Below are 57,671 nucleotides of genomic sequence, written 5' to 3'. Positions count from 1 at the left end.
GTAACGAGCCGCTGCGCCCGGAAGATCACGCTCAACACCCGGCAGGCCGGGTTGGCCAAGCCGACGACATTGCCCGGATGATCCTTTTCCTCATCAATGACTCCAACTCGTTTATCACCGGACAAAACTTCACCGTTGACGGCGGCATCTCCCGCAAGATGATTTACGTATAAGCCCTTAACATGCTTATTTACAAAACATTAGCAGAAGCCACAAAAATAAAAACCAGCGATCCATTTTTATTGTAAAAATACTCATGTATTTTTACGCAGAAGTCAAACCAAAAACAGTTGCCTTATCCGATTTTTGCTAGATGGTACTGAAAGGAGAATCTAATTTACCTAATCAGACGGTGATTGAAACCCGTTGGTTGTCACTGGTGAATGATATCCATCAGCTCCATAATGAGTTAATCACACTCATCGAAACATGTGAACAAAATCCCTCGATAAGCCCCAAAGCCGTATTTAAACTCACGTGTCTGCAACAACACGTGCTGGATACACTCTCAAAGCTACTCGCGGAATCCATGGTCGAAGGGGAAGTCATTGCCCTTAGCAAGCTTTCGGAGCGCCTACAGCAAAAACATAATCACAGTCAGGTATTAATCCAACTTAAACGACAAGTTGATCTGGAGTTGGGAAACCTGCGTCTAGGATAGCTTAACCGCTTTTTATTATAAATTTCTCTGTTCTATTTTCTACTATTCTCTGTCCTGTTTGTAATTAGACCCTGGTTTTCCGGGGTTTTCTTTTGTCCATTATCACCAACATCTTGTTTACCAACCGAATGGCTGGTCCGCAAGCTATGAAATCTGTAGCTTACGGACCTTTCAATTTTGCCTTAAGCTGGTAGCACTTCAATCTTTTCCGGATCATATTGGCCCGGCATCTGCCTCTCCAGCCATTCATCAAATTGCATGCGGGCCCCCTCGGCATTGTAAGAAAAATAATAGCGCTGTGTCAAGGGCAAACCATCGGGATCAAAAGCCGTACAAAGGTATTTAGCCTTGTTCGAGGTACGCCGGATTCTTTGGACAGAGTTTTCCATGTTCTAAGGATGTGATTTGATTGGTAAAGCAGGTACCAACGACGACGTTACCATCGTTGAAGACAGAGATGTTCAGTATAATTTTCATGAGTATTTTTTCCGAGTAAAAACATTCAGAAAAACAGGACCCTCCCCATATCTATACGCTCATCACAGGAAAGGGCATCAACAATTGAGAAGTGGATTCAAACATCCTGGGCACAGCTTCAGGAAATACAGGTCGAAGGGTAACGGTCTGTTTCATACGTCAAGCAATAGGACAACTAAACCCTATGCAAAAATCGCACCAGTCAATAAATGCTTAAGCATGATTTATCCCTCCAACAAGCACGGTTTTGTAAACAATTTGTAAACAATAAGATTTAGAGCAATTCCATAAAAAGGCGTCAATTGCCTTTCCTTTATGGATTGCCGCAATCAATCGTTCTACCCCAGTCATGAGCGGTTGCAATGCATCCTGTAGCAAATCGTCCGCCAATGCCCTGAGCTTCCCGCCTATCCGATAAAATAAAGTAACCCAGCGTATATTTACTTGTCATCGGTGCTTTTCAAGGCCCAATAAACCAGAACGGGTTGAAAAAATAAACGAAGAAAGCGCTTGCGATCGGTATCCAGGCCAAATGCACTTCGTTTATTTACATACTGTGAAATATTACCGGGAAAAACCGCCGTGAAAAAAGCAGCCGCGATTCTTCCTACGTCCTGCTGGTGCTTCTCGTCAGTTAGTACCAGGCTGCTTCCGAGCAAAATTTCGGCAATACCGGAATAAATCACCGTATCATCTTTCGTTAAAGGAACCCAATCAGGAACCTGGGCCTGGAAATCTCTCCGAGCGAAGGTCAAATGGCTGATTCCCGCAAATACGAGGTTGGCACCCAATGCAATACGGGCAGCTTTCTTGATCATTTTCTCATTCATAACGGTTGTGTTCTGCTGATTTCTAATAAAAGAAATTTCAGCTCATTTTGTTATCGTTTTAAGCAACTTGCGAGCACAACAACTTAAAAATGAACCAGAACACTCTACTCGCTAGCTGTCAAAAACCGTTGGCTCCCGCGCAGACCATTGGTAGTTTCATTTTTCCGAATTGGGAAGAAGTACAACTCTCAGCATTTTGACCGCAGGCCGTTGCCGATCATGGACATAGTCCAGCGTTGCCTGGCAGTTTTTTCCCTCGTTAAGAAGCCGAAAATCATCCAGCTGTTTGTAACCAGCCATCACCATTCGCTTTCGCAACGTATCGGCCACCCAGGATTGCTGCATCATGGGTATGCTCACAATTTGGGTACACACCTCATTGGCGATCAGCGGAAATGTCAAAAAATGCGTGGTATACAATTCCACTCGTCTGGGATTACCTTCCGCCTGGCTGTAAGTGAGCGTGGTCACATCGCCCATGGGCGAAAGTTCTTCCTGAAAACCGATTCGATTCTTGGTAAGTATCGTTCGTATTTCACTAATTGATTTTCCCAAAAACTGATCCTGTGCCTGGCAATTGCCAAAGGTCGCTAACAACCCTGCCAACAAAAGCAATCTTCTCATCCCTTCTCTCTTGAATCTTTTTAGCTGTGTATTGTATTCCCCGGCGTTCACCCTTGACAAAAAGCCTTTATTTCAGAACCGGCAGCGGATGCCGCTTTCAAACCAAAACCGGTAAAGCAAGGTCCGGGCAACCGATCATATTAACCAATCGTAATGCCGGTACAATTTTACGGTTTATCCGTGGAATTATGGCGGCAATGGTAGAATACATCTATCAGGACGATGTCATCGACAGTCAGGATTCAATGTATCACGAAAAAACCGTCTTAAGTATCATTTTTCGCCCCGCCCGGGCTGGCTCAATGATCCGAACGGCATGATCTTTTACGAGAGCGAATACCACCTTTTATACCCGCATAATCCGTTCGAACGCGAATGGGAGAATGGGCATGCCGTGCGTAACGATATGATTCACTGAGAAGCTGCGCGGCCCTTTGCTTGGCCAACGTGTACTCGACTACGACTTAGATTCCAACCTGGTCAATGCCGTGTTCTATTCGCCGGAAGACATGACGGCATAAAAATTACCGCCGATATTGACATAACGACTGGACCTCCATCGAGGTGTTTATCGGCAACAGTTCCTATTCCTATTCGTTGGAAAGAAAGCCCGTTTCAAAAGTCTGGAACTGTACACGGTCCAACCCATCTGCAAACAATCAACCAGCACAATAAACCGTTTTTCTAGTGCATTTATTCCTGGGCTGCCTCTGTATCCTGAGTTCGGTACAACTGCTCCGAAACCTGGGCCAATACAGAGGGATGTAGTTTGGGGCCGAGTCCATAGAACTCCTGAAAACTCATGATAAGCGGTCGCCACTTGTCAGGATCGACATGCTCGGGTTTTCCGTCGGCCAGGATCGACTCCTCTAAATGCACCCGAAGCACTCTCAATTCAAGGGCAACGCTTCTGACGTTGTCGATTCCGGTTTCAGCCGCGAAAGGATGAATGGCCACAAAAGCTGCTTCCAACTGAACGGGACATTCCAGGACCCTGGGAGCTTTTACCAAATGGGATTGGCCCGGTGTCAGTCCTGCCCTTTTAAATTTATCCGGTTCGTGTTCATACCCTTTCCGTAGTTTGCCCGGCGGTACCGGATTCGATCCGGTTGTAAGCGCAAGCCGGTTGACAGCTGCTACTTGGTGAATGGAAGGCAAATTTAAAACACACTCTCGGGTGCGAAGAATGTTTTCTGTTGTTTTGGAATGCACCGCAATGCCAATCATACAGCGATAGCCCAGCCAGAATACGGACGATATCGGTGCCAGATTAAAAGTCTCATCCTGATTGACCGTGCCGACTAAGACAACGGGAGTGCCGAAATATAAAATGGAAGGGTTACTAAGGTGATGCATACGGCTTTTTTGCTTCAAAGCTGACTATTCCGAACGATGCGTAAAACCCGTTTCTTGCGGTATAGCCTTACGCCTTCTTTCGAAGATCACCTGCAATAAAGAAGACCATTGCACCTAATTGCTTTGTCTGATAGGAGACCGCTCTTTTTCCCATTCTCATCATTTCAAACCGGGACGCTCCAAAGACTGACGCCGTATTCGGATAACGGGGAAAAACGGACGCTGGTTTAGCCGGATTTTAGATAGTATAGGGATATTAAATACGAAAAGGCCACACAGCTGTGTGGCCTTTTCTTTTGGTACCGGGAGCCGGACTCGAACCGGCATGCCCTTGCAGACATTGGTGTTTGAGACCAACGCGTCTACCGATTCCGCCATCCCGGCATTCAAACGGCGCGTCGCTCAAGCGAACGTGGGTGCAAAAGTAAACATGTCGGACAGTTTTACAAATCATCTGGACTAAAAAACCGTTTTTTTTTACAAGATGACCATTTTCTCATTCGCATCACTCATAGCGTAATGCTTCGATGGGATCAAGACGAGACGCCTTGAACGCTGGATAAATGCCTGAGAACAACCCAACTGACACGCAAACCAGAATACCGACGGCCATCCAGAACCAGGGAACAACAAAACTTCCGTTGCCCTGACTCACCACCATAGAAATCAGGTTTCCAATTCCGATGCCGAGAACGATGCCGCCAAAACCGCCCATGATGCAGATGACAATGGCTTCAATTAAAAACTGCTCACGAATCCGGCTTGGCGTAGCACCCAGTGATTTGCGGATGCCGATTTCCCGGGTTCGCTCCGTTACCGATACCAGCATGATGTTCATGAGTGCAATCGACGCGCCCAGCAGGGTAATAAAACCGATCCCGAAACCGCCAATTCGAAGGTAGCTGCTGATATTTTCAAAATCTTTGGCCAGTTCATCAGCGCGTTTGATCTCAAACGAATCAGGGCGCCCTAGCGGGTCACGCCGAATCTGCCGCATCAGCCCCCGGGCTTCCCCGACGGCCGCTTCGGCATCGGCCACACTTGGAACCGAGCCGGTAATGTCAAATGTTAACGTTCGGTTGGCGGCCATTGCCCGGGCATTTTCCAACGGCACCAGCACGACCCGGTCGTCACCTCCCCCCGAAAAGCCGCCTTTTTTTTCCAGTACACCAATTACCTTATACTTTCCGCCCAGAATATTGATCTCTTTGTTCAAAGGCGTTACCCGCTGCTCAAACAACGTATTGGCCACTTCACTACCAATGATCGTAACGTTGAGCGAATTGTCTAAATCGTTGGGAGAAAAATTCCGGCCCGACTGTAATTTCATGGCTTTGATGGCCAGGTAATTATCATCAACACCCGTCAGCTGAATGTTAGGGTTTGTTTTTTTGGATGCATATTTTACCTGGGCCGATCCGGTTACGGACGCATACACGGCAATGTTTTCCCCCTGCTGAAACCGTCTTTTGAAGGTCATAGCCTGGTGATAATCAATGGGCGGCACCCGTTTTTCGGACCGCCCACCCGATCGGCGATACATTTGGGGCCCCTTAATGTCAAACGTATTGGCTCCCAAACCGGCAAAACTGCTGTCTACAGAACTTTGCAAACCGTCGATTGCCGTCAAAATGCCGACTAACGAGGTAATACCGATGGCAATAATGAGTGAGGTCAGAATCGTTCTCAACCGGTTGGAAACAATCGATCGGAGACCTTCACGAATATTTTCGAGTAAATTCATACGGAATGGGATTAAAGACCAGCCGGATTGCAAGGCATCAAAATACGTTATTTACCAGTATTTCCCCGCTTCAATACCCCGCAACTCAGAACTGTTTAGCATAAAATTTGCTTATCTTCGTTGAATACCTGTAGTTACAAAGCTACAGAAAACGGCAAAAACTAAGATTACCGATGAAAAGGCTGCTCCTACCGCTCATCCTTATTTTGGCATTGACGACCCCGGTCTGGGCGTCTAAAATCCTGATCCCAATGGATGAAAGTCAGAAGAATCACCTGAAGGCATACGGCATCGCGTATTGGGTCTTACGCCAGTACGATACCGAGATTGACTGGCTGCTCAATTACCGGGGAGGCAGCTTTATGCTGCCCCATAACCAGCGGTTTATCAACGAAATGGTGATTCGGGGCGTCAGCTACGAAGTTATTTCCGACGCCCAGGGCGGGCAAATCATCGCCGAAGTTTCCTCGCCCGATGCCAACATGGATGCCGTCAAATTGCAGAAAGCGCCAAAAGTCGCTGTGTATTCGCCCAAGACAAAACAACCCTGGGACGATGCCGTAACACTGGTGATGAGCTACGCCGAAATTCCTTACGAAACGGTTTTTGATGAAGAAGTGATGGATGGTAAGCTGGCCCAATACGACTGGTTGCACCTGCACCACGAAGATTTTACGGGGCAATACGGTAAGTTCTTTCAGTTCCGCGACCAGCCCTGGTATCAGGCCCAAAAACGGGAGGCTGAATTGATCGCCAAAAAATACGGCATGAACAAGGTATCCGAACTGAAACGCAGCGTAGCCCAAAAAATTCGGGATTATTGCATCGGTGGTGGCTATATGTTTGCCATGTGCAACGCCACCGACACGTTCGACATCGCGCTGGCAACGTATAAAACCGACATGGCCGAATCGATTTACGACGGTGATCCGGCCGACCCGGCCGCCAACAGCAAACTGGACTATGGCCAGACGCTGGCCTTCCGCAATTTTCAGGTATACATCAATCCGTACCAAATCGAATTTTCCAATATCGATAACCAGCCCGAAGAACGTGGCCTGATTGAGCAAAACGATTATTTTACATTGTTTCAGTTTTCGGCCAAATGGGATCCTATTCCGACCATGCTCACGCAGAACCACATGAACATTATCAAAGGATTCATGGGGCAAACGACGGCCTTCAAGAAAGGATTGATTAAACCGGAAGTGGTGGTGCTGGCCGAAAACCGGGCGGCCAACGAAGCCCGCTATATACACGCGCCATACGGTAAAGGATTCTTCACGTTCTACGGCGGCCACGACCCCGAAGATTATCGGCACGAAATTAACGAAGAGCCAACCGACCTGAATCTACATCCTAACTCGGCTGGTTACCGGCTGATTCTGAATAACATTCTGTTCCCGGCGGCTAAAAAGAAGAAGCAGAAAACCTAAGCCGTTCGCTTAAAGCAACGTCTTTATGTCTTTACTTCGGCAACGACTTAGTGGAAAGAGATTCAATTTCCATTAAGTTGTTGTCAGCTTGCCCCTTCGCTTTCCCCACCTTTTGTATGGGTCCAATTTAGATCAATCGACTCATCTCTTCACCATTTAAGTCAGGAAGCTTCAGCCCCCGAAGTTTCCATTTCACCCCACAAAGTACCTTGTTCATGCCATAATGGATTGAACGAAACGTCCGTCTGCCTGACCTTTGACGATGAATCTGACCATTTTAAGGCTTTCGCCAATCCGCAAAGCCACACCATTAGTACACATGAACAGTTTTGCCACCAGCCACGCCACGCTCAATCTGTCCCACATAGCCATCCGTGAGGCCGACATCGATCTGTCAGAACTCTACGGCATCAGTTACTGGTTTCTGCCCCCTCGACAACATGCCAAAATCGACTCCTGTGTTGTCTGGCTGGCCCCCGGAGCCAGCGGAACAACGTTACCTGCTCAACTGGATGAAGAGGCCTATATTTCCGTTGAGGCTGGTGAAGCCGACATTTCGGTGAATGGCAACTGGATCCGGCTGAAAGCCGGCCAATCGTTGACCGTACCCGGGGGCATTCGATACTCCCTGCGTAATTCGTCGGTCGTGGCCTGCCTGCTCTGTTACTGCGTCTCAACACGCCCTGGTTTTTAAACGCTTTTGGTTCGGGCACCTGAGCCCTTCTTCCCGAAACCGTCCGAGTTGGCGGTTTTGCGTAGAAGCTCCTTCAAAACCGCCAACGGGTAGTCAGCAATTCCTGATTGAAAGGCTAAAATGTGTCGTCAAATGCGCTTTTTCAGCGCAAAATGATACACCTTGATTGGCTTACTACCGGTAATTTTGTGCCAGGGTTCGCGAATAAGCGATCTGTTACAAACAACAACTACTAAAGAAGATCATGAAAAAGTTAACACTGGCCACCTTACTGGCCTGGCTCCTTGCCGTTGCCCTATTGCCCGCTGCCAAAGCGCAGACCGTTGAAAAAGGCGAGAAATTTCTCAATGCCGGCATTGGTCTGGGCGCATACACCTACCGGGGCCTTCCCATCGGTGCTTCTTTCGAATACACCATCAAAGACAATATCTCGGTGGGTGGCTCTTTCGATTTTGCCCGCTACGGCTACAGCAGCGGGGGCTACAAATGGAATCACACCTTTCTGTTTTTTACGGCCCGGGGTACGTATCACTTCGGCGAACTGCTGAACGTGAGTGATAGCAAATTTGATCCCTACGCCGGTGTTTCGCTGGGAGTACGAACGTCTTCTTACCGCGACAATTACGGTTATTCGGGCGATTATTACAGCCCCTATGGTAATTCAGTATTTCTGGGAATGCACGTTGGCTCCCGGTATATGTTCTCAGAAAAATTCGGCGGTTTTGCCGAGATTGGATACGGAGTCGCGGTATTGCGGGTGGGTTTAACGGCCAAATTCAAGTAAGAACAGGCCATGAAAACAACCATAATCAGAGTAGCGTTTCTGATGGTTGCCGGCGGGTGGTGGATTGCCGCCCGTCCCGGCGACATCGTCAATGATCTGGGGCTAACCGTGCCGCAAGTTCAGGAAGCGGTTTTTACTAACCTTACTTCCAACCAACTGACAATTCCGTATTCGTCGAAAGTTCGGCAATTGGCCAAAAAGATTCCGGACGGTTCGCGCGATGCGGCCGTTCAGGCACTGGGGGCCGTCGTCCATTCGTACGTGCACTCCGACGACTTCAAAACCCGATATCAGCGTTGGCTTAAGGATAAATACCAGATCAGTAGCGAAAAAACCCAGGTAGCTACCCAGGCCCAGAATGCCTCCATGAAAGATATGCAAACGGCCTATGACCAACAAGCTACCATGGTTCAGAATGCTTACACCCAGATGCCACCTGCCACCCTGGCGATGATGCTGCAAAGCCAACTCCAGGTGCTTCAGCAGGATTTACGGCAGGCCGATGACGCTGACAAGGCTCAACTGACCCTGGAAATCAAGGAATTGAAACGCCTGGAAGCCCTGTCGAAAAGCAAACCTGCGGAGTTCAAAAAACAATACGTGGCCAGCTTTACCAAAATGCTCCACGAGCAGAAAAGCGCGATGATGGACAAAGCGGAAGAAGATTTGGATAAATCAAAACGGGAAGCCGCCGATTACCAGAAACGGCTGGCCGAATACAAAGCCGCATCCAACCTCAACGTCGTTGTCAAACAGCACCTGAACGAATTCATTGCGCTTACTGAAACCGTTGATTTTGGCGCGCAACTCACGAAACAGGGTTCGAAGCTGGAATTTGTGAAACCCGAATACCGTAACCAATCGAGCACCTGGAAACTGTTGTACCGCCTGGGCAAAGAACCTGTCATGGCCGCCCGTTCCTTTGCCCAGCGGTGGGCGAAAGAACTGTAACCAAGCAGGTCTATCCAGTTAGACATGCTGAAGGCTGATCGAATGATCAGCCTTCAGCATGTGCACCGGTTTTTATACGTTCAGTAAAACCGGTGCTGAAAACCGTGTATTGAAAAATCAACAAGCCAGCTGATACGCTTTCGGGTTGTGGCCGGTCCACTTTTTAAAAGCCCGCCGGAACGAGCTCGGCTCGTCGTAGCCCATGACACAGGCAATCTCGTTGATGTTATGCTGGTTGGTACGGATGAGCCGTAACGCAATATCCCGGCGGGCGTAATCGACAATTTCGCGAAAAGTCACATTTTCGGACTGCAATCGCCGTTGTAACGAACGGACTGACAAACCCAGCTCGCTGGCAACCTCTTCGATTTGCGCTGTTTGCTGTTGATCAAGCCGACGCAGTACAATGGCCCGGGCCTGCTCCGCCAACGGTTGCGTTTCCTGATAACCCGTTCCATATTCCATGGCCTGGCAAACGTAGTCAAACAAGTCATTGGGGTTGATGCCCAGCCGTTGACAAACAGCCTCAATGTGGTCTTTGTTTCCGTTCAGGGCCACATTCAGAATCGCTTTCAATGAGGTAAACGGTGTCGATAGCACGTGCATTTCAGTAAATAGCGTAGCGGTGAAATACTCAAAACAATGCCAAGTAATTCAACTTTTCAGCCTACTGAAATGACGAAAACCATAAAGTGTGGGAATAAGTACCTGAAATGGTATTTTGGGGCGCTCAACCGGCATCAGAAACTAAACCAGTCGGCAATCATCTGGGTGGGGCGGGTACTTTCCAGCTGCTGTTCCAGCTTGTCCGGAATTTTGGGAAAGAAGTCGATTCCGGTGCGCTTTTCAACTTCATCAACCGTCACCACAAACTGCTTCAGGGAGCGCGTCGAGGCCTCGTTTTTCAGCAGAAAAGCAATCATCCGGATTTCCGGGTTGTTGCAATACAAAATCACTTTGTAATAATAGTCCGGAACGGCAATCTGGTTCTTTTTACCGATGGTGGGCAAACCGGGCCGCAGCACCGGGCCGGTCACTACATACAGGCCTTTATCGCGCAGGGCCCAGACCCGAATCTGCTCTTCCAGCTGTTTCCAGATCCCCCGGTTGAAATCCGGGACCTGCGGACTGATGTTGCTCATGTAAAATGTCTGCCGCATCATATTCTGCGAAAACTTAAAATCGCCCGCCGGTGCCAGGTGACCGCGGTCGTAACCGGAACGGGTATAGTCTGACGAAAGCGCCGACCCGGTTTTCACCAGCGGATCGGGTTGAAACTGCTCATTTTTTCGTTCGGCATCGCCCAGAATCTCATCTTCCAGCAGCGGATACGACACCCACTCAGCCTGTTCGTATTCTTCACGATAACGAAGTGTATAGCCATCGTGCCGGATGATATCATCGCCGGGCTGGAAAGCCGGCAACGTAAAATCTACGGCTTTTTCAAAATCAAATAAGGTCTTTTGTCCGCTGGATCGCGTTTTTTTTCGGGTCGTTTTTTCACCCGAACGAGCTTTTTCTAGCAAGGAGCGATCGTCGGTGGCCTCCGTATCCGTATTATCGGGAGCCACTTCGGTTGTGGGCTCGGGGGATTTATACGGATTTTGAGCCGCCCGATGTTTTGGCTCGGACCGGATTCCAACCAGACTCTTGACGTCATTCCAGAAAGCCACAACGGGTTCTGTCCGACCACCGTAGTGCAAAAAAAGGCCGATCAGAAAAAAGATAAACAGCAATACCAGCGTGTTGCCACGCAGGCGAAATCCTCGCCGGAAATAGCGCTTTGAGCGAAAAGGTGAACGAAAAAACATGGGGCTAAGTTACAAATACAATCAATAGATGATAGTTCTTATGTGTTACCGAATCTCCGATTTCGGTATTAATTTTGTTCTTTTTATCCGCTAAAGACCGGATCTGCATGCCGTCCTTACAAATCATCGTCATCGGCGGAGGAGCTGCCGGTTTTTTTGCTGCCATCACTGCCGCCGAAGCCTTTCCGGAAGCAGTGGTAACGATTCTCGAAAAAAACACGACCGTTCTAAATAAAGTCCGGATTTCGGGAGGTGGTCGCTGCAACGTCACGCACGCCTGTTTTGACAATCGTCAACTGGTCAAAAACTACCCTCGCGGCTCCGCGTTCCTCCGCCCCCTGCTCAATCAATTCGACGCCCAGGCCACGGTCCGCTGGTTTGAACGCCGACAGGTTCGATTAAAAACCGAAGCCGACGGCCGAATGTTTCCGGTAACCGATTCATCGGAAACGATCATTACGTGTTTACTTCAGGAAGCCCGTCGACTCAACATCCGGATTCGCACGTCCTGCGGGGTAAAATCCTTGACGCCCCAAAACGGAAAGTGGCAACTGGAATTGCTTTCGGCTGAACAACTGACGGCCGATCGGGTCCTGATCGCAGCGGGCGGTTACCCACAGGCTCCCTCCTACGGCTGGATTCCTGACCTAGGTGATTCGTCGCCTTCACTTGTTCCGCCGGTGCCTTCGCTGTTTACCTTCAACACGCCCCAAAATCCGTTGCTGGCGCTGGCCGGGGTGGCTGTCGCGGATGCCACCATCCGGATCATGGGAACGAAACAGGAACAACGGGGCCCGGTTCTGATTACGCACTGGGGTTTTAGTGGCCCGGCGGTTTTGCGGCTATCGGCCTGGGCCGCCCGCGAACTGGCCGAACGACACTACCAGCACGAAATTCGCATCAACTGGCTGTCGGCACTGACTGAAGCGCAGATTCGGGATCAGTTTCAAACATTTCGACAACAACACCCCAAAAAGCAGATTCATACGCAGTCGCTTTTCGGCTTACCAACCCGCCTGTGGGTTGCACTGGCAACCGAAGCAGGCATTCTGCCTACGGAGCGCTGGGCCGAGCTCCCCGGAAAATCACAGAACCGGCTCATCAATCTACTCACCAACAGCACCTTTGCGGTTGCGGGAAAAAGTACGTTTAAGGAAGAATTTGTAACCTGTGGCGGCCTGGCCACCAACGCCATTCATCCGGAAACGCTGGAAAGTCGAACCTATCCAGGCCTGTTTTTTGCGGGAGAAGTGTTGGACGTGGACGGCATTACGGGTGGTTTCAACTTTCAGAATGCCTGGACAACCGGATTTGTGGCCGGCAAAAACATTGGCCTTCCCAGCCGGATTTAGCCTATTATTGCATTCCAGAGTAAAACCGATCGATCCAAAACCGACACCCCACTTTCCACCTGACATGACTGAGCAACTACAAAAAGCCGCCGATTTTATCCGGTCCTTCAAGACGCCGGCACCCACCATCGGCATTATTCTCGGAACCGGTCTGGGCGAACTGGCCAAAGAAGTAAAAATTGATGTAGAAATACCGTACGAAATCATTCCTGACTTCCCGCTGTCTACCGTCGAATCCCATTCGGGCAAACTGATTCTGGGTACCCTGGCGGGTAAATCCGTACTGGTCCTGCAAGGGCGATTTCACTATTACGAGGGGTATTCGATGACCCAGGTAACATTTCCCGTGCGGGTTATGAAGTGGCTAAACATCCAAACCGTGCTGATTTCCAACGCAGCCGGTGGCCTGAACCCTGCCTACAAGGTCAGTGATTTAATGATTATCGAAGACCATATTAGCCTGCTTCTGCCGCAAAACCCATTCACTGGCGCGCACATTCCGGCCTTTGGCGACCGCTTTCCCGATATGAGTGAACCGTACCATCCGGCGTTGATCGAGCAGGCAGAGACCATTGTACAGGAATTGGGTTTTGCGGTGCAAAAAGGCGTTTACGTTGGCGTTACGGGGCCCCAATTGGAAACCAAAGCGGAATACCGCATGCTGCGGCAATGGGGAGCTGATGTGGTTGGAATGTCGACGGTGCCCGAAGTGATGGTGGCCCACCAGATGGGCATGAAGGTATTTGCCTGTTCAGTGGTTACCGATCTTTGCATTCCGGAGACACTCGAAAAAGCCAGCCTGCCGAAAATTCTGGCGGCTGCCGCCAAAGCAGAACCCCAGCTAACGGCTTTATTCCGGGAGTTGGTGGCCCGGCAGCGGTAATCGGTTCTGGCGGTTTACCACAAAATACTTATGAAGCCCAACTTCCCGTATCCGGATCATCTGGATGATTTTAACGTTTTTAAAAACGAGGTTGAACAGACCCTAACGGTTCTTACGGAACTTTATTTGTACGGCACGATAGCAACGGAAGACCTGGCCGACCGCATTGCGCACAACATCGAACGGGTTTGGAACGGCCCCGAGATTATTCTTTCGCTGGATGAAAAGGATTTTCTGATCCAGTTCCACGTCAGCGGTTTGTTGATTGACGATCCGCGCGCCTTGCTGAGTCGAAACCGGGATTATAAAAAAGTATTTTTTCGCATTGAAACCGCAACCGACAATCCATTGGGCGGTATTTCGTACATGGATGGTCTGAACAGCAATACCGGTTTTCTGCGGCTCGACAACGTCGGTTTTGACGGTTCTACCACTGAAGCGCACGAAATGGGCCACGGCTGGGGGCTAGTGCCCGGCACACCCGACGGCCACCCGCTGGATCTCAACCTGCTAGGCAAAGGCCAACCCGGCATTATGTATCCCCGTGGCACGTTGGTCGATCCACCTTACCAGTGGAATCCTTCAGCCCGACCCGGCGAATTTGGCGGTACCCTCAAGCCCGACAAACGGCGGGTAACGCTGGAAGACATTGCCATGCTTGGCCTCGACCGGCTCCCCTATGATCGGCAGGGCCGGGCCCGGTTGGGCGGTTTAACAAACATTTATCACCCGTACACCCCTCCCCAGGCCCTGGCCTAACAATCAATACATTCGTTCGTAGTATTCCGTTGCCATCCGGTTGGCCGTAAAGTAGGCATTGACGTCATTCATGCTTTGCAGCGTCAGCCGGTTCCAGTCGTCGGGCCGATCATAGTACAACGGCAAAATGTCGTTTTCCAGCTGGTCAAAGAAATGCTCCCGGTCTACGGCATCGCGGTCTTCGGGCGACAGCTCTCCCGACGCCACCGGTACGATGAAGGCATTCTGCTGGTGATGGGCAAACTCACAAATCCAGCCATCAAAGGTTGAAAAGTTGATACTGGCGTTCATGCCCGCCGTCATACCACTTGTTCCGGAGGCCTCCCGTGTGACAACCGGCGTGTTCAGCCAGAGGTCCGAGCCGTCTTTCAACAATTTCGACAAGGCCAGTTCGTACCCCGTCAGAACCGCCATATTTTTATGCAGGTGACTTTGGTACACCAGCGAATTAAATGTGTTCTTGGCATCTTCATCGGATGGGTACGGTTTTCCGGCCCAGATTACCTGAATGGGATACCGGGTCTGATTCATTAATCGATGGAACCGTTCGGCATTCCGCACCAGCAGGTCCGGGCGTTTGTATCCGGCAAACCGTCTGGCCCAAACCAGGGTCAACACGTTGGGATCAAATAGTTTCCCGCACTGGTCGGCTACGACCGAAAACAACCGCTGTTTCAATGTTTTCTTCCGCTCAGCGATGGCGTTGCCGTCGTTGTTTTTACGGGCTTCTTCCAGCTCGGCATCAACCCAGTACCGCTGATTCTGGGCGTTGGTTACGTGCGTAATTTCGGGGATGTGCGGGTAACGGCTCCACATGTGCCGCGCCACCTGGCCGTGTAACTTAGAGACGCCATTCGCTTTGTGACTCAGCCGTAAAGCCGCCAGCGAGTGATTGAACACAGAGTCAGTCATGCCCGTTATGTCCCGCACGGTTTCCAGCGGCACGTTTCCGAAGAAACTCATGACATTCAGCTGATTGATATCGTGTTTGTCATTCCCGGCTTCTTCCGGCGTGTGGGTGGTGAACACCATGCGCTTTTGAACTTCCCCGGCGCTGCCAAATTTTTGATACAAGTGAAAAGCCGCCGAAACCGCGTGGGCTTCGTTGAGGTGATAAATTTCGGGTTCAAAGCCCAGCTCATCCAGCAGTTTGGCCCCACCGATTCCGAGCAACATGCATTGCGCAATTTTGGCCGACGCGATGCTGTCGTACAACCGCAGCGAAATCGACCGGGCGAGCCAGTCGTTTCCGTCGATATCAGTCGTTAAAAAAAACATCGGAACGGTGTTAAAATGCCTGGGGTCCAGGTAGTAGGCTTTTACCCAAACCGGCGTATGGTGCACCTCAATGGTAAACGTAATCCCGGTGTCTTCCAGAAAGCTATAGATTTTCTCGCGAAACTGAACATCCATCGCGTTATCGGTTTTGCGAGTCTGGTCGTAATAACCGTATTTCCACAAAATACCAATTCCGATTACATTCTGCTTTAATTCATAGGCGCTCCGCATGTGAGAACCGGCCAAAAAACCCAGCCCACCAGAATAGGTTTTTAAGGCCTGATCGATGGCAAATTCCATCGAAAAATAAGCAACTGATTTGTTGAATGCGGGATCAAATTCGTAAGGATGGCGAAATGCCGGTGGTAATACGTTGTTTGTCATCTTGTAGCGTATGGCTTGAATAGGAATCCGGGAAGATAATCAACCTCCAATGATTTCCCCTACGAAAATCGGGGAATCTGATCAATCAGGACGTTGTCCTTTCTCAACCAGCATTCCCCGATGCCTTATTTGCCGCCAGCGGTTTTATACCGCCTAAATTTTCTTCAGATACGCCAGGCTCTGCGGCACCTGTTGCTGAGCCGCGGGGCTTTCATCTTCGATGTAAAAATATTCAATATCGGTTTTTTGAGCTGCTTTCAACACCGCGGGAAGATTGATCTGACCGGTTCCTAACGCTACGTCGTTTTCCGGCGGTGTGCCTCCCGACATATTCCCTTCTACGCCTTTTTTCAAATCTTTCAGGTGCATCAGCTTAAACCGCTTCGGATACTTCGCCAGCAGTTTGGCCGGGTCCTGCCCGGGAAAATACACCCACAGAATGTCCATTTCGAAATTCACAAAATCCGGATTCGTCTCCTGCACGATGTAGTCAAACAGCGTCCCGTTGCCGTGGGGTTCAAATTCAAAACCGTGGTTGTGATACACAAATTGCAACCCCTGGTCTTTCAACTGTTTGCCGATCTGGTTGAAATCGCTGATGGTTTTCTTAGCCGCATCCAGCGTGTATTTTCCTTCGTGCGGAATCCACGCCAGTCGGACATACTTGGCCCCCAGCGTTTTCGCATTCTGCACCACCATATCCATCTTCTTAGTCAGGTCGTCGTAATTAACACCGTGGCTTGTACACCGCATTCCGCGTTTATCGAGTTCCGTGCGAATTTCGGCGGCCGTTTTGCCAAACAGGCTGGAAAATTCCATATTCGTAATTCCCATCGACTTGATTTTGTCGAGGGTTCCGGGAATGTCTTTGGCAAATTCATTGCGCATGGTGTACGACACCATACCGGGGGTATCCTTCAACGTTTTGCTAAATCGCTGGCCATAGGAAGCCACAGTCAGGAAATAGCCCAAAAAGGTCAACAGAATGTATTTTTTCATAGTGCACGGAAAGTTTACATTAATAAGGACGAAATCGGCCGGGCCTACTGCCAGCCCACTGCTTTCACCAATCGTCGTCATCATCCTGAAAGGCCTGGTATGCCCGGCTTAGTTCCTGTACGGCTTTTTCATTGTTTTGCAACCGGGCCAGCTCGATCCCCCGTTGGTAGACTTCCTCGGCTTTCTCACCCCGCTCCAGTTCGGCATAGATCGCTGCCGCATGGTAATAACTGGGCAGATAGGCCGGATGTTGTTCCAGGAGTTTTTCCAGATATTGCAGTGCCTGTTCGGGCTTTTCATCCCGGTATTCCATTGCCAGCGCGTAAACATTGAACGGATCGTCGGGTTGTTCTTCTATATACTGACGGAGTAATTCAATACGGTTTTCGTTCATCAACGTATGCTTTTTCAGTTTACGATTTACGGTTTTCAGTTTGCGGTTGCGACTCCGGTATCCAGTGCAGAGGCCAATCGCTGAAGTTCCCCAAAACCGGGAACTATGAAACGAAAACGAGAAGCTTTATACCTAAATTTCATTGCCTATAACCAAAAATTAGTATGCTTGCATACATTAATTTCCGGCAAGTTTGTATTTTTGCCTCTATTATATCTAAACCATAAACAATATGAAAATTTTAGTATGCGTTACCAGCGTACCAGACACGACTACCAAAATTACGCTCACGGACAACAATACCAAACTCAATAAAACCGGGGTGCAGTTTATCACCGGCCCTTACGACGACTATGCCCTTTCGCGGGCGGTTGAGCTGAAAGAGCAGTCGGGCGGAACCGTCACGGTTCTGAACGTGGGGGGTGCTGACGCCGAGCCGGTGATTCGGAAGTGCCTGGCTGTAGGTGCCGATGACGCCATCCGGGTCAATGCCGAGCCCACCGACGCTTATTTCGTTGCCGAACAAATTGCGGCCCTTGCGAAAGAAAATCAATACGACCTTATTTTGATGGGTCGCGAATCGATCGATTACAACGGTGGTCAGGTCCACGGCATTGTGGGCGAAATGCTCGGACTGCCTTCCATTTCACCGGTCATGAAGCTGGACATTGCAGGTAACACTGCCAAAATCACGCGGGAGATTGAGGGCGGTCACGAGGAGCTGGAGGCTAGCCTGCCCCTTATTTTGGGTTGTCAGGAACCCATCGCCGAGTGGAAAATTCCGAACATGCGCGGCATCATGAGCGCCCGGACCAAACCGCTGAAGGTGGTCGAACCAACCGGCAGCGATACGCTCACGCAAGTGGCCGGCTACGAACTCCCGCCCGCCCGCAGTGCCTGCAAGATGATCCCCGCTGAAGAGGCCGAAACCCTGATCAAACTGCTGCGTACCGAAGCGAAAGTGATTTAATAACCGGTTAACGATTTAGGCTTTTTAGCTTATGCCGGGCCGTCGTTATGGTGGCTGACGCATATAGCCACCGAATACGGTAAACCGAAAACCTATAAACAGGAAACCCTATGTCAGTATTAATTTTTGCCGAACTGGACGAAGGAGCGCTGAAGAAGTCGTCGCTCGAAGCAATATATTATGGCTCGAAAGTAGCCGAGCAAACCGGCACCACCGCCACCGCCATCGTACTGGGTGAGGCCCAGGCCGACGAGCTGGCCAAGGCCGGACGGTTTGGGGCCACCAAAGTGCTGCACGCCAGCGATTCCAAATTGAACGCGGCCAATGCCCTGGCCTACGCCAGTGTGGTCGCCGAAGCCGTCAATCAGGAAGGTGCCGATGTCATCGTGCTGGCGAAATCCTCCCTGGCCGATTCGATGGCCGCCCGGCTGGCCGGAAAACTCAAAGCCGGTTTGGCCGCCAACGTGATTGAGCTCCCCGAGGTTTCGAACGGTTTTAGGGTGAAGCGTAGCATTTTCACCGGGAAGGCCTTTGCCGTGACGGAGCTGACCGCTGAGAAAAAAATCCTGGCAATCAAGAAAAACACGATTACGCCCGAAGAAACCGACGCCAGCGCAACTGTAGAAGCATTTTCGACCGGATTGAACGAAAGTGATTTTACGGTAAAAGTAACCAACGTGGAAAAAGCCACCGGCGATGTTCTGCTGCCGGAAGCTGACCTGGTTGTCTCGGCTGGACGGGGTTTGAAAGGACCGGAAAACTGGGGTATCGTCGAAGATCTGGCGAAAGCTCTGCACGCGGCAACGGCCTGCTCCAAACCCGTTTCGGATCTAGACTGGCGTCCTCACCACGAGCACGTTGGGCAAACCGGCATCAAAATCAGCCCAAATCTTTACATTGCCTGCGGCATCTCCGGCGCCATTCAACACCTGGCGGGTGTGAACTCATCAAAGGTCATCGTCGTTATCAATAAAGACCCTGAGGCACCGTTTTTTAAATCCGCGGACTACGGCATTGTCGGCGATGTGTTCGACGTGCTACCCCGGCTTACTAAAGCGGTGAAAGAGCTATAATTTGAGAAATTTGGGGGTTTTTAGACAACGGTTTTTGGATTTTTTAGTTAGTAATGAAAAATCTCCTAAAGCCGCGACTCTTTAAACTCCCAAACTCTATTAACTTTGCGCCGTGGAGAAGATCAGACTTGAAATCTTAGGCTTATCGCCCAGCCAATCACAATCCGGTTCGTTTGCACTGGTGTTGGGCGAAGAATACGGTAACCGCCGGTTACCCATTATCATCGGTATGTTTGAAGCTCAGGCCATTGCCATTGAGATTGAGAAGATTGTACCCAATCGCCCGATGACCCACGATCTTTTCAAATCGTTTGCCGACAAATTTGGTTTTACCGTCCGCGAAATTGTCATTTCCGATTTGCGGGAAGGTATTTTCTTTGCCCGGATTGTTTGCACTGACGGAACGCGGGAAACCGTGGTCGACGCCCGTCCATCCGACGCCATCGCCATCGGTATCCGGTTCAACGTTCAGATTTACACCTACGAATCCATTCTTTCCGAAGCCGGTATCACCGCCAGCGCCACCGACGAAGCCGAAGAGCAACAGGAAGAGCTGGTTCCCCAGCCAACGTCACGGTCCTCACGGTCCTTGAGCGAGCAACTGAAAGACATGACCTACGACGAACTCCAGCAATCGCTGGATGAAGCCCTGAAAAAGGAGGAATACGAAAAAGCCGCCAAAATTCGGGACGAAATGAGCCGTCGTAATTAATTCTGCTTTCTTTCTGTTGTCAAAGCTAACCGAAGGCCGTAATTTCGCGCCTTTACAACCTGTCATGCGGTATGTCTGAAATACCCAATAATCCTGATATTCGCTCCAACGAATCGGAACCTCGGAACGGTATGGCCGCCGATCGGCCGCTGAATTTTATTGAGCAATTTGTCGAAGACGATCTGGCCAACGGCAAAAACGGTGGTCGCGTGCATACGCGCTTTCCGCCCGAACCGAACGGGTATCTGCACATTGGTCACGCCAAATCCATCTGCCTGAATTTTGGACTGGCCGATAAATACGGCGGAAAAACCAACCTTCGTTTCGACGATACCAACCCTGTTACCGAAGATACTGAATACGTTGACTCCATCAAGGCGGATGTGCGTTGGCTGGGTTTTGAGTGGGAAAACGAATTTTACGCGTCCGATTATTTTGATCAACTATATGAATTTGCCGAAAAGCTGATTCGCAAGGAGCTGGCTTACGTCGATGACTCGACGGCGGAAGAAATTGCCGCCCAGAAAGGAACACCGACTGAACCGGGCACCGAAAGCCCTTACCGGTCGCGCTCCGTAGACGAAAACCTGGACTTGTTCCGGCGAATGAAAGCTGGCGAATTTCCCGATGGTGCGAAGGTGCTGCGGGCCAAAATTGACATGGCCGCTCCGAATATGCACTTCCGGGATCCGATCATGTACCGGATTAAACACGCCCATCACCACCGTACCGGCGACAAATGGTGCATTTATCCGATGTACGATTTTGCCCACGGTCAATCGGATTCCATCGAACAAATCACGCATTCGCTCTGTACGCTGGAATTTGAAGTACACCGGCCCGTTTACGACTGGTATATTGAGAAGCTGGAAATTTTCCCGTCCCGGCAAATCGAGTTTGCCCGGCTGAACCTGACGTATACCGTCATGAGCAAGCGGAAACTTCTGCAACTGGTCAATGAAGGTCACGTACGCGGTTGGGACGATCCACGGATGCCAACCATTGCCGGAATCCGTCGGCGCGGCTATACGCCGGCCAGCATCCGGGAGTTTGCCGACCGAATTGGAATCGCCAAACGCGACAACCTCATTGATGTGGGGCTGCTGGAATTCTGCATTCGTGAAGAGCTCAATAAAACAACTGCCCGGGTGATGGCGGTTGTCGACGAAAAACCGATCAAGGTGGTTCTGACGAACTACCCGGAAGGGCAAGTCGACGAAGTTTCCATTGAAAACAATCCCGAAGATCCCGACAGTGGCTACCGGAATGTACCGTTTTCGCGGGAGCTTTACATTGAGCGGGATGATTTCATGGAGAATCCGCCCAAGAAGTACTTCCGGCTTTCGCCCGGCGGCATGGTTCGGCTAAAAGGTGCGTATATTATAAAATGCGAGGAAGTGGTCCGAGACAATGCCGGTGAACTGATTGAACTGCGGTGTACGTATATTCCCGAGAGCCGCAGCGGTTCGGACACATCGGGGATCAACGTGAAAGGCACCATTCACTGGGTTTCGGTAGCGCATGCTGTCGAAGCCGAAGTTCGGTTGTATGACCGGTTGTTGACCAGCGAAGATCCGTCGTCGGAAGACCGCGATTTCAAGGAATTTATCAATCCAAAATCACTCGAGATCGTGCGGGCTTACGTTGAACCGACGCTAAAATCCGCGAAAACCGGTGACCGCTTCCAGTTTATTCGTAAAGGGTATTTCTGCGTTGATTCCGATTCGACGGACGACCAACTGGTTTTCAACCGTACGGTAACGCTCAAAGATACCTGGGCGAAAGAACAGAAGAAATCATAACACCATTTGCGGCATTCAATTGCAAATTAATACAACAGGTACTTAAACCAACGTCCAATGGCATCCCAGGAAAGCTTACTGAAAGACGCAGCCGAAGTCATTGATAAACGCCTTCCGCTCTCGCATAAGGAGAAACTGAATGTTTCGGCCAGCGATGACGCTCAAACCCTGACCATTGACGGGCTGAACGACGAAGAGCAGGAAGTGGTGAAAGAAATTCTGCGCAAGGAATACGGTTACAAAGGGTTGAAGTAAAACCGCGATAACGCTTTTGCGAATACTAATAAAAGCGTCAGTACGAGCCTGTACTGACGCTTTTATCTTTTTTGATTTGGTCAATTGACGGTTTCGGCTTTCTGCTGCGGAGGTATCGCCCGTACCTCTTTTTCTTTTTCCTGCTGTTCGACGTAGACCGCATAATCAGCGGGTTCAATTCTGATGCCGTAATGCTCCGCGTACACCCGGGTAAACTCCGCTCCGAAGTACAAAATAGCCGCTGTATAATAAATCCAGACCAGAATCACGATGAGCGAACCGGCTGCCCCATACGTTGATCCGGCACTGGTAGTTTCGATGTAAAGCCCAATCAAATACCGTCCAATCATGAACAGGACGGCGGTGAAGATCGCACCCCAGCGAATATCCACCCAGGCAATTTTAGCGTCGGGTAACACTTTGAAGATGACTCCAAAAAGCACAGTAATCACGCCAATACTGATGGCAAAGTTGAGGATTTCGGCAAAAATAACCGCAACGTCCGGCAGGAAACGCATCAGCGTATCACTCAATGCCAAAATCAACCCGTTTATGATTAATGACACCACCAGCAAAAAGCCCAGGCTTACAATCAGTGAAGACGACAAGAGCCGATCTTTCAGAATTTTGACCCAACCGCGTTTGGGCTTGGCTTTGACGCGCCAGATCATATTGATGGAGTCCTGGATCTCGATAAAAATGCTGGTTGCCCCAAGAATCAGGGTTACAATCCCCGTGATGAGGGCCACATTTGTTTTTCCGGAAAGCTCCACGCTTTTAATCATTTCCTGAATCTGCGCGGCCGCCTGATTGCCTACCAACCCGTTCAACTGGCCAAACACTTGGCCCCGAATGGCTTCTTCTCCATAAAAGATACTCGTAATCGAAATGATCAGCACCAGCAAGGGGGCCAGCGCAAAAATCGTGTAGTAAGCCAGAGCTGCACTTAGCTTCAGCCCCCGGTCATCCATAAAACCGTTGAATGCTCCTACAAGCAGGGTCTTCGTATCGTTAAAGATTTTTTTTGCCTTCGACTGTCCCATAACGTTAGTGATGAAGTTATAACTACCCGGCTTATTTATAATTAGTTAAAACGTAAACTAGATACCTAGGCCGTTGTTTGGCTTTTTGAGGTAAACAAACCGCTTTAGCAATGGTTTTTAATGGAAGCAAGGATTTAGAAAAAGTCATTTTAACCTTAAGTATCACACAACATGAAACTCAACATTGGTCTTGATCAAGACACGCTCAAACAAGTCAATGAGCTCTTAAATGCCTTACTGGCGGATCAACACGTTTTATACATCAAAACCCGGAAGTACCACTGGAACGTTGCGGGGCCGAGCTTTCTGGAATACCACGAGTTTTTTGAGAGTCAGTACAAGCAACTCGAAGCCGCCATTGATGAAGTAGCCGAACGAATTCGGACGCTGGGTGGCCGGCCAGTTTCGACGATGGAAGACTTTCTAAAACTGACCAGCCTGAAAGAAGACAAGAGCGCGGAAATTAAAACCCCCGATATGTTCCAGCGCCTGCTGGATGACCACGAGCAAACCATTCGCGAACTGCGCGAAGACGTGAGTAAGTGCGAGGAACTAGAGGATGCTGGTACCGCCGACTTCCTGACCGGTTTGATGGAAGCCCACGAAAAAATGGCGTGGATGTTGCGGAAGTATTTATCCTGATCACCAGGCCAACCCCCGGACCAACTGAAATCCGGGGGTTGTTTTTGTTGCCCGGTTTAGAGATCCTGCTATTCTGCGGCTCGACCCGCCCAGCCTCATTATTGAATCCTTACCGTTGCCTTAAACACATTGCCGTTTCCTAATAATTCCGGATGTGCGACCGGGAAATGAACTAGTATTGAGTCAATAAAGTATGACTTGGTATTACTTTAAGCCCCTCACCGTCATGCGGAATCATCTTATTCGCTTCACTTTCGTTGTTCTGACGCTGGCTGTTGTACGTTGTCAGATCAACCCTCACCCGCTTTCAAAAGAGCCGCTGACTATCTGGCTCGTGGGCCAGGATGAAAAAATGCTATTGCTCGATGCCAAGGCCGAGGAAACCGTTCCACCGACGCCCGTTCGGAAAGACGAGAAAGGTATTTATTACGGATCGCGTCTGGTGCTTACCGAAAAGCAGGTCGGTTTCCTGCAACAGGCCAAGAACCCAGCCATTGTTCGGCTTGTGTACGATGAAAAAAAGCAGTTTCTGGGCGGAGAAGCCTATCCCATTCCTTTGAAACAACAGCGCAGCCGAATCGATCTACCCGGTGAGCAATTGATCCCGGTCGGAACGTTTCAAATTACTTATCAGGTGCTGGACTATCCAATTTCTCTCCCCTCGGCCATTCCTTTGCGTGCACGCGATCCACAGCAATATCCCTGGAGTCCGTATGCTTCCCAGATTGCCCGGGTGTCCAAGTTCATGCATTGCTACCTGACTTTTGATATACCTTGTTCACTGGAACGCTGCCTCCGCTATCCACCCGAATTCAATTTTGAGAGCCTCGAAATCCTGGCCAATGCCGGAACAACCGTCATCAAAACACTTACGTCCGCCGATTGTGCCATCAACCTGGCCGCATCGCAGGCACTCCTCACCACCGGGCCAACGGCAACGTTCAGGGTCAGAGCCAACATCAAACGACTCCATGCCGCCCCGGCGGGTTCTGCCCCGATTTATTCGCTCCGGTATTCCAATTCTTCACTTCCCTCCCGACTCGAAGCGTCTCATTGGGTAACCGGCGATTTTTCAAGTCTGGCCAGTCTGGCGGTTGGCTCCGTTCAGCCAATTGAATTCCAGCTTAGCTGGGTTCTCCCGGCGGGAATCGGCCCGAAAGATTTTTTTATCGTCAACAACGCCACATTCGACGCGATTCTGGCCAAAGGCGGCTGCACCACGCCCAGCACTATGCAGTACTACGCCGAAGATCAGTTCCGATTCAACCTGAATGGGGCAGGTGGTGGCTGCCTGTAAGTTACTCTATGACCCGAACTTTCAGGAAGCTGCCGCCGTGTACGCGGTGCGTGGCTTTCTGGAAGTCCGATTCATTGGCGTTGTGAATGTTCGGTACGTACTTCTGCGGATTGCGGTCGAAAAGCGGAAACATCGTACTTTGAACCTGCACCATGATGCGATGCCCTTTTTTAAACGTGTGTAGAATGTCGATGAGTTCGTAGTTGACACCCGTAACTTCACCCGGTTTGAACGGCTTGGGCTTCGAGATATCCTCCCGGAACCGTCCCCGAAAACCGTCGTGTCGGATGAGTTGTTGAAAACCGCTCATTTTCTCGTCTTTTGCCGTGTTGGGATTATCTTTCGCATCGCCGGGATAAACGTCAATGAGCTTCACGATCCAGTCGGCGTCGGTCCCAGTGGTCGATACTTTCAGATTCACCAGCAGATTTCCGGCCAGCGTCACATCTTTGTCCAAAACATCCGTCTCGAACGTCAACACATCGGGCCGCCGAGCCGCAAACCGTTGGTCTTCCACCATGTAATCGCGGTTCATATCGAGTGAAATGGTTTCGGAGAAGGGTACCGGTTTTGCCGGATCCGACACGTATTCACTGAAACCGGTATTTTTTGCGGGGGCATCAAACGCCAATTTTCCCCCAGGAACCAAATACAGGTTTTTCTCCACTGCAGCTTTGGGCGGCCAGGCATCAAAGTTTCGCCATTGATTGGTCCCGGTTTCAAACACCTGCGCTTCTGAAAACTTCGCGTCTCCTTCCCCTTTCAGGAAGTAGGCGAAAAACTTGCGCTCAATATTTTCCTGAAAATACGGTCCAGTCTGTTTACCAAAATTGACGCTCCCCAACTGATCACCAGCATCATTCCACCCGCCGTGCGTCCAGGGGCCAGCCACCAAAATGTTATAAATGCCCGGGTTCTGCTTCTCAATAGCCGCGTAGGTTTTGAAAATACCGTGCAGATCCTCAGCATCGTACCACCCGCCAACCACCATCACCGCGTGTTTAATCCCTTTCAGGTGCGGCAAAATGTTTCGGGCCTGCCAGAACTGATCGTAATTCGGGTGCTCTAGGTTCCCGTTCCAGTAAGGGTCTTTCCCGCCGTACAGCCCGGGTTTCTGCGAATTTTTCATGGGGCCCAGCTTCAGAAAAAAATCGTAACCATCCTCAGTCCCGTAATTGAACTCCGTTTTCGACGGTTCCTGGGTTGGTTTGCCGTCCGTTCGATTGGTAAAATACGGGTAGAAGTTGAAATTGTGCGGAATTAGAAAAACGCCATTATGGTAGCTGTCGTCGCGCCAGAGGTCAGCCATCGGGGCTTGCGGTGAGGAGGCCACCAGCGCCGGATGGCCACTCAATGCGCCGACTGATGCGTAAAAACCGGGATAACTGATGCCCCACTGGCCTACTTTACCGGTATTGCCCGGTACATTTTTGATAAGCCAGTCCACCGTGTCGTAGGTATCCGTGCTCTCGTCCACATCGGTTTTCGATTTCTTGATCACCTGGGGTGTCATTTCCTGAAAAACGCCCTCGCTCATCCAGCGCCCGCGAACATCCTGGTAAACGATGATGTATTTGTCCCGCATGATCACCTCCGACGGCCCCAACCGCCGGGCCGGGAAGTTGTCTTTGCCGTATGGGCGGCAGGAATAGGGCGTCCGTTGCATCAGAATGGGATATTTCTTATCTGCCGACGCATCTTTCGGAATGTAAACGGCGGTAAACAGTTTGATGCCGTCGCGCATCGGAATCTGGTACTCGAATTTGTTGTAGTTTTCCTTGATAAACGGGTTTGCCACCGGCGTTTGGGCGACGGTTCTGACGGAAATCGCCAGCACACAAAAGAGTAGAAACGGTACTTTCATGATAGTTTATGCAAACTGTATTTCTATATTCTGAACACTGATACTCTAAAAATCTGACCCCGTCTGGGCGACCCCGTCTGGGCGACCCCGTCTTCAAGATCTGTCAGATTTAAAAGACTTGTCCTTTCGCTATTCGTTTTGCAGTGATTTTGTGGGATTGACCAAAGCAGCTTTAACCGTCAGGTAACTGATGGTGGCCAGGGCAATCACCAATAATATTAACAGGGGTACCAGCCAGTGAATGGGACTCAACTCAATGCGAAAAGCGTAGCTGCTCAGCCACTCCCGCATTAGGTACCCCGAAACCGGAAGGGCCAGTGCTGCCGCCAGCAGCAGCAACCGGAGCGAATCCCAGGCCAACAGGATCAGGATGGCATTGACCGACGCGCCTAAGGCTTTCCGGACGCCAATTTCTTTCGTGCGTCGGGCGGTGTTGTACGCAGTCATTCCAAAAAGACCCATGCAGGCAATCAGAATAGCCACCGACGAAAACAGCAGAAACGCGCGGCCCAACTGCCGATCCTGCTGGTACTGCTGATTGAAAAAGTCGTCGAGAAAAAAGTAATCCATTGACGATTCCGGAAAAAACCGAGCCCAGACGGTTTTTACGTTACCAACTAATCCGTCGATCTGATCGGTACTGATTTTCAAAGAATAAAAGTCGGTCGGGAGCCAACGCAGGGCCGGGTCCATGCTCATGATGACGGGGGTAAACCCTTTTTCCAGCGACTGCTGGTGATAATCCTTTACCACGCCGATGATCTCATGCGGATGGTCGTGGGTGGTTTCCAGCAGAACTTTCTCCCCAATCGCCTGTTCGCCGGATGTAAAACCAAATTGCTTCACCGCCGATTCGTTCAACACCAGCCCCAGCGAATCCGCCGGACGGTTGCGGTCGAATGGGCGTCCGGCCACCAGTTTCAGATCGTACGTTTTGATAAAGTCGAAATCGACCATCAGCGTTTCGTACAGGCGGTCGCTCTCCGGCCCTTCGTGCAAGCGCCGGTTTGCCAGATTCTGCCCTACCTCTTTGCCCGGTACCGCCCCCGATCCTGTCACTTCCACAATGCCGGGAATAGCTTTAAGCTCGTTTTTCAGGGTCTGGGTCTTTTGCTCATATTGATCGGTTTTAACGGGTGCTTTCAACACCAGCACCTGATCAATCCGAACGCCCAAGTCCTGATTCATCATGTATGACAATTGCCGCCAGGCCACAAAGGTGCCCACCATCAACACCATAGAGGCCGTAAATTGAACAACAACCAGACTTTTACGCAACACTGCGGCCCGGCCCGAAAACCGATACTGGCCTTTCAAGGCGAGTGCTGGTTTCACCTGCGACAACACCAGAGCCGGATAAAAACCGGCCACCGCAATGCCGATCAGAAAAATCAGCAGAAATAAACCAGCCTCTCCAGCCGTCAGGCCATCAAAGGCGGACAATTGAATACCCAGAAAAGAGGGCAGCAGCCAACCCGCCAGCGCTACCAGCACCAACGCCAGTATCAGGGCAAAACCGTTTAGCAGCAGAGACTCAAACAAAAACTGAAACACGAGCAATGCCTTGTGCGAACCGACGGCTTTCCGAACACCAATTTCCCGGGCCCGATCCATGGCGCGGGCGGTTGATAAGTTGCTGTAATTAACCCAGCCGATAATTAAAATAATGAAGGCAATTGCCGACAGAAACTGCATCGCCCGCCAGTTTCCTTTTCTTTCCTGTTCGTGTTGGATCGCCGGTTTCAGGTGAATGTCGTGCAGGGGAACCAGATCGATATGCCATTCGAGATCGCGCATGGTTTCGACCGTTTTGTACTTTTCCGACAAAGTCGGAAATTTAGCCACTACCTTTACCGGGTCGGCCTGCGGACGAAGCCGAACAAAGGAATAACTTTCGTGCTGATACCACGTATCCCAGGTCCAGCGGGCGGCCGTTGTCCAGGATAATAACATGCTGAACTGCATCGTCGAATTGGCGGGCAAGTCAGCAAACACCCCCGTTACCTGGCACCGCAATGAGGTACTGATTGTACTGATTTCCAGGTATTTTCCGATGGGGTCCGCCGGGCCAAAATACCGCCGGGCCGCTGATTCGGAAATAACAACGGTATTGGGATCATTCAGAAACGAACGGCGATCGCCTTTTACTACCGGATACCCAAAAAACGTAAAGAAATTCGAGTCGGCGAAACAGACATTCTCTTCCCGAAATTTGGTGGTTTCGTACCGAACCACCCGCGTCGAACCCCGCCAGGCAATTCGGGTGTATGCTTTAATCTCTGGGAAAGCCTGCTGCATAGCCGGAGCGTAGCCGTTGCTGCTGGTCGCCCAGTGATTCGTTTGGTTTCCGTTTTTGTAAAACTGGCTTTCAACCCGGTAAATCCGTTCACCATCGGGGTGAATTTTGTCAAAACTCTGCTCAAAACGAACGTAGCCCGCAATGAGCAGAAAAGCCGCCATGCCGAAGGCTAGTCCGGTAACTACAATACCGGTGTATATTTTGTTACGGACAATCGTCCGAAAAACGATCGTTGCAAAATGTTGAAGCATCAGAAGAGGAGTCTGGGTAAGTCGTTGTTCTCGTAAAATACAAATTAAACGATATAAAATAGGGCAGAACAGCCAATCAACGTGTTTTTTCGCTTTCCAGTGAATCAATACTCATAAAATGCGTATTTTGTCAACCTGCCAATGCCAACCGGTTGTGCAGCTATCGATACTCCTGAATTCATTCACTTATGTCATTTGTCTACCCATTCAATCGCCAGTGGCGTATTTTTTCTTTCTTCCTCCTCTTCAGCCTCACGGCCTTCGGGCAGTCGAAACCCGGTTTGGATAAACCCGGTTTGGATAAACTGCGAAAAAATGTGGAGCGCGAACTCGCGAAACAACCCGGGCGGTTTGCCGTGGCGTTTCGGGATTTAAGTTCGGGAAAAGAGCTATTCATTCAGGAGCGTGAGGTTTTTCATGCGGCCAGTACCATGAAAACGCCAGTGATGCTGGAAGTGTACAAACAAGCCGCCGAAAAACGGTTTGCGCTCTCCGATTCCATCGTGATCAAGAATGAATTCAAGAGCATTGCCGACGGCAGCCCGTACAGCCTCCGGGCTACGGACGATAGCGATACGCTGATTTACAAGAAGATTGGCACAAAAGCTCCCTTGTACAAGCTGATGTACGACATGATTATTTACAGCAGCAACCTGGCCACCAACATCATCATTGATCTGGTCGATGCCCGGAAAGTAACCCAAACCCTGCGCGATATGGGCATCAACACCATGACCGTGCTGCGGGGCGTGGAAGACACCAAAGCATTTCAGAAGGGCCTCAGCAACACCACTACGGCCTACGACGCGATGCTTTTACTGGAGAAAATCGCCAGGGGCCAGGCCGTCAGCCCGGAAGCCTCAGAAGCTATGATTAAGGTATTGCTCGATCAGCACTTCAATTCTGTCCTCCCCGCTCGTTTGCCCAAAGATGTGAAAGTGGCCCACAAAACTGGTTCATTTGCCGGGGTTCGTCACGATGCCGGGATTGTCTTCCTGCCCGATGGCCGTAAGTACGTGCTGGTGCTGCTTTCCAAAGATATCAAGGATGATGCCGCCGTGGTCAGTATGCTGGCCAATGTATCGGGCCTGATTTACGAATACATCCACTAATTCAAGAACCCAGTCATGGCCCTTTGATGAAGCTGGAACAATATTTGCTTGTCGATCCAATAATCATCATGAAGAAAGCTATCCAATCCCTACTGCTGCTGGTGTTCCTGGTAGCGAAAACGGTCGCGCAGGATTTCTACCAGGGTCCCACGCCCGAAACCGTATTTACAGCTGCCCCCGAGCAGGCTTTTTTGAAGGAATTCAACGAGAAATTTAAAGAGAATTTCGACGTGAAGACCCAGTATGCGAAGGCTCAGGCGACGAATGTGGACGGTTGGGAAATGAACCTGTTTACGGCCCGACAGGCGCAGCAAACCTTTTACAAAGACTATCCGCAGGCTAGTCAGCTTTCCGAACACTTTAAAAAATACGTTGAAGCGACCATCCGCTGGAATTACTGGCACCTGCTCATGGCGTGGCCCATCGTACGCGCCAACACCCAGGCCAGCCAGCAAACCGTTCCTTCCCTGCCCAGCATCATGCTCGAAGGTTTTGATGAGTCGAAGGTCAACGACGAAACGGCCCTGATAACCGAACCGTACCGGAATTTTTTATTCTATTACGTCACGTATTTTAATTCCAAAGCCCGAAACTTTGCGAAGTATACCCCCACCGATGCCCATAAAATGCTGCCCGAGAAAGCCGGATACGCCCGAATGCACCTCAGCGGAAAACCGTATCAATACACCCTGACCCGGTTGCTGCTCGAAAACTGCGAAAAAGCCGTTCCGTCGTCGGTTCGTGACGTGATGGCCATGCTTACGGCAACGCCCAATCCAACGGCTTACGCAGACCTGGTGCGGGCGCGCTGTGGCGAAGTGCTGGCCCGCAAGGATGAGCCGAAACCGGAAGCGGCTCCGAAGAAAAAACCGGTCAACCCCAACGTTTTTTCGTTTGTTGACCAGCAAGGCGAAACCGTTACGCTCGATGACTACAAAGGGAAGGTGGTGTACCTCGACATCTGGGCCAGCTGGTGCGGCCCGTGCATTGGCGAAATACCCCATTCTAAAAAACTCCACGAACGGTTTAGCAAGAAACAGTTGGAAAAGGTGGTATTTCTGTATGTATCCATCGACGATTCGGACGCAAACTGGAAGAATGCCATGCAAAAACACCAGCTACCCGGCGACCAGGGCTGGTCGAAGGGCGGCTGGCGCTCGCGAATTGTGCAGTATTTCGGAGTTCAAAGTATTCCGAGGTACATCCTGATCGACAAGAAGGGCAACATGGCCGACCTGAACGCCAAACGGCCCAGTTCAGCCGATGCCATCTACCAGGACATTCTGAAACTATTGGAAGACTAACGGGTTAATTATCCCGCAAGGGCGTGTCACGCGAGGTTGCGTAGGCTTTCCTGAAGTCGATGGTTTTGACCTGGCTGGCTACGTAACGGATGCCCTGAAAAATGTGTTTCATGAACAACGGCTCGGAATAGTCTTTCTTATCGTGTCCCAGCGTCGTCATCCAGGTATAACCTCCGTCAAAATTATAGTACCAGGTTGCCGGATAAAGCTGCGTAAACGTGCCGCCAAACATCTTCACCTTTTCCGGCTCATCGGATTGCAGGGAAGTCAGGTCGTGCGCCATGATAACCGTCGGTCCCGGTGACATTTCCTTGGTAAAATAAAACTCGTCTTCCTTTTCCCACACCTTCGGAATTCCCTGCATCGACGGGTGTTTGGTGTCGATCACAACGGTTTTGAACTTCTGGAATTTCGGGTGCCAGGCAAATGTTCCGCCAATCATCCGTTTGAACCACGTCCAGTTGCGTTCGGTCCCCGTTACCGAGTGAATGCCCACAAAACCGCCCCCCGCTTCAATGTACCGCCGAAACGAAAGCCGCTGCGTATCCGTATCAAACACATCATTGTTGGTGCTGGGGAAAACTACCAGCGTATATTGCTTCAGATTATCTTCCGTAAAAACCGTTGGCTGATCCGACACATCCACTTTAAAACCGTGCTGCTGCCCCAGCCGCTGAATGCTCTTGGCCGCAAACGGTATGTTTTCGTGAACGTACCCTTTCCCGTTTTTCGTGTACACCAATACCTTAACCGTTTTCCAGTTGACCGGAGCCGTTTTCGGAGCCTGACTCAAACCAACGGTATGTATTAATCCTACCAGAAAAATAGCCGACAGGAACGAAGCAATGTGATTCATGAATGGTTGTCTAAGTGAAACATGAAAATTCTATTTGTGGGCAAGCTTAAACTGCTACGTTTTCCAGGCAGCATTCTGTGCTTGCTTCTGGGCTTTCAAAGCCAGTTCGGTGACCAGGAAGCAGTGCGCCTGGGTCATCGCCGTTTCGGTCCGGTTCAGAATGTCATCCACGAGCTGGGTGCCATACGGCGTAACGACCTTGCTGCAATCAATGTATTTCGTCTCTTTATTATCGACCAAAATCAGGTGATTTCCGCCATCCCGTCCGGCAATATCGACGTTTTTCCGCAGTTCTATAAACCCTTCTGTACCCAAAATGGTCAGGCGACCATCACCCCAGGATTGCAAGCCGTCGGGCGTAAACCAGTCTACCCGAACGTAGCCCGTGCCGCCATTGCCGCGCACCATCGCATCGCCAAAGTCCTCGAATTTTGGATACTGAGGATGGTTGGTGTTACCGACCTGCGAGGCAACGACTTCGGCCTGCGTCGAATTGGTGAAGAACAAAAACTGGTCGAACTGATGCGTGCCGATGTCGCAGATGATGCCACCGAACCGTTTCTTGTCAAAAAACCATTCGGGCCGCGTTTTTTCGTTCATTCGGTGTGGACCTAACCCAATGGTTTGAATCACTTTACCAATGGCACCGGCCTTGACCAGCTCACCCGCCTTGGTAGTTGCCTTGTTTTCAAAGCGTTCGGAGTACATGATCGAGTAAATCCGCTTGGTTTCTTTCTGCACCTTGCGCACTTCGGCCAGTTGCTCGAGCGTTGTAATGCCGGGTTTGTCGGCCATAAAGTCTTTCCCGGCTTTCATGACCCGGATGCCAAGCGGTGCCCGCTCGTCGGGAATTGCGGCACTAACCACCAGTTGGATCGAGCTATCGTCCAGAATTTCTTTCTCGCTTTTGGCCAGTTTCGCGTCCGGAAACCGTTTGGTAAACGCAGCGGCCAGGTCCGGTTCTTTCGCGTAAAACGAAACCAGTTGGCCACCCCCGCGAATGACGGCTTCGACCTGGCCGTAGATGTGTCCGTGGTTTAGACCAATCGCGGAAAACCGGATGCGGGGTGCCCCCACCCAACCCCGGTCGATGGCGGTTTGGGTGGGCAAAATGGCCGGAGCTGCGATGATCTCTCCCGGCAAAACGGACAGTCCGGCTAATCCGGCGGCTGTAGCCACGGATTCTTTGATAAAGCGACGGCGATTGGCTTGTGATCTGCTCATACGATGTGTTCACGGACGAAATCCGTGCCTTTTGAATGTCTTCAGGTGTTTTGTTTTTTACACGCCCGGCTTAGCGACCTTTGCTTTGTTTCGCCAATTCCAGCGCCTGCGTCGTCGTGTAGTACTTGGCAATCATGTTCGGCACTTCCCATGCGGGCAACGCGCCCGCTCTCAGGTACTCGAGGTATTTCTCCGCAACCCGGCCAAAATGCGCTTCGTGTCCTTCCTTGTATTTTTCCGGAATGACAACCTCCCAGCCTGTGGCGATTTTCTTCACCTCAACGCCCGGAAACTCTTTCTGGATTGCCGGCAAAACCGTCTGGATTCCGGCCGTCAGGTCCGTTTTTTTATCAACCGATTCGATGTAAAGCGTGGGTTTGTATTGTTGCTCCGCGCCCTGCCGGATGATCAGGTTGGCTTTGGTGCCGCGCATGATCGAATAGTGCGTGTCGCCGGTTCCTTCCGGTGCTTTGTACGCCCAGATCACAGACACTTTGGCGTGAACGCCTTTGAGCTGGTAGTTTATTTCACCGTTGCTGTACACCCGCAAAACACTGTCTTTCACGACGTCCTTTTTCAGGTATTCCGGAAAAGCACTTTGTTTGGTAATGGCCGTAAACTGGCTCAGTGTCATATCCGTAGTCCAGCGCCGGGCCGACGTCAGGCTGATATCTTTCTGATAATCCAGGGTTTGCTCCGGAAAGCATTCCCACTGCACCAGGTCCACCAGGTGCGTCGTCACATCGACAATTCCCTCCCCCTGCTGCGCAACGTCCATGAACCAGGCCGGACGAGTCAGAATGCTGCCTGATACGTTTTTATAAAAATGGTGAATACTTTCTTTGGTCACCGCCGGGTTGTCGGGCGTGCCTTTTTCCAGCAAGCCAAACAATGCCACCTGCTGCGAAAACGCCCGTTGCAGCATCGTCGTAATTTCGTAGCGCTCGGTCATGATGTCATACAACAGCACCTTGTTCTTTTCGGCCGTCGAAAAGGCGTCTTTTAACTGGTCAAAATTAGCCGCACTGATGGCCATGGGCTTATCCGCCAGCACGTTGAACCCCGCCGAAACCGTCTTCTGAATGTAGTCGGTTTTTAGCTGGTTGTTGCCCGCCATCACCACCACGTTGCCTGCTTTGGTCGACGCCCGGTCGGTGAGCATTTTTTCCAGGAAATCAGTGCCCAGGTACACGTCCTCGTGCCAGCGCGTCGGATTGTCGGCCCGGCTGTTGTATCCCTTAATTTTTTCCAGGTGAAGCTGCACATCCGGTCCATCCGGTGCATACACATGAACGGTCGAGTCAACGCCGTCAAACATGGTTTTCTGCACCAGAGCCGCGTGAAAATGGCCGGGGTCCAGCGTAATCAGATGAATCATATCATCCTTTTTTTGGTCAGACGACTGACAGGCGGAGAAAAAGGCCGCCAACAACAGGCCGCCCGCAACGGTAGATACTTTCATTCGAAATAGTTTAGTAAAAAGCGAATCAACGGGGTTTGGTTGATGCCACCGCCTGAATGGCGTATGGCGCACGTTGTGAACGCGACAAAAGCTGGTTGGCTTCGGCGTCATTTTTAAATTGTTCTGTGTTAGGGTCCCAATACAATTTCCGGTCTAATTTCATGGCGGCATGGTGCAGCAGACAAGCTGAACAGGAACGGTGACCGACCTCCGCCGGCGCAATCGGCTCTTTCCGGCTTACAATGCTTTCCAGCCAGTTGCCGTGGTGTTCCTTGCTGACGGGCAAATGAATTTCGTTCGGCCCAATCACCGATTCGATGATCTTCGGGTCGCTCGCATCCAGCGCTTTAGCGGCCCGTTGCTTGGCAACCGGATCGCTGGCGGTTACGGCGGCATCGCCCCGCGACACAAAAATCCAGCCTTCCGTGCCCTCAAATTTAATACCATTGGGCAATTCATTGCTCACAATCATGTGGACCCCGTTTTCATACATGGCCTCGGTCCGGAAAATACCGTGCACGTTCCACAGGCCACTTTTCGGAAAATCCGCTTTTCCCCAAATCTCGGTGGGCCCCGTGTACTCGGTGTTCATGGCCCAATGGGCACAGTCGATGTGGTGCGACCCCCAGCCGGTGATCATCCCCGCGCCAAACTGCTCGCACCGCAGCCAGCCGGGTCGGTCGTAATCCGCTTGCGGATGAACCCGCTTTTCCGTGTAATATACTTCCGGCGTCGTGCCGAGCCACATATCGTAGTTCAGGTTTTTCGGAATCGGCATTTCAGCTTCTTCATCGCCCGATGGGTCGCCCGGCAAACCGACGTAAACGGTTTTCAGCTGCCCGATTCGGCCATTACGGACCAGTTCAGCCGCGTACCGAAACTGGTGCGACGACCGCTGCTGGCTACCGACCTGCATGATCCGCCCTGTCCGTTTTACAGCATCGGCCATCAACCGCCCTTCCGAAATGGTGAGCGAAGCGGGCTTCTGCATATAAACATCCTTGCCCGCTTCCACGGAATGTACCACCATGGGCGCATGCCAGTGATCGGGCGTACTGATGATTACGGCATCAATGTCTTTGTTGGCCAGCAATTCGCGGTAATCTCCGTACACTTTTACCCCATCGTATGACTCTTTCCCGGTCTTCTTGGCATAAACCCCGTTTACGAGTTTTTTTCCATCCTCCGCCCGTTTGCTGTCAACGTCACAGACGGCCATGATCAGGGCATTGTCGTACCGCCAGACACCCGGCATGTCGTGCCCCCGCGAAATCCGGCCGACACCGATAGCCCCCACATTGATGCGGTTGCTGGGCGCGTTTTTCCCGAATACAGACGCCGGTACAATGGTGGGAAAACCGCTGATGAGGGCCGTTGATGCCAGCGTTCCTTTGGTGGCCAGATCGAGAAATTTCCGACGCGTGACTAGGGTATTTTTTTCGGTTTTCATAGCGACTAGCAGGATTTGAAGAAGTTTTTCAGACGTGTACTTGCCTTTTCGTACTCATTTACTCAAATACTCCTTTCTATAAGTTCGTACGAGCTAATTTTTACTATTCCTTTTTCATAAACCAGGATGTATTTTGCAAACTCCGTCTTTCCTGTTTTGCCCTACCTGCCTATCTGGTGGTTGGACGAACGATTCACCCGCTTGATCCCTTGTTTCTTCCGCTTAACCGATTTTCGTTCCGTTAAAACCGTCTTCCATTCTACCTTCGCCTTTTCCAACAACCACACGATTTGCCTGATGAACAAGTATTTAAAAATTATCCCATCGGCCTTCGGGCTTAGTTTGGGGCTCTGCTGGATCATTGCTTCCGGTGGAGCCAGCCACAAAACCCCCGATACGCACAGAACGCTGGCCCGAACCACCCAAAACCGTCCATCCCTCCCCAATACGGCATCACTCGCCGTCCGCGATACCGTATTAGTGCCTAAACCGCTACCCAATCCCTGACGAAACGGGCATATGGATTTTCGGTAGACTCCGCCACCCGCCATTTTCCTACGCCCAATCCCGGTTTTGAGGTGCGCTTGTTGCTGGATGTAACTTATCGTTATATTTACCTGATTAATGGTGAGTATGACATCCTTTCAACAGCTTAGCGACCATGAACTGATGCACCTCGTTGCCGAAGGTGACAAGGCCGCTTTTGCTGCTCTGTATGACCGTTACAAGGGCGTTCTCTACCTGCACGCGTATCGGATGCTGGACAACGGCGATGATGCCAACGACATTTTACAGGAACTATTCACCACCCTTTGGCTCCGGCGCAAAGAGCTAGTGTTCACCGGCTCGGTCTCTGCTTATCTTTACCAATCGGTTCGCAACCGGGTGCTGGACGTGATTGCCCACCAGAAAGTAACCGCAAAGTACATCGACTCGTTGAATCAGTTTATCGAAACCGATGAGTACAGCACTGACCAGCAGGTCCGCGAACAGGAACTCAGCCAGCTTATTGAACAGGAAGTGGCGCGGCTACCGGCTAAAATGCGGGAAATATTTGAGCTAAGCCGCATCAACCAGCTTTCTTACAAAGAAATTGCGGAAGCGCTGAATATCTCCGACAAAACCGTCAAAAAGCAGGTCAACAACGCCCTCCGGATTCTACGGCAAAAAATTGATCTGATCATTCTTTATTTCCCCTTTACCTGATTTTAAAAAATATTTTTTGCCCGTCTACTACCACCGGTGTGTTTGTCCGTCTTACGACTACTTACGCGGCAACGGGAATACGATGGAACAAAATCAAGCTGAAAAACTAATTCAAAAATACAAGGCAGGAACGCTGACTCCGGAAGAACGGGCGCTGCTGGAAAGCTGGTACCATTCCGTAGCCCGCACCAAAGCCCTGGAGGCTCTTCCCGACGATCTGGAAGATCGGCTGGATGCCATTTGGGACGCCTTGCCGGTTCACCAGACCGCGCCAGAAAAAAGGTTGCCAACCACCCGGCCTTTCAGAATAGGGTGGGTGGCGGCAGCCGCAACGGTCCTGATGGTCTGCTCCCTGGCTCTTTACTGGTTTTACAAACCGGAAGTTCGTCAACCCATTGCCCACGTGAATCCAATCAGCCGGGACATTGCCCCCGGTGATAATCGGGCGCTGCTGACGCTGGCCGACGGGTCAACAATTGTGCTAAACGACGCCCGGACCGGCGAGCTGGCCCGCCAGGGCGACGCCACCATTCGTAAACCTCAGGAAGGGCAGATTGTGTTTGCCCCCCAGTTGTCTTCCGTACCATCCAGCCGAACAGCCCCGACCCGGTACAATGTGCTCTCAACGCCCCGGGCCGGGCAATACCAGATCAAATTACCCGATGGCACCACGGTCTGGTTGAATGCCGTTTCGACGCTCCGGTTCCCGACGGCCTTCTCGTCCACCGAGCGCCGGGTCGAGGTAACGGGCGAAGCCTATTTTGCCGTGACCCCGCAACTCCGCAACGGCAAAAAAATACCGTTCAGGGTGGTAGCTGGCCGGCAGACCATTGAAGTGCTGGGCACCGAGTTCAACATCAACAGTTACCCCGACGAAGCGTTCGTCCGAACGACCTTGCTGGAAGGAAGCGTTCAGGTTCGGGTGGCCGACAATGCGGCCTCAGACGTTGTCCTGCGCCCGGGGCAACAGGCCCGGCTAGCCCATCCCTCCCAACCTGCCAGTTCGTCTTCACTGGTTGTGCAAGAGGTAGATACCGAGGGCGTTATTTCCTGGAAAAACGGTTATTTCCGGTTTGAGCAGGCGAATCTGCCGGAGCTCATGCGGCAAATTGCCCGCTGGTACGATGTGGAAGTGGAATTTGAAGGCACACCGCGTGAGCGGGAATTTGTGGGACAGATTGAACGGAGGGCAAACCTGTCGAAAGTCCTGAAAATTCTGGAGCTGGGCGGTGTGCGTTTCCGGGTAGAAGGCAAGAAAATCATTGTAACCGAGTAACAACCCTAGACCCATAACAAATTGCCTATGAACCAATAAGCCTATACATCCCTCCTCCCCCTGACGCAAAAAACCGTCCCGGATGCGACCCGGAACGGCTTAGCGTACAGGATCTCCATCGTTCCGCCGAAGCGGTAACGATGCCATTGCTCGTTGCAAAACAATCCAAACCCTGAACTCCCAAAAATATGCAAATATTTTTAGCCGGGAAAGCTACGTATATACCAAAGCGTTCCTTTACCAGAATTATTCTGCTCATGAAACTGACGTTTCTGCTATTCACTGTTGCCTGTCTTCACGTTTCGGCAGCCGGTTATTCCCAAAACCTGGCCCTGTCGCTCAAAGACGTACCGTTAACAACGGTATTCCGGGCCATCGAACAGCAGAGTGATTACCGCTTTTTCTACGATAACAAAGCCCTCAAAAAGACCAGAAAAGTTTCCGTAGAATTCCGGAACGCTACCGTAACCGCGATCCTGAACCAAGTCATGAAAGAGCAGTCCCTGAGCTATACCCTCGTGGATAACATCATCGTGGTGAAAGAGGAGAAAGGCTCGAAATTACCACCCGCCAAACCAGCCGAAAAAACCGTGGCCACGCCCCCCGCTCCTCCTCCGCCAGTGCGAATCAGCGGCAACGTCATCGACGAAAAGGGTGAAGCGCTGCCCGGCGTAACGGTTTTAGTGAAAGGCACAACCCAGGGAACCACCACCAACGAACAGGGTAATTTTGAACTAAACGTGCTTGACAATAACGTTACGCTGGTTTTTTCTTTCGTTGGCTACATTCCTCAGGAGATCCAGCTTGACCGACAAACCCGGTTGAGCATCACCCTACGGGTTGATGATAAATCCCTGGAAGAAGTGGTTGTGGTTGGGTACGGCACGCAGGCCCGGGCCACGCTGACCGGCTCGGTGGTGACGGCCAAAGGGGAAGAACTGAAACAAAATCCGGGCGTCAATTTATCGAATTCGCTGGCAGGTCGCCTGCCGGGTATCATTGCCAATACCCGCTCCGGTTTGCCGGGTTCCGGAGCCACGTTGCTGATTCGGGGCCAAAGCACGCTGGGGAACAACAACCCGCTGATTGTCATCGACGGTGTCTGGGGCCGGGGCGGCTTTGAACAAATCAACCCCAACGATGTGGAAAGTATTTCAGTTCTGAAAGATGCTTCGGCGGCTATTTACGGAGCTCAGGCCGCCAACGGCGTCATTCTGATTACCACCAAGCGGGGTACTTCCGGAAAGCCGGTGATCAGCTACACCGTCAATCAGGGCATTTCGCAGCCTACCCGGCTGGCTAAAATGGCGAACTCGGCCACCTACGCCGAATACATGAATGAACTGCTCAACTCTCAGGGCCAACCCAACCGCTTTACCCCCGAAGACCTTGAGAAGTTTCGCAACGGCAGCGATCCGGTCAACTACCCCAACACCAACTGGCAGCAGGCGGCTTTGAAAAAATTTGGTCTGCAAACCCAGCACAACCTCTCCGTCCGGGGCGGCAGCGACGAGGTGAAATACTACGTTTCCGGCAGCTACGCCAACCAGAATGGAATCCTCAAAAACAGCAACATTGACTTTCAGAACCTGGTGATTCGCTCCAATGTCGACGCCAACCTGAACAAATACATCCGGGTCAGTCTGGATTTTTCGGCCAATCACCGAACAACGGTGTATCCGTCGATGGGCGTTTCGTCCATTTTCCACACCATCTGGCGCAACTACCCGTTTTTGCCCGTTTACCACCCGAATGGTTTACCAGCACCCGGAATTGAGCGGGGCGAAAATCCGTTGGTCATGGCTTCGGATGCCGCCGGTTACGACAATCGGAAAAACAATATTTACCAGACGATGGCTTCCTTCGAGGTAAAAATTCCCTGGTTGGAAGGATTGGCCGCCGATGGTTTTGTGGCCCACGACCGAACCTTTTCTCCCACCAAACTTTTCCAGATTCCGTGGAAAATCTACGACTACGATGCCCAGAAAAACTCGTATACGCAACGCCTGGGCGGATCGGTCAGTCAGCCGACACTGCGCGAAAGCTTTGAAACCTCCACCCGCACAACCGTCAACCTGCGGGCAAAATACGACCGTTCGTGGGGCAAGCACAACCTGAACACGTTTGTTGCTTTCGAGCAGACCGAAGTAGTTGGCAACAGTTTCTGGGCCTTTCGCCGGAATTACCTGAGCAGCGCCATCGACCAGTTGTACGCGGGCGGGGTAGCCGACAAAGACAACTCGGGTACGGCCTACGAAACGGCCCGCCGGAACTTCTTCGGTCGGGTGAATTACAACTACAGCGAAAAATACCTCATCGACTTCAACTTCCGCTACGACGGTTCCCAGAACTTTCCGGTGGGCAAACGGTACGGTTTTTTCCCGGGTGTATCGGTCGGCTGGCGGCTGTCCGAGGAGCCCTTTATCAAAGACCGTCTGACGTTCATCGACAACCTGAAACTCCGGGCTTCCATCGGAAAAATGGGGAATGATCAGGTGGATGCCTTCCAATACCTGTCTACCTACACCTTCGGCGACGGTTTTTACTTCGCCGATCCGGTGACGCAGCTCAACCGCGGCCTGACACCCAACCCCAACATTACCTGGGAGGTGGCCCGCACCACCAACCTGGGGCTGGAAGCCCTCTTCTGGAAAGGCCTGCTGGGCATCGAACTGGACGTTTTCAACACCCGCCGGAATAACATCCTGACGGCCCGGAACGCGTCCGTACCGGCCTATACCGGCCTGAACCTGCCCAATGAAAACATCGGGATCGTGGAAAATAAAGGGTTCGAGTTGCAGCTGACCCACGCCAACCGGAGTGGTAAGTTTGCTTACCGACTCGGCGGTAACATCTCCTTTGCCCGCAACCGCATCATTGACATCGATGAACCGATGAACCAGCAACCCTGGCAGATGCGCACCGGCTACCCCATGGGCACCAGTCTGTATTACGATGCCATCGGTATTTACCGCTCGCAGGAAGAAATTAACAATTCGGCTCACCCGGTGGGGACACGCGTCGGTGATCTGCGCTACCGGGATGTCAACGACGACGGGGTGATCGACGCCAAAGACCGCATCCGGACTGAGTTTACCAACATTCCCCAGCTCACGTACGGGTTTACGGCCAGTGCCAGTTACAAAAAAGCCAGTATCAGCATCCTGCTCCAGGGGCAGGGACGCGCCAACCAGTACATTTTTCTGCAATCGGGTTTGCAGGGAAATACATTGCAGGAAATGGCCGACAACCGCTACCGGCCCGAAAATCCCAATTCGACCTACCCGATTTTGCCCACCTACGATGCCGAAGTCAGCGGTTACCGTTCGACGTTCTGGCTGCGGGATGCCAGTTTCGTGCGCCTGAAAACCGTGGAACTGGGTTACGATCTATCACCCGAGTTTCTGGCTAAACTGAAAATTCGCAACCTGCGTGTCTACCTCAACGGTTCCAACCTCTTTACCTGGGACAAACTAAAGTATTTCGACCCGGAAGGCAACAGCGAAACCGGCGGCTTCTACCCGCAGGAGCGTATTTATAACCTGGGCCTTAACCTCACTTTCTAAGCCATTCCCATGACCTTTCAAGCTATACAAAAACCGTTGCTCCGGGTGCTGATGCTGCTGATACTGGTGACCCAGAGCGCCTGTGACGAGAACTTTCTGGAACGCCAGCCGCTGGACAAAATTTCGGAAGCCGACGTCTGGAACGATGAAAAACTCATCGAAGCTTTCGTCAATACCTGCTACAATGTCCGACACGGTTTTCTGGTCGACTATTACATGATGCCGCTCTCGGACGAAGCGTACCGGCGTGGGCGGGAAACATTTCACCTCGTCAACCGGGGCGAAATTACGCCCACCAACAACGTCGCGCTCGACCATTGGAGCAACTTCTATAACATCATTACCAATTGCAACATATTCTTCCAGAACATCGAACAGGCGCCCATCAGCGAAACCGTCAAAAACCGGATGATTGGTGAAGTGTCGTTCCTGCGGGCTTATGCTTACTTCCGGCTGATCAATTTTTACGGGGGCGTTCCGCTGATTACGACGGTGTTCAAGCTCGACGCCGATTTCAGGCTGAAGCGAAATTCCTATGAGGAATGTTCCAGCTTCATTGTGAGCGAACTCGAAAAAGCCCAGGGTCTGTTGCCGCTCTCGTACACCGGAGCCAATCAGGGGCGCATTACCAAGGGAGCGGCTATGGCGCTGAAAGCCCGGGTGCTGCTGTACGATGCCAGCCCGCTGAACAACCCCGGCAATCAAAAGGAGAAATGGCAAAAAGCCGCCCAGGCTTGTCAGGACGTGATGGACCTGGGTATTTACCAGTTGTATCCACAGTATAAAGCCCTTTTTCTGACGCCTTTCAACAGCGAGGTAATCTGGTCGCGACAGTTCAAAAACAACATCCGGGTGGAGCAGTCGATCGAGCTGCATTTTTACCCCAACGGATCGGGGGGGTACGGACAGGTCAATCCGCTGCACAACCTGGTGGATGCTTTCGAGCTGAAAACTGGCAAACTCCCCGCCAACGATCCGGCGTATAATCCCCAAAAACCGTACGAAAACCGCGACCCGCGATTTTACGATTGCATCCTGTACGACGGAGCGCCCTGGCAAAACCGCGAACTCGGTTCTTACTTGCCCGGCGGCCCCGACTCAAGCGAAGGGGTGGAAGGCTGGAATGCATCGTTTACCAGCTACAGCGTCCGTAAATTCGTCAATGAATCCATTGGTCGCCCCAGTGTGACCAACCTGGGCAACACACCCTGGATTTTCATCCGTTACGCCGAAGTTCTTTTGAACTACGCGGAGGCACTCTACCACCTGGGCGATGAAGCGAAGGCCCGGCAGTTTGTCAACCAGATTCGCAGTCGCCAGAGTGTCAACATGCCCGCCATTACCGAAACCGGTCCGGCCCTGCTCCGGCGAATCCAGCACGAGCGCCAGATTGAACTGGTGTTTGAAGAACACCGCTTTTTTGACGTGCGCCGTTGGAAAATTGCCGAAGAAACCGACAACGAGGACGCCAAAAAGATGGTTATTACCCGAAACGCAACCACCGGTCAGAAGACGTACAAAGTAGAAGTTTTTCAGCCGCGTGCTTTTAAAGAACGTAACTACCGGGTTCCGATTCCGCAGTCCGAAATTGAACGAAATCCCCTTTTGGAGCAAAACCCTGGTTATTAAACCATCAAATTATGTGCGCACTTTCTTCTCCCCGAACCAAACGAAGCTATTTACTGAGTGGTCTTTTGCTGCTTTCGCAAGCGGTTTTTGCCCAGGAAAATCTCTCCGTTTTTTCATACTGGAATTACGACGAAGGCTCCCCGTCAGCCAGCCTGTACCGGCATTTATGCCAGCGGGCATTTGGTCAGCTGGAGCAACGCCGGGTGGCCATTGAAAAGCTAAAAACCCAGGCCGACTGGCAAAAACGGCAGACTGAAGTCCGGGCGAAGCTCCGTAAAATAGTGGGGCCTTTTCCGGAAAAAACGCCCCTGAATCCGGTCATCACGGGCACGATCCAGCGCGACGATTTCAGCGTCGAGAAGCTTTACTTCGAATCGCGACCCGGCTATTTTGTAACGGCAGCTTTGTTTTTACCCAAAAATCGCCCGGGCAAACTCCCCGCCATTGTGTATTGCAGTGGGCACAGCCTGAACGGTTTTCGGGCCGACGCCTACCAGCGGATTATGCTCAATTACGTCAAGAAAGGCTTCGTAGTACTGGCCTTTGACCCCATTGGCCAGGGCGAACGGCGGCAATACGCGGACGAATCGGTGGTCAAGAAATCGGCCGTCAATGAACACTCCTACCCTGGTGTACAGTCATTCATCGCGGGCCTTTCACCGGCGAATTACTTCACCTGGGACGGCATTCGATCCGTCGATTATTTGCTGACCCGCCCCGAGGTTGACCCCAGCCGGATCGGTATTGCGGGCCGTTCGGGGGGCGGTACCCAAAGCACCTACATTGCCGCACTGGATGACCGGATTCTGGCCGCTGCACCGGAATGTTACCTCACCACGTTCGACAAACAACTGCGCTCCAAAGGGCCGCAGGATGCCGAGCAAAACCTACTGCATGGGCTGGAAAACGGCATCGATCTGGCCGATTACGTCGAAGTTCGTGCCCCCAAGCCGACGCTGATTGTGAGCACCACGCGGGATATATTCAGCATTCAGGGAACGCGGGATTTGTTTCAGGAAGCCCAAAAAGCGTATGCTGCTTTCGGAAAACCGACCCATCTGAACATGGTGGAAGACGACGCCGAGCACATGTCGACGACCAAAAACCGGGAAGCTTCCTACGCCTTCTTCCAGAAATTTCTTACTAATCCCGGCAGCTCGGCGGATCTGGACGTGCCGCTTTTTAAAGAAGAAGAGTTGTACGTAACCCCCAAGGGGAATGTGTATGCGTCACTCCAGGGCGAAACGCTGTTTTCATTGAATCAAAAGCACCTTCAGAAAGCCCAGGCAACACAAAAAAAAGAGGCATCCAACCTGCGCGAAACAGTCCGACGGATAACGGGGTACGAAAAACCGTCAGCCAGCGGTGAAATCGTTTTTTCCGGACGCTTGCAGCGCGACCGATACGCGATTGAGAAATACCTCGTTCTGGGGCCGGGCAAGTATTCCGTACCGGTCCTTTGGTTAAAACCGATCAAAAAAACCGGCAAAACCCTGTTGCTGCTGGACGACCGGGGAAAAGCCGTGGCGGCCAAGGCCGGGGAATGGGCGGACCAGCTGGCCAACGAGGGTCACGAAGTGATTGTTCCCGACCTGAGCGGTACGGGTGAACTGGGCTCAGGTTATATGAAAGGGGGCGATTCGATGATTGAAGAAGTTCCCCTGAATTTATGGTTTACGGGTATTTTGACGCACAAAAACCTTGTGGCGGTTCGGGCGGAGGAAATTGAAATCCTGGCTGCGTTTATTCAAAAAGGTACCGGTTCCCCTCAACCACTGTCGGCAATTGCCCGCGGAACCCTGGGGCCCGACCTGCTCCATGCGGCCCTGTTCGGCAACGCGTTCAACGAGGTTGCTCTGCTGAATTCCCTGGTGTCGTACCAGGCCATCACGGATGAAATGCATTATAAAACGCCGTTTATCCTATCCGCCGTGGCTGGTGCTTTGCCGGTTTATGACCTTCCGGAGTTGGTCACATCGCTCGCCAACCGGAAACTCCTGATCGTTAACCCCGTCGATGCCACTGGCCAGGAATTAAATGCCGAGCAGGCAAAAACCGCGTACCAGAGTGCGTTGCGCGTACCGACGGCCAAATCATCGCTGAATCTTCAGCAAGGAATAAAACCGGATCGGTATTTTTCCGTCATCAGCAATTGGCTACGGTAACAAGGCAAGTAACGAAGCAGACTGCGGCAACCGGACTACGGTTTCTCTGGTAGATTTACCGAAGATCGTCGCGCACCTTTTCGGCTTCTTCCGTAACTTTCGGGGTCATAAACTCCGATATGAAGACGCCGTATTCCGTTGCCGTAGCACTGCTAACCCTTACTTTTTCATTCGCCCAAAAACCGAAAGACGGTTGGGACGTTGCCGCCCCCCACGGCCCCACCAAACAAGTCCGTTTTACCACTCAGGAGGGAACCTGGATGAACCTCGATGTGAGTCCAGACGGCCAAGAGATCGTCTTCGATATGCTGGGCGATCTCTACACCTTACCCATCACCGGGGGCACTGCCAAGTTGGTACTGGGCGGTTTGCCGCTCGAAATCCAGCCGCGTTACAGTCCCGATGGCAAACGGATTTCGTTTACCAGCGACCGCGCCGGGGGCGATAACATCTGGACCATGAGCCGCGACGGCTCGGACCTGCGCCAGATCACCAACGAGGATTTCCGGCTGCTGAACAATGCTGTCTGGACACCCGACGGACATTATCTGGTAGCCCGCAAACACTTCACCAGCCGCCGGTCGCTTGGAGCTGGTGAACTCTGGCTCTACCATGCCGGGGGCGGAACGGCCGGTTTGCAACTGACCAAACGCAAAAATGACCAACAGGATGCCGGAGAACCCTGCGTCTCGCCCGACGGCCGGTACGTGTATTTCAGCGAGGATGTGAGCCCGGGGCCAATTTTTCAATACAACAAAGATCCAAACGGCCAGATTTACGCCATCCGGCGGGTAGATCGGCACACGGGGCAAATCAAAAACATCGTGACGGGTCCGGGCGGTGCCACGCGTCCGCAACTCTCGCCCGACGGTCGGCAACTGGCGTTTGTCCGACGGGTGCGCACGCAATCTATTTTGTTTATTCATGACCTGAAAACGGGCGAGGAATTTCCGGTTTTCGACCAGTTGAACAAAGACCAGCAGGAAGCCTGGGCCATCATGGGTTTGTACCCGAACTATGCCTGGTTACCCGACAGCAAAGAGCTGGTGATCTGGGCCAAAGGCAAGTTCTTTCGGGTGAATGTGCAAACGACCAAAGCCGTGGAAATCCCGTTTACAGTGAACGCCAGCCTAACGGTAACGGACGCGGTCCGTTTTCCGCAGACGGTTTTCTCGCCCACGTTCGAGTCGAAGATGATCCGGCACGCCCGCACCTCACCCGACGAAAAAACGCTGGTCTTTCACGCGGCTGGTTATCTCTACCGAAAAGCTCTTCCGAACGGCCAACCCGAGCGCCTGACCAAAGAAACCGCCAGCTTTGAATACGAACCCAGCTTCTCGCCCGACGGCAAATTTCTCATTTACACGACCTGGAACGATTCGCTGACGGGTAGCATCCGGAAGCTGAACCTTCAAACCCGCAAAATCGAGACACTGACCCGCGAAAAAGGGTTTTATAACACCCCAAGCTTCTCGCCCGACGGCTCGAAGCTTGTTTACCGCAAATCGACCGGCAACGGTTTTATGGGGTACGCCTACGGCAAAGAACCGGGTTTGTACGTCATGCCGGTGAACGGAGGCCCCTCTACCTTCCTTCGGGAAAGCGGGGAAGAGCCGCAGTTTGACCGCACCGGCAACCGGATTTTCTTCGTCGAAAACGGCTCACCTAAACTATTCAAAAGCGTTACCCTGGCAAATGCCGATGAACAAACGCACTTCACGGCCCCCTACGCCACCCGGTTTGTGCCCAGCCCCGACAACCGCTGGATCGCGTTTCAGGAGCTTTATCACGTGTACATCGCCCCCTTCCCATTAGCCGGAAAATCCGCCGATCTGTCGGGCAGTACGAAAACCGTTCCGGTGTATAAAGTGACGCGCGACGCGGGCGACTACCTGCACTGGTCGAATGACAGCCAGAAACTTCACTGGACCATCGGGCCGGAATATTTCACGCGGTCGGTTCAGAACAGTTTCTCGTTTGTGGATGGAGCGCCCGAAAAACTTCCTGCCGTTGACACCACCGGCGTTCGGATTGGGCTGCAACTGGCGACCGATGTACCCAAGGGCATAGTGGCCTTCAAAGGCGCGACGATTCTGACCATGAAAGACGATGCGGTCATCGAAAACGGCACGCTGGTGGTGCAGGACAACAAAATTCTGGCGGTCGGGCCAGGCAGTGCGGTTACCATTCCGGCGGGTGCCAAAGTCATCGACGCAACGGGTAAAACCATCATGCCGGGATTGATCGACTCACACGCCCACATCGGCACCGGCGATGGCAAATCACCCCAGCAGCAATGGTCGTATTTCACCAATCTGGCCTACGGGGTCACTACCGTTCACGACCCATCGTCCAACACCGAAATGGTATTCAGTCAGTCGGAAATGGTAAAAACGGGCCGGATGATTGGCCCTCGGGTTTACTCCACCGGAACCATTCTGTACGGCGCCGAAGGTGATTTCAAAGCTGTCATCAACAGTCTGGAAGACGCGCGTTCGCACCTGCGCCGGATGAAAGCCGTGGGCGCGTTTTCGGTAAAGAGCTACAATCAGCCCCGCCGGAACCAGCGCCAGCAAATCATTCAGGCAGCTCGCGAACTGGGCATGATGGTGGTCCCCGAAGGCGGCTCGTTTTTCAACCACAACATGACAATGATCATGGACGGGCACACCACCATCGAACACAATATTCCCGTTGATCCGGTATACAAGGATGTGATTTCGCTCTGGAGCAACAGCACAACCGCCTACACTCCCACCCTGATTGTGGCATTTGGCAGCGTGTCGGGCGAGTATTACTGGTACCAGAAAATGAACGTCTGGGAGCAGGAACGCCTGCTGCGGTTTACGCCCCGTGCCGTAGTCGATAGCCGGTCGCGTCGGCGGACGATGCTGCCGGATGAAGAATTCGGCCACATTGGCAATTCGCAAACCACCAAACAACTGGCCGATGCGGGCGTGAGCGTACAACTCGGTGCCCACGGCCAATTGCAGGGCCTTGGCGCGCACTGGGAACTCTGGATGCTCGGCCAGGGCGGTATTACGAATTTACAGGCGTTGAAACAGGCTACCATTCTGCCCGCCCGCAACCTGGGACTGGACAAGGAAATCGGTTCGTTGGAAACGGGCAAGCTGGCGGACTTGCTGGTGCTCGACAAAAATCCGTTGCAGGATTTGCACAACAGTCAGTTGATCCAGTACGTGATGGTCAACGGAAGGCTTTATGATGCGGCTACCATGAACGAAACGGGAAATTATAACCGCCCCCGCAGCAAGTTTTTCTGGGAAAACAACCGCTACAACGACGCTTTCGAGTGGCACGCCGAAACACAAAGCTTCGGCCACATTCACTGCATCTGCCGGGGGTTGCATTGACGGTTGAACGGATTTTAGTTCCTATACCACGGTTGGCTACCGCATGCTATGGCTTGAACGCATCAGCCAACCGTAAACCAAAAACGGTAAACGATAAACGCTTAAGTCATTTTTGCGCCACATAATATATTAGGTCCCAAAACCGTTCACTAAACGCTACCGGTTATCGTCGGTCTGCTGGAAATTCAATAACTTGCGCCAAAAATTTATCCTGAAAAAAGCCTTATGAAAAAAGCCATCCTCCTACTTTTGATGGGTGTTACTCTGTTCGTCAGTTGTAAAAAAGATGATAATGAATCCCCAGCCGTTAAAACCAAAGCAGAGCTGATCGCCCGCACCTGGGAAGTTCAAAAGGGTGATATAACCGTTGGTGCGTTCCCATCAGTAACAGGTTATACCAAGGGAAATGCGACTAATGCAGTAGATATGAGCAAGTTTCGGCTTGAGTTCAAAAGCAACGGCGATTTTGTGCAATCAGGTTTGGATGGAACGCAATCAACCGGAAAGTGGGCTCTGTCAGAAAACGATACGAAGCTTACATTAACTGCCGCTCAAATCCCGACCCCAGATACCTGGAAAGTTGACAACCTGACTGAAAATAATCTGGACATCAGCCGCGACATTGCTGGGAATTCTACTGCTCCAGGTGACCTGTACTGGAAAAATCTTATTGATACCTACGGTAAACCGTTGAATATCTCTTCAAAAGACGGCGCTAAAATCGTGGTTAAAACGATTCCGGTTAAATAATATCATTCTCCGATTACTAAACCGCACCAGGGCCAGGCTTTGGTGCGGTTTTGCTTTACGGCCTGCCCACATTTGAGCGACGGTTTTCTTTTGTTCATGTCCCAAAAGCGGCATTTGGTTTTCGAACGGCAGAGGAACGAAACACGCAGGCCGTGGTTTTCCAACCTGTACGCCCTGATGACCAACACCCGCAGTTTGGGCACTTTTGAGCAATAGGCAGCCCAAGGCCATGCCCCGGTGACCCACAACCCCCACTGTGCCAACCTTACTTTGCCAAGACACGCTATCCAATCGGTTCAGTGGCTGATGAAATACGAAACCGCCCCCGGCATGGTGGCCAAACGGGAGCTGATACGGCAGTTTCGAAGAAATATTGATCTCGATGCTAGAAAAGCGTTGCTGGAAAACCGACAGCAGTGACGTTAGCGCAGCAGCATAACCGTTCCGCGAATCAACGGTTTTTTGGGCTCATACCGAATGGTGTAGGTGTATAAACCGGCGGGTACGGTTTCTCCCTTCAGGGTGCCGTCGAAAGGATGCGCATATCCGTCAGCCGACCAATAGATGACCTCACCCCAGCGATTGAAAACCGTGACCTCGGCGGTTGGATACGCTTCCACACCCTTCAGTTCCCAGACGTCGTTCTGGCCGTCGGCGTTGGGCGAAAAGGCCGTTGGCACCCAGATTCGTTCGTAAACGGTGATAGCCACGGAGCCTTCGGCCCGGCAACCCGCAGCATTCTCAACAACCAGTGTATAAACCATGTCATTTTCAACCCCAATGGCCCGAACGCTGGCCTGCTGCACATTGTCAAGATACGTTGGCGGGGTCCATTCAAACCGTACAGGATCCCCCGTCGTATTGGGATTCAACGCGACTGTACTGCCAGGCGAGGTAATGATTTCTTCGGGAAACGATACAGTCGGAATTGGAGCCACCACGGCGGTTTGCTGCGCCACAGCTGCCGGACAATCGGGTGAAAAGCGGACCGAATAGGTCAACACGTGGTGGCCGTTTCCAGCAACTTTGGGGTCGTACTGCGTTCCCATTACGCCCGGTCCGGCGAAGGTTCCACCGGCTGGCGTACCCGAAAGCGTAAACACCGCCCCCTCGTTCCCACAAACGGCCGGAACGGCCTGCATCTGTACGTCGACCCCCACAATCTGTTCCACAAGGAATGGAACGGAAGTGGCTTTGCACCCATTCAACGCCGTCACTTCCACCACATAAGAACCGGCGGTTTGCACCGAAAAGACAGGATCAGTCACCGTTGCCAGCGGTTGCCCGTCGCGTTGCCAGGCAAAATTGACGCCCCCAACCCCTTCCAGCGAAAGCGATGTCCCCGGGCAAAGCCTGGATTGTGCGGATCGGATGGCCGCCTGTACCGGTTCGGCCCGCGCTACGGAAACCGGTTCGGTGGTATGGCTACAGCCCAGGTTAGCGTTGTTCAGAACGGCCCGGTATTGCCCCGGCTGGAAAGTGGTGAGGTTATTGTTCGTGGCCGGAACCGTCAGGAGTTTTTCATCCTGGTACCACTGGTACGTCAAGCCGTTTCCGGCCAGTACGCTCAAGGTAATGGAGCCCCCCACGGCACACAACTGACCGGTTGTACTAATTCCAGACGTAAGATCTACCACGTGAATCTGCACATTCTGCGAACCGCTGGCTTTTCCACACTGTGTTTTCAGGGAAACAAACACCGAGTACGCACCGGCTTCGGAAACCGTCAACTTGTTCTGCGTTGCCTCGGGCAGGTTCAGGCCATCCCGACGCCACTGGTAATTCCAGTCCGGATTGAGCGAGGTTTGCAGCTCCAGTGATTTCCCTTTACAAATTGAAAAATCGACTCCGGCGGGTTGGTTGGTGGCCCAAACCAGCGGATTGGGCGTCGCCAGCGGGGGGCAGTCGATCACCAGAAACTGAAAATCGCGCCGTACCTCCCCGATCTTCACCCCATTGCGGTATTCCTCTACATTGACGGCAAACACAAATAATCCCAGTTGGTTGGGCGTCACCGACAATTGCCCACTTCGGGTATCGATGGTCAGCGACGGGCTGCCCGGGATGGCATTTGTGACGCTAAAACCACTCAGCCACTGAATCTGGGGATAAGGTCCAGCGGTAACGTCCTGATTGCGCCCCGTTCCGTTTTTGTTCAGGGGCGTAATCATCGAATAGCGAAGTTCATCGCCATCGGGATCAACGCCCGCAAACGGAAAACTAAAAGCTTCATTGATACACAGGTATTCGCCGTTTATGGGGTTGAAATGCGGAGAAGAGTTCGCAACATATTGTCCGTTTCGCTGAAGCGCTGGAAATTCAAGGTAGAAGGTAAACCCGGTTTGCAACGGATTGAGAATGTTGTTGATTCCGGCGTTACGGTTTTGGGTTTGAAACGACAGGTAGTATCCGCCCGCATCGGCATACGTCGCCGGGTCCAGTTGAATATCCGCGCCGAAGGTGGCCACAATTACCCGCTGATTCTGCGAGCTGGCGCAACTTTCATTGGTAAACACCACCGGTTGGCGCTGGCCGGTTTCGGAAACCGTAAACACCAGCATCCGGACGTTATCCCGTTTTCGAAAAATACCGATTTGTCCACCCTGCGTCTGGGCCGCCCGGTTGTTGTCTTCGAGGTAATTGGTGACCGTGATCTGGAAATGGCCCGGAACGTCGCCAACGGCACGCATTTCAATTTGCCCGCCAACCTGGTGGGTAGCCAGTACGGGTAAGGCAACGCTCAGCAGGATCAGCCAGAGCAGTGCTCGGAATACAAACGGATGCATGGGTTGGGTAGACGGTCTGTTCGATACGAAATTGATTACCAGCTTCCTGAAAATGCGTTGAGTAATTAAAGATACTCGAATTTCAGTAACATTGTTCAATTACTACCCAATACGCTTTGCCTTCTAATCGCGTTGCGCGAGTGGTCGAAAGTTGACGGTTTTTCTCATTTTTTCAGATCACGGTATCCAATTAACTGAATGCCTCTTGCTTTGATGAGTTCTTTCACGCGGGGATGCGTCCAGGCATCGGTAACGCCCTGGCGATCCACCGCAACTTGTTCGTAACCAATGTGATAAATAGCTCACAACTCCGGTGTATCCAGACCGGGATGATCGACAAACAAGTAGGTTTTGCCAGACTCCAGGCTCTCGAGCATTTTGGCAAAACTTTCAATTTTTTCTGCCGAGGTGGCATGCGGACCGATGTACCCAGCACCCGTCACGTTGTATTCCTGTCTATTCTGGTCGAGATGAATCAGGTTGTATTCCCTGGCTAATCGGTGAATCAACGCCTTTACGTCTTCGCCCATTCCAGTACAGCCCATATGCCCGGAAATATGGCTGATGCGGGGAATTTTCCGGATTCCCAGCTCGATTTGCGCCCGAAATTCCATTTCAATATCGGCCAGTTTCCAGTCATTTTCAACCAGCGAACGCTTGGGGTAATTCTTATTCGGGTAAATCATCGGGAAGAAATATCCGTCGGCGTCGCGTAGGCTCGGACAGGTCGAAACGGGCCGCCATTTTACATTGTCCCACTCGCTGGTCAACGCCAGGTGAAGGCCCACATCAACCGCCGGAATTTGCTTCAGCATTTCGACCGCTTCCGGAAACCAGGGGGATGGCACAATGACCTCAATGGACGATTCGACGCCTTCTTTATAGCATTTAACCAATGCTTCATTGCCTGCGTGAGAATATCCCATGTCGTCGCCCCGAACAATTAGTCGGGGTGGGTTGGATTGTGCAAAAGCGCAATTCCATACGATGGATAAAAAAACCGTGGTCAGCAGTGCTCTTTTTTTCATAGGGGCCAAATGTCGGATTTACCTGGCTGTGAAAGCCGCCATCGCGGGGCTTTTACTTAGTGCCAATTCCTTTTCACCCCGTAATCGGCTTCGTGGCCAACCGGAACCAATCTTCGCAGCGGCTGGATAACTCAAGTTGGCCTTACCACCAAGTGGTGCATTCTATAAAAAATACAAAAATAAAAATACATCAATATAAATTACACTTCTAACAAAATAATAACTTAGTAATTCACCATTTTAAAAGATATAAATTTTATAAAATTCAATAATTACAATAATATATTTCACTTTACTATAAATTACAGAATTTTATTTGAAATAGACCTTTATTTTATTTTACATTTATAAACCAAATATTATCTGTCCTAATAAAAAATATGCCAAATAAACATTCTTATATGAAGCATACTTCAATTTATATAATAAAAGATAATAACATTTACACTTTACACAAAATGACCAATTAATCCACAATAAATACGAATAATTCAACTATCATTTCACTTCATTATTTACAAACTCTATGAGAAGAGTATCTACTTTCTCTTTTTTTCTGATTATTCTGCTAGCAAGTCTGACCGGCTTTGCGCAGGATATAACCCTAAAGGGCCGGATTACGTCCAAAACCGACGGATCTGGGCTGCCCGGCGCTAACGTCCTTGTCAAAGGAACAACCCTTGGGAGTACGACCAACTCGAACGGCGAGTTTACGCTGAATACCCCCCGCAACGCCACAGTGATTGTGTCCTTTATCGGTTTCAAGTCAACCGAAGTAACAATTGGGAGTCAAACGACGCTAAACATTGCTCTGGAAGAAGATGCGTCGATGCTGGGTGAAATTGTGGTTACGGCCCTCGGCATCACCCGCGAAAAGAAAGCCCTGGGCTATTCGGTGCAGGAAGTAAGCGGCAAACAACTCACCCAGGCGCGGGAAACCAACCTGGTCAATTCCCTGTCTGGCCGGGTAGCCGGCGTGCAGGTTACCAACTCCAATGGAGCGCCGGGGGCCTCCTCGCGGATGGTAATCCGGGGCGCCAGCTCCATCGGGAGCAACAATCAGCCGTTGTTCGTGGTGGATGGCGTCCCCATCGATAACGGTAACTACGGGTCATCAACCGCCGTCGATTACGGCAATGGAGCGGGCTCCCTCAACCCCGATGACATTGAATCCGTCAGCGTTTTGAAAGGACCCAGTGCAGCCGCTCTGTATGGTTCACGCGGTGCTAATGGGGTTGTGCTGATTACGCTGAAAAGTGGCAAAGGCAGCCGGGGTATCGGGGTTTCGGTGAATTCAAATACCGCCTTCGACAGCCCTTTTCGCTTGCCCGAATGGCAGAATGAATACGGCCAGGGCGGCAAAGGACTTTTCTCGTACGTCGACGGGCGGGGCGGGGGTGTCAACGACGGTGTTGATGAAAGCTGGGGCCCTAAACTGGACGGCCGGCTGATTCCCCAATTTGATTCCCCCATCGGGCCCGACGGCAAGCGGACGGCAACACCCTGGGTGGCGCACCCGGACAACGTCAACCAGTTTTTTCAGACGGGCCGTACCCTGACCAACAACATTTCGATTACCGGCGCCAGCGACAAAGGCGATTTTCGTCTGTCGGCCACGGATTTGAATCAGACCGGAATTCTACCCAACACGGATTACAAACGGCGGACCATTGCCCTGAACGCCGGCTGGAACCTGACCAAAAAATTAAGCATCCGGGCCAGCGGTAACTACGTCAAAGACGGTAGCGACAACCGGACCAACTGGGGCTTGTATTTCATCTGGTTCGGACGCCAGGTGGACATGGAAAAGTTGAAGCAATACCAGGCTCCGGGGAGCATTTACCAGAACAACTGGAACTACAACTACTGGACCAACCCCTACTACCAGCTGAACGTCAGCGCCCGCGAAAACGAACGGGATCGCCTGTTTGGCAACTTATCTGCCACCTACAAATTCACGGATTGGCTGACGTTGACCGCCCGCACCGGAACGGATTTTTACGAAGATCGCCGGAAAACAAAAAATGCGGCCCGTACTTCCAACCTGTTCGACAGCTACAACGAAGAGCAGATTTACGTTCAGGAATCCAACTCAGACTTCCTGCTGAACGCAACGCGTAAATTCGGAGATTTTGACGTGACGGCAAACATCGGTGGCAACCACCGGTCCAACTTCTACCAGCGGAACTACATGGGGGCAACCGAACTTGCCATTCCGCGCGTCTGGAACATGGGAAATTCCCGCCAGCGGCCAGTTACCGAAAACTCCTACAATCAGCGGGTCATCAACAGTGCTTATGCCTCCGCCAACATCGGCTACCGGAATTACCTGTTCGTCGATTTGACCGCCCGCAACGACTGGTCGAGCACCCTGCCCGCCAACAACCGCTCGTACTTTTATCCGTCAGCCGCCGTGAGCGCCATCCTGACCGACATCTTCAACCTGAACTCGCCGGTGCTGTCATTCGCCAAAGTTCGGGGGGGGATCGCCCGGGTGGGGAACGACACCGACCCGTACAATTTGCTGCAAACCTACGCTTACGCCAATGCCTGGGGTAGCACCCCTTCCCTGGCCGAAAGCAACGCCATGCTGAACGCCAACCTGAAGCCGGAGCTCACGAATTCGTACGAAATAGGTGCCGAAGTGAAATTGTGGCACAACCGCGTTGGCCTGGACGTGACGTACTACAACAAACAGTCGTTCAACCAGATTCTGAACGTTAACATTTCCAACGCCACCGGTTTTTCATCGAAACTCCTGAATGCGGGCCGGCTGGAAAACAAAGGCATCGAACTGCAATTGTCGGCTACGCCGGTGAAAGCGGGAAACTTCCAGTGGGATCTCGTCCTGAACTGGG

Annotated in this window: 48 protein-coding genes and 1 tRNA gene (2 of these 49 running past the window's edge); 29 read left to right on the top strand and 20 right to left on the bottom strand. The window is 51.6% G+C overall.

Features of this window, described 5'->3' with window-relative positions; genetic code table 11:
* Positions 1–173, top strand: partial view of an SDR family oxidoreductase gene (locus ACYVH9_RS24620; RefSeq protein WP_460639080.1) — the final stretch only. 577 nt of this gene lie to the left of the window's left edge; only the last 173 of its 750 coding nucleotides appear in the window; its start codon lies off the left edge, out of view; it ends in the stop codon at positions 171–173.
* A gap of 670 nt (positions 174–843) precedes the next feature.
* Here the strand turns inward: ACYVH9_RS24620 and ACYVH9_RS24615 are convergent.
* The 3 genes from ACYVH9_RS24615 to ACYVH9_RS24605 all read right to left on the bottom strand — a co-directional run bounded on the left by ACYVH9_RS24615 (position 844) and on the right by ACYVH9_RS24605 (position 2,592).
* Positions 844–1,050, bottom strand: a complete 207-nt coding sequence (locus ACYVH9_RS24615; protein WP_460639079.1) for a hypothetical protein — start codon at positions 1,048–1,050, stop codon at positions 844–846.
* Between the two features lie 528 nt (positions 1,051–1,578).
* Positions 1,579–1,968: a DoxX family protein gene (locus tag ACYVH9_RS24610; protein WP_460639078.1), complete on the bottom strand. Its 390-nt coding sequence runs from the start codon at positions 1,966–1,968 to the stop codon at positions 1,579–1,581.
* A 156-nt stretch (positions 1,969–2,124) separates the two neighbouring features.
* Complete coding sequence (locus ACYVH9_RS24605) at positions 2,125–2,592, bottom strand: hypothetical protein (RefSeq protein WP_460639077.1); 468 nt, start codon at positions 2,590–2,592, stop codon at positions 2,125–2,127.
* A gap of 188 nt (positions 2,593–2,780) precedes the next feature.
* On the opposite strand from ACYVH9_RS24605, the gene ACYVH9_RS24600 reads away from it, so the two are divergent.
* Together ACYVH9_RS24600 and ACYVH9_RS24595 are read left to right on the top strand one after the other, a co-directional pair.
* Positions 2,781–2,912 (top strand): hypothetical protein, encoded by a 132-nt coding sequence (locus ACYVH9_RS24600; protein WP_460639076.1) that lies wholly within the window; start codon positions 2,781–2,783, stop codon positions 2,910–2,912.
* Positions 2,909–3,010 (top strand): hypothetical protein, encoded by a 102-nt coding sequence (locus ACYVH9_RS24595; RefSeq protein ID WP_460639075.1) that lies wholly within the window; start codon positions 2,909–2,911, stop codon positions 3,008–3,010. The genes ACYVH9_RS24600 and ACYVH9_RS24595 overlap by 4 nt, the downstream gene beginning before the upstream one ends.
* Before the next feature lie 275 nt (positions 3,011–3,285).
* Here the strand turns inward: ACYVH9_RS24595 and ACYVH9_RS24590 are convergent, their stop codons facing one another.
* The 3 genes from ACYVH9_RS24590 to ACYVH9_RS24580 all read right to left on the bottom strand — a co-directional run bounded on the left by ACYVH9_RS24590 (position 3,286) and on the right by ACYVH9_RS24580 (position 5,692).
* A complete protein-coding gene (locus ACYVH9_RS24590) occupies positions 3,286–3,948 on the bottom strand; it encodes a flavin reductase family protein (protein ID WP_460639074.1) in 663 nt (220 codons plus the stop codon).
* A gap of 297 nt (positions 3,949–4,245) precedes the next feature.
* Positions 4,246–4,332: transfer RNA gene (locus tag ACYVH9_RS24585), tRNA-Leu, on the bottom strand.
* 121 nt (positions 4,333–4,453) lie between these two features.
* A complete protein-coding gene (locus ACYVH9_RS24580) occupies positions 4,454–5,692 on the bottom strand; it encodes an ABC transporter permease (protein WP_460639073.1) in 1,239 nt (412 codons plus the stop codon).
* Positions 5,693–5,865: 173 nt separating this feature from the next.
* Between ACYVH9_RS24580 and ACYVH9_RS24575 the strand changes: the two genes are divergently transcribed.
* The 4 genes from ACYVH9_RS24575 to ACYVH9_RS24560 all read left to right on the top strand — a co-directional run bounded on the left by ACYVH9_RS24575 (position 5,866) and on the right by ACYVH9_RS24560 (position 9,557).
* Positions 5,866–7,128: an asparagine synthetase B gene (locus ACYVH9_RS24575; protein ID WP_460639072.1), complete on the top strand. Its 1,263-nt coding sequence runs from the start codon at positions 5,866–5,868 to the stop codon at positions 7,126–7,128.
* Positions 7,129–7,390: 262 nt separating this feature from the next.
* Complete coding sequence (locus ACYVH9_RS24570) at positions 7,391–7,822, top strand: cupin domain-containing protein (protein ID WP_460639071.1); 432 nt, start codon at positions 7,391–7,393, stop codon at positions 7,820–7,822.
* Positions 7,823–8,066: 244 nt separating this feature from the next.
* Positions 8,067–8,606, top strand: coding sequence for a hypothetical protein (locus ACYVH9_RS24565; RefSeq protein WP_460639070.1), 540 nt, complete (start codon positions 8,067–8,069; stop codon positions 8,604–8,606).
* Positions 8,607–8,615: 9 nt separating this feature from the next.
* Positions 8,616–9,557 (top strand): hypothetical protein, encoded by a 942-nt coding sequence (locus ACYVH9_RS24560; RefSeq protein WP_460639069.1) that lies wholly within the window; start codon positions 8,616–8,618, stop codon positions 9,555–9,557.
* Between the two features lie 117 nt (positions 9,558–9,674).
* On the opposite strand, the gene ACYVH9_RS24555 is transcribed toward ACYVH9_RS24560, so the two are convergent.
* Entirely contained in the window at positions 9,675–10,163 is a 489-nt protein-coding gene (locus ACYVH9_RS24555; RefSeq protein ID WP_460639068.1) for a helix-turn-helix transcriptional regulator, read from the bottom strand.
* A 134-nt stretch (positions 10,164–10,297) separates the two neighbouring features.
* Positions 10,298–11,368 (bottom strand): DNA/RNA non-specific endonuclease, encoded by a 1,071-nt coding sequence (locus tag ACYVH9_RS24550; protein WP_460639067.1) that lies wholly within the window; start codon positions 11,366–11,368, stop codon positions 10,298–10,300.
* Positions 11,369–11,475: 107 nt separating this feature from the next.
* Here ACYVH9_RS24550 and ACYVH9_RS24545 point away from each other — a divergent pair, with 107 nt between their 5' ends.
* The 3 genes from ACYVH9_RS24545 to ACYVH9_RS24535 all read left to right on the top strand — a co-directional run bounded on the left by ACYVH9_RS24545 (position 11,476) and on the right by ACYVH9_RS24535 (position 14,362).
* Entirely contained in the window at positions 11,476–12,720 is a 1,245-nt protein-coding gene (locus ACYVH9_RS24545) for a BaiN/RdsA family NAD(P)/FAD-dependent oxidoreductase (protein ID WP_460639066.1), read from the top strand.
* Positions 12,721–12,784: 64 nt separating this feature from the next.
* Positions 12,785–13,603, top strand: coding sequence for a purine-nucleoside phosphorylase (locus ACYVH9_RS24540; protein ID WP_460639065.1), 819 nt, complete (start codon positions 12,785–12,787; stop codon positions 13,601–13,603).
* Between the two features lie 30 nt (positions 13,604–13,633).
* Complete coding sequence (locus tag ACYVH9_RS24535) at positions 13,634–14,362, top strand: hypothetical protein (protein WP_460639064.1); 729 nt, start codon at positions 13,634–13,636, stop codon at positions 14,360–14,362.
* A 3-nt stretch (positions 14,363–14,365) separates the two neighbouring features.
* Here ACYVH9_RS24535 and glgP read toward each other — a convergent pair whose 3' ends face one another.
* The 3 genes from glgP to ACYVH9_RS24520 all read right to left on the bottom strand — a co-directional run bounded on the left by glgP (position 14,366) and on the right by ACYVH9_RS24520 (position 17,417).
* Entirely contained in the window at positions 14,366–16,024 is a 1,659-nt protein-coding gene (glgP, locus tag ACYVH9_RS24530; protein ID WP_460639063.1) for an alpha-glucan family phosphorylase, read from the bottom strand.
* A gap of 153 nt (positions 16,025–16,177) precedes the next feature.
* Positions 16,178–17,023, bottom strand: a complete 846-nt coding sequence (locus ACYVH9_RS24525) for a sugar phosphate isomerase/epimerase family protein (RefSeq protein ID WP_460639062.1) — start codon at positions 17,021–17,023, stop codon at positions 16,178–16,180.
* A gap of 64 nt (positions 17,024–17,087) precedes the next feature.
* A complete protein-coding gene (locus ACYVH9_RS24520; protein WP_460639061.1) occupies positions 17,088–17,417 on the bottom strand; it encodes a tetratricopeptide repeat protein in 330 nt (109 codons plus the stop codon).
* Positions 17,418–17,649: 232 nt separating this feature from the next.
* Between ACYVH9_RS24520 and ACYVH9_RS24515 the strand changes: the two genes are divergently transcribed.
* The 5 genes from ACYVH9_RS24515 (at position 17,650) to ACYVH9_RS24495 (ending at position 22,229) form a co-directional block, all read left to right on the top strand.
* On the top strand, positions 17,650–18,387 hold the full coding sequence (locus ACYVH9_RS24515) for an electron transfer flavoprotein subunit beta/FixA family protein (protein WP_460639060.1): 738 nt from the start codon (positions 17,650–17,652) through the stop codon (positions 18,385–18,387).
* Positions 18,388–18,497: 110 nt separating this feature from the next.
* Complete coding sequence (locus tag ACYVH9_RS24510; RefSeq protein ID WP_460639059.1) at positions 18,498–19,460, top strand: electron transfer flavoprotein subunit alpha/FixB family protein; 963 nt, start codon at positions 18,498–18,500, stop codon at positions 19,458–19,460.
* A 112-nt stretch (positions 19,461–19,572) separates the two neighbouring features.
* Positions 19,573–20,172, top strand: coding sequence for a bifunctional nuclease family protein (locus ACYVH9_RS24505; RefSeq protein ID WP_460639058.1), 600 nt, complete (start codon positions 19,573–19,575; stop codon positions 20,170–20,172).
* A gap of 131 nt (positions 20,173–20,303) precedes the next feature.
* A complete protein-coding gene (locus ACYVH9_RS24500; RefSeq protein WP_460639205.1) occupies positions 20,304–21,974 on the top strand; it encodes a glutamine--tRNA ligase/YqeY domain fusion protein in 1,671 nt (556 codons plus the stop codon).
* 57 nt (positions 21,975–22,031) lie between these two features.
* Positions 22,032–22,229: a hypothetical protein gene (locus ACYVH9_RS24495; protein WP_460639057.1), complete on the top strand. Its 198-nt coding sequence runs from the start codon at positions 22,032–22,034 to the stop codon at positions 22,227–22,229.
* 80 nt (positions 22,230–22,309) lie between these two features.
* On the opposite strand, the gene ACYVH9_RS24490 is transcribed toward ACYVH9_RS24495, so the two are convergent.
* Entirely contained in the window at positions 22,310–23,272 is a 963-nt protein-coding gene (locus ACYVH9_RS24490; RefSeq protein WP_460639056.1) for a YihY/virulence factor BrkB family protein, read from the bottom strand.
* A gap of 171 nt (positions 23,273–23,443) precedes the next feature.
* Here ACYVH9_RS24490 and ACYVH9_RS24485 point away from each other — a divergent pair, with 171 nt between their 5' ends.
* Together ACYVH9_RS24485 and ACYVH9_RS24480 are read left to right on the top strand one after the other, a co-directional pair.
* A complete protein-coding gene (locus ACYVH9_RS24485) occupies positions 23,444–23,914 on the top strand; it encodes a Dps family protein (protein ID WP_460639055.1) in 471 nt (156 codons plus the stop codon).
* 226 nt (positions 23,915–24,140) lie between these two features.
* Positions 24,141–25,211: a hypothetical protein gene (locus ACYVH9_RS24480; RefSeq protein WP_460639054.1), complete on the top strand. Its 1,071-nt coding sequence runs from the start codon at positions 24,141–24,143 to the stop codon at positions 25,209–25,211.
* 1 nt (position 25,212) lies between these two features.
* Here the strand turns inward: ACYVH9_RS24480 and ACYVH9_RS24475 are convergent, their stop codons facing one another.
* Positions 25,213–27,075 carry a CocE/NonD family hydrolase gene (locus tag ACYVH9_RS24475; protein ID WP_460639053.1) on the bottom strand — a complete coding sequence of 621 codons (1,863 nt, stop codon included), beginning with the start codon at positions 27,073–27,075 and terminating at the stop codon, positions 25,213–25,215.
* A 129-nt stretch (positions 27,076–27,204) separates the two neighbouring features.
* Entirely contained in the window at positions 27,205–29,625 is a 2,421-nt protein-coding gene (locus ACYVH9_RS24470; protein WP_460639052.1) for an ABC transporter permease, read from the bottom strand.
* Positions 29,626–29,813: 188 nt separating this feature from the next.
* Between ACYVH9_RS24470 and ACYVH9_RS24465 the strand changes: the two genes are divergently transcribed.
* Both ACYVH9_RS24465 and ACYVH9_RS24460 read left to right on the top strand, forming a co-directional pair.
* Positions 29,814–30,737, top strand: coding sequence for a serine hydrolase (locus tag ACYVH9_RS24465; RefSeq protein WP_460639051.1), 924 nt, complete (start codon positions 29,814–29,816; stop codon positions 30,735–30,737).
* 68 nt (positions 30,738–30,805) lie between these two features.
* Complete coding sequence (locus ACYVH9_RS24460; RefSeq protein WP_460639050.1) at positions 30,806–32,041, top strand: TlpA family protein disulfide reductase; 1,236 nt, start codon at positions 30,806–30,808, stop codon at positions 32,039–32,041.
* A 4-nt stretch (positions 32,042–32,045) separates the two neighbouring features.
* Here the strand turns inward: ACYVH9_RS24460 and ACYVH9_RS24455 are convergent, their stop codons facing one another.
* The 4 genes from ACYVH9_RS24455 to ACYVH9_RS24440 form a co-directional block, all read right to left on the bottom strand.
* Positions 32,046–32,897, bottom strand: coding sequence for a ThuA domain-containing protein (locus tag ACYVH9_RS24455; protein WP_460639049.1), 852 nt, complete (start codon positions 32,895–32,897; stop codon positions 32,046–32,048).
* 54 nt (positions 32,898–32,951) lie between these two features.
* Complete coding sequence (locus tag ACYVH9_RS24450) at positions 32,952–34,121, bottom strand: Gfo/Idh/MocA family protein (RefSeq protein ID WP_460639048.1); 1,170 nt, start codon at positions 34,119–34,121, stop codon at positions 32,952–32,954.
* Between the two features lie 70 nt (positions 34,122–34,191).
* Positions 34,192–35,583: a putative oxidoreductase C-terminal domain-containing protein gene (locus tag ACYVH9_RS24445; RefSeq protein ID WP_460639047.1), complete on the bottom strand. Its 1,392-nt coding sequence runs from the start codon at positions 35,581–35,583 to the stop codon at positions 34,192–34,194.
* 25 nt (positions 35,584–35,608) lie between these two features.
* Complete coding sequence (locus tag ACYVH9_RS24440; protein WP_460639046.1) at positions 35,609–37,033, bottom strand: Gfo/Idh/MocA family protein; 1,425 nt, start codon at positions 37,031–37,033, stop codon at positions 35,609–35,611.
* Between the two features lie 297 nt (positions 37,034–37,330).
* On the opposite strand from ACYVH9_RS24440, the gene ACYVH9_RS24435 reads away from it, so the two are divergent.
* From ACYVH9_RS24435 to ACYVH9_RS24395, 9 genes are all read left to right on the top strand, one after another.
* The gene (locus ACYVH9_RS24435; RefSeq protein WP_460639045.1) at positions 37,331–37,540 is read left to right on the top strand and encodes a hypothetical protein; all 210 of its coding nucleotides are present in this window, start codon (positions 37,331–37,333) and stop codon (positions 37,538–37,540) included.
* A 126-nt stretch (positions 37,541–37,666) separates the two neighbouring features.
* A complete protein-coding gene (locus ACYVH9_RS24430) occupies positions 37,667–38,239 on the top strand; it encodes an RNA polymerase sigma factor (protein ID WP_460639044.1) in 573 nt (190 codons plus the stop codon).
* 82 nt (positions 38,240–38,321) lie between these two features.
* Positions 38,322–39,515 (top strand): FecR domain-containing protein, encoded by a 1,194-nt coding sequence (locus ACYVH9_RS24425; protein ID WP_460639043.1) that lies wholly within the window; start codon positions 38,322–38,324, stop codon positions 39,513–39,515.
* A 257-nt stretch (positions 39,516–39,772) separates the two neighbouring features.
* On the top strand, positions 39,773–43,081 hold the full coding sequence (locus tag ACYVH9_RS24420; RefSeq protein ID WP_460639042.1) for a TonB-dependent receptor: 3,309 nt from the start codon (positions 39,773–39,775) through the stop codon (positions 43,079–43,081).
* 9 nt (positions 43,082–43,090) lie between these two features.
* Complete coding sequence (locus tag ACYVH9_RS24415) at positions 43,091–44,710, top strand: RagB/SusD family nutrient uptake outer membrane protein (RefSeq protein WP_460639041.1); 1,620 nt, start codon at positions 43,091–43,093, stop codon at positions 44,708–44,710.
* Positions 44,711–44,721: 11 nt separating this feature from the next.
* A complete protein-coding gene (locus ACYVH9_RS24410; RefSeq protein WP_460639040.1) occupies positions 44,722–46,875 on the top strand; it encodes an alpha/beta hydrolase family protein in 2,154 nt (717 codons plus the stop codon).
* Between the two features lie 119 nt (positions 46,876–46,994).
* Positions 46,995–50,249, top strand: a complete 3,255-nt coding sequence (locus ACYVH9_RS24405; protein WP_460639039.1) for an amidohydrolase family protein — start codon at positions 46,995–46,997, stop codon at positions 50,247–50,249.
* Positions 50,250–50,474: 225 nt separating this feature from the next.
* Positions 50,475–50,999 (top strand): hypothetical protein, encoded by a 525-nt coding sequence (locus ACYVH9_RS24400; protein ID WP_460639038.1) that lies wholly within the window; start codon positions 50,475–50,477, stop codon positions 50,997–50,999.
* Between the two features lie 270 nt (positions 51,000–51,269).
* Positions 51,270–51,419: a hypothetical protein gene (locus ACYVH9_RS24395; RefSeq protein ID WP_460639037.1), complete on the top strand. Its 150-nt coding sequence runs from the start codon at positions 51,270–51,272 to the stop codon at positions 51,417–51,419.
* A gap of 2 nt (positions 51,420–51,421) precedes the next feature.
* On the opposite strand, the gene ACYVH9_RS24390 is transcribed toward ACYVH9_RS24395, so the two are convergent.
* Together ACYVH9_RS24390 and ACYVH9_RS24385 are read right to left on the bottom strand one after the other, a co-directional pair.
* Positions 51,422–53,785 (bottom strand): gliding motility-associated C-terminal domain-containing protein, encoded by a 2,364-nt coding sequence (locus tag ACYVH9_RS24390; protein WP_460639036.1) that lies wholly within the window; start codon positions 53,783–53,785, stop codon positions 51,422–51,424.
* 302 nt (positions 53,786–54,087) lie between these two features.
* Positions 54,088–54,813, bottom strand: coding sequence for a polysaccharide deacetylase family protein (locus ACYVH9_RS24385; protein ID WP_460639035.1), 726 nt, complete (start codon positions 54,811–54,813; stop codon positions 54,088–54,090).
* A gap of 526 nt (positions 54,814–55,339) precedes the next feature.
* Here ACYVH9_RS24385 and ACYVH9_RS24380 point away from each other — a divergent pair.
* Positions 55,340–57,671 carry the 5' portion of a SusC/RagA family TonB-linked outer membrane protein gene (locus ACYVH9_RS24380; protein ID WP_460639034.1) on the top strand. Its footprint extends 764 nt past the window's final position, so 2,332 of the gene's 3,096 nt are visible here — the first part of the coding sequence; it begins with the start codon at positions 55,340–55,342; its stop codon lies off the right edge, out of view.

Source organism: Larkinella harenae (assembly GCF_054780515.1).
Note: the sequence above shows the minus strand (reverse complement) of the source record. Positions and strands in the feature narration are given on the sequence as shown.

Excerpts from the sequence above, each read along its gene's own strand:
- ACYVH9_RS24615 (WP_460639079.1), bottom strand. The coding sequence starts at position 1,050 with ATGGAAAACTCTGTCCAAAGAATCCGGCGTACCTCGAACAAGGCTAAA.
- ACYVH9_RS24610 (WP_460639078.1), bottom strand. The coding sequence starts at position 1,968 with ATGAATGAGAAAATGATCAAGAAAGCTGCCCGTATTGCATTGGGTGCC.
- ACYVH9_RS24605 (WP_460639077.1), bottom strand. The coding sequence starts at position 2,592 with ATGAGAAGATTGCTTTTGTTGGCAGGGTTGTTAGCGACCTTTGGCAAT.
- ACYVH9_RS24600 (WP_460639076.1), top strand. The coding sequence starts at position 2,781 with ATGGCGGCAATGGTAGAATACATCTATCAGGACGATGTCATCGACAGT.
- ACYVH9_RS24595 (WP_460639075.1), top strand. The coding sequence starts at position 2,909 with ATGATCTTTTACGAGAGCGAATACCACCTTTTATACCCGCATAATCCG.
- ACYVH9_RS24590 (WP_460639074.1), bottom strand. The coding sequence starts at position 3,948 with ATGCATCACCTTAGTAACCCTTCCATTTTATATTTCGGCACTCCCGTT.
- ACYVH9_RS24580 (WP_460639073.1), bottom strand. The coding sequence starts at position 5,692 with ATGAATTTACTCGAAAATATTCGTGAAGGTCTCCGATCGATTGTTTCC.
- ACYVH9_RS24575 (WP_460639072.1), top strand. The coding sequence starts at position 5,866 with ATGAAAAGGCTGCTCCTACCGCTCATCCTTATTTTGGCATTGACGACC.
- ACYVH9_RS24570 (WP_460639071.1), top strand. The coding sequence starts at position 7,391 with ATGAATCTGACCATTTTAAGGCTTTCGCCAATCCGCAAAGCCACACCA.
- ACYVH9_RS24565 (WP_460639070.1), top strand. The coding sequence starts at position 8,067 with ATGAAAAAGTTAACACTGGCCACCTTACTGGCCTGGCTCCTTGCCGTT.
- ACYVH9_RS24560 (WP_460639069.1), top strand. The coding sequence starts at position 8,616 with ATGAAAACAACCATAATCAGAGTAGCGTTTCTGATGGTTGCCGGCGGG.
- ACYVH9_RS24555 (WP_460639068.1), bottom strand. The coding sequence starts at position 10,163 with ATGCACGTGCTATCGACACCGTTTACCTCATTGAAAGCGATTCTGAAT.
- ACYVH9_RS24550 (WP_460639067.1), bottom strand. The coding sequence starts at position 11,368 with ATGTTTTTTCGTTCACCTTTTCGCTCAAAGCGCTATTTCCGGCGAGGA.
- ACYVH9_RS24545 (WP_460639066.1), top strand. The coding sequence starts at position 11,476 with ATGCCGTCCTTACAAATCATCGTCATCGGCGGAGGAGCTGCCGGTTTT.
- ACYVH9_RS24540 (WP_460639065.1), top strand. The coding sequence starts at position 12,785 with ATGACTGAGCAACTACAAAAAGCCGCCGATTTTATCCGGTCCTTCAAG.
- ACYVH9_RS24535 (WP_460639064.1), top strand. The coding sequence starts at position 13,634 with ATGAAGCCCAACTTCCCGTATCCGGATCATCTGGATGATTTTAACGTT.
- glgP (WP_460639063.1), bottom strand. The coding sequence starts at position 16,024 with ATGACAAACAACGTATTACCACCGGCATTTCGCCATCCTTACGAATTT.
- ACYVH9_RS24525 (WP_460639062.1), bottom strand. The coding sequence starts at position 17,023 with ATGAAAAAATACATTCTGTTGACCTTTTTGGGCTATTTCCTGACTGTG.
- ACYVH9_RS24520 (WP_460639061.1), bottom strand. The coding sequence starts at position 17,417 with ATGAACGAAAACCGTATTGAATTACTCCGTCAGTATATAGAAGAACAA.
- ACYVH9_RS24515 (WP_460639060.1), top strand. The coding sequence starts at position 17,650 with ATGAAAATTTTAGTATGCGTTACCAGCGTACCAGACACGACTACCAAA.
- ACYVH9_RS24510 (WP_460639059.1), top strand. The coding sequence starts at position 18,498 with ATGTCAGTATTAATTTTTGCCGAACTGGACGAAGGAGCGCTGAAGAAG.
- ACYVH9_RS24500 (WP_460639205.1), top strand. The coding sequence starts at position 20,304 with ATGGCCGCCGATCGGCCGCTGAATTTTATTGAGCAATTTGTCGAAGAC.
- ACYVH9_RS24495 (WP_460639057.1), top strand. The coding sequence starts at position 22,032 with ATGGCATCCCAGGAAAGCTTACTGAAAGACGCAGCCGAAGTCATTGAT.
- ACYVH9_RS24490 (WP_460639056.1), bottom strand. The coding sequence starts at position 23,272 with ATGGGACAGTCGAAGGCAAAAAAAATCTTTAACGATACGAAGACCCTG.
- ACYVH9_RS24485 (WP_460639055.1), top strand. The coding sequence starts at position 23,444 with ATGAAACTCAACATTGGTCTTGATCAAGACACGCTCAAACAAGTCAAT.
- ACYVH9_RS24480 (WP_460639054.1), top strand. The coding sequence starts at position 24,141 with ATGCGGAATCATCTTATTCGCTTCACTTTCGTTGTTCTGACGCTGGCT.
- ACYVH9_RS24475 (WP_460639053.1), bottom strand. The coding sequence starts at position 27,075 with ATGAAAGTACCGTTTCTACTCTTTTGTGTGCTGGCGATTTCCGTCAGA.
- ACYVH9_RS24470 (WP_460639052.1), bottom strand. The coding sequence starts at position 29,625 with ATGCTTCAACATTTTGCAACGATCGTTTTTCGGACGATTGTCCGTAAC.
- ACYVH9_RS24465 (WP_460639051.1), top strand. The coding sequence starts at position 29,814 with ATGTCATTTGTCTACCCATTCAATCGCCAGTGGCGTATTTTTTCTTTC.
- ACYVH9_RS24460 (WP_460639050.1), top strand. The coding sequence starts at position 30,806 with ATGAAGAAAGCTATCCAATCCCTACTGCTGCTGGTGTTCCTGGTAGCG.
- ACYVH9_RS24455 (WP_460639049.1), bottom strand. The coding sequence starts at position 32,897 with ATGAATCACATTGCTTCGTTCCTGTCGGCTATTTTTCTGGTAGGATTA.
- ACYVH9_RS24450 (WP_460639048.1), bottom strand. The coding sequence starts at position 34,121 with ATGAGCAGATCACAAGCCAATCGCCGTCGCTTTATCAAAGAATCCGTG.
- ACYVH9_RS24445 (WP_460639047.1), bottom strand. The coding sequence starts at position 35,583 with ATGAAAGTATCTACCGTTGCGGGCGGCCTGTTGTTGGCGGCCTTTTTC.
- ACYVH9_RS24440 (WP_460639046.1), bottom strand. The coding sequence starts at position 37,033 with ATGAAAACCGAAAAAAATACCCTAGTCACGCGTCGGAAATTTCTCGAT.
- ACYVH9_RS24435 (WP_460639045.1), top strand. The coding sequence starts at position 37,331 with ATGAACAAGTATTTAAAAATTATCCCATCGGCCTTCGGGCTTAGTTTG.
- ACYVH9_RS24430 (WP_460639044.1), top strand. The coding sequence starts at position 37,667 with ATGACATCCTTTCAACAGCTTAGCGACCATGAACTGATGCACCTCGTT.
- ACYVH9_RS24425 (WP_460639043.1), top strand. The coding sequence starts at position 38,322 with ATGGAACAAAATCAAGCTGAAAAACTAATTCAAAAATACAAGGCAGGA.
- ACYVH9_RS24420 (WP_460639042.1), top strand. The coding sequence starts at position 39,773 with ATGAAACTGACGTTTCTGCTATTCACTGTTGCCTGTCTTCACGTTTCG.
- ACYVH9_RS24415 (WP_460639041.1), top strand. The coding sequence starts at position 43,091 with ATGACCTTTCAAGCTATACAAAAACCGTTGCTCCGGGTGCTGATGCTG.
- ACYVH9_RS24410 (WP_460639040.1), top strand. The coding sequence starts at position 44,722 with ATGTGCGCACTTTCTTCTCCCCGAACCAAACGAAGCTATTTACTGAGT.
- ACYVH9_RS24405 (WP_460639039.1), top strand. The coding sequence starts at position 46,995 with ATGAAGACGCCGTATTCCGTTGCCGTAGCACTGCTAACCCTTACTTTT.
- ACYVH9_RS24400 (WP_460639038.1), top strand. The coding sequence starts at position 50,475 with ATGAAAAAAGCCATCCTCCTACTTTTGATGGGTGTTACTCTGTTCGTC.
- ACYVH9_RS24390 (WP_460639036.1), bottom strand. The coding sequence starts at position 53,785 with ATGCATCCGTTTGTATTCCGAGCACTGCTCTGGCTGATCCTGCTGAGC.
- ACYVH9_RS24385 (WP_460639035.1), bottom strand. The coding sequence starts at position 54,813 with ATGAAAAAAAGAGCACTGCTGACCACGGTTTTTTTATCCATCGTATGG.